Below are 57161 nucleotides of genomic sequence, written 5' to 3'. Positions count from 1 at the left end.
GGCGGCATTCGTGCGCTGGTCCTGATCGGCGCGGTGCATCTGGTCATCGTCGCAGCCCTGCCGGGCGAGCGCACGCCGCTGTGGCTCGGAAAGGCGGCCCTTTATCCGGTCAGCGCCATGGGCGCGCGGATGATCCAGATCGTCCTGCCCAGCATCGGACGCGGCGCCGACGCCATCACGCCCGTCGTGGATTCGTCCGTACGCCGGGGGTTTTCGGACGACGAAGCCTTGCCCCCGACGCAATCAGAGCCTAACTCGCGCCGCGAAGCCGCCCCTTAAGTTTCCCCGGTCATCGGAGCCCCACGATGCGCCACCATATCGCCGATCCCGTCGTTCACCGCGAGCACTGGCGCGAGCCGGAGGATGACCAGCTCCGTCTGGAGTGCGGCGTCTGCGGCGTCTGGGGCGCGGACGAGGACGAAGGCTCTTCCGTTGTCGCCCTGGGTCTTCACGCCCTTCAGCATCGCGGCCAGGAAGCCTGCGGCATCGCCAGCGTCAAGGACGAGCGCTTCTACACCGAACGCCACCAGGGCCTGGTGGGAGAGGCCTTCGGCGGCGCCGACCTGATGACGCGGATGCCCGGCCGCGCGGCCGTGGGCCACACCCGCTACTCCACCGCCGGCGGCAGCTTCCTGCGCAACATCCAGCCGATGTTCGCCGATCTGGACCAGGGCGGCATCGCCATCGCCCACAACGGCAACCTGACCAACTTCAAATTCCTGCACGCCCAGCTGGTCAGCGAAGGCGCCATCTTCCAGTCGACCTCGGATTCCGAAGTCATCCTCCACCTGATCGCGCGCAGCCGCAAAGCCAAGATTGTCGATCGCTTCACCGACGCTCTGGCCCGGATCGAGGGCGGCTACGCCTTGGTCGCACAGACCCGCACCAAGATGATCGGCGCCCGCGACCCGCTGGGCATTCGCCCGCTGGTCCTGGGCCAGTTGGGCGACGGCTGGGTTTTGGCATCCGAGACCTGCGCCCTGGACATGATGGGCGCCACCTTCGTGCGCGATGTCGAACACGGCGAGATCGTCGTCATCGACGACAGCGGCCTGCGCTCGCTGAAGCCCTTCCCCGCCCGCGCGGCGCGTCCCTGCCTGTTCGAATACGTCTATTTCTCACGCCCGGATTCGGTTGTGAACGGCCGCTCCGTCTACGAGGTGCGCAAGGAAATGGGTCGCGGCCTGGCCCGCGAACTGGGCGTCGAGGCCGACATCGTCGTGCCGGTGCCCGACTCCGGCGTACCCGCCGCTCTCGGCTACGCCCAGGAAAGCGGCATCCCGTACGAAATGGGCATCATCCGCAGCCACTATCTGGGCCGCACCTTCATCCAGCCCAGCCAGGGCGCCCGTCAAAAGGGCGTGCGCATGAAGCACAGCCCCAACAAGTCGGCCCTGGCCGGCAAGCGCGTCGTGCTGATCGACGATTCGATCGTGCGCGGCACCACCTCGCTGAAACTGGTCCGCGCCGTGCGCGCCGCCGGCGCCACCGAGGTCCACCTGCGTTCGGCCAGCCCGCAGATCCTGTTCCCCGACTTCTACGGCATCGACATGCCCGAGCGCGCCCAACTGCTGGCCGCCAACAAGACGCTGGAAGAAATGCGCGACATGTTGGAGGTCGATTCGCTCGGCTTCCTGTCCATCGACGGCCTGTATCGCGCGATGGGAGAGACCGGCCGCAACGCCGCCGCCCCGCAGTTCACCGACCACTATTTCACCGGCGACTACCCCACCCGCCTCTTGGATCGCGAGATCGAGGAAGGCGGGCGCGAGTTCGGCGCCAAACAGCTGTCCTTGCTGGTCAGCGCCTGATCGAAAGCCGAGCGCGCAGGCCTTGGCTTGAGGGCCGAGGCCGCGCTATCAGCGGCCATGTCCGAACTTCCCCTGAACGACCGTATCGCCCTCGTCGTCGGCGCCTCGCGCGGCATCGGTTACGAGAGCGCGCTGGCCCTGGCCAAGGCCGGCGCCCACGTCATTGCGACGGCGCGCACCCAGGGCGGTCTGGAAGAGCTGGACGACGCCATCTTCGCCGCCACCGGCCGCCATGCGACCCTGATCCCGTTTGATCTGGTGGACGGCGGGGCCATCGACCGGCTGGGCGGCGCCATCTTCGAACGGTTCAAGAAGCTGGACATCTGGGTCCATTGCGCCGCCACCATGGGCCCCTCGGGCCTGACGCCGGTGTCGCACGCCGACCCGCGCGAGTTCGCCAAGGTCGAAAAGACCAACTTCACCGCCGTCTATCGTCTGATCCGCTCGCTGGAGCCTCTGCTGCGCGCCTCCGACGCCGGCCGCGCCATCCACTTCACCACCAGCGTCGCCAGCGCGCCCAAGGCCTTTTGGGGCATGTACGCCGCGACCAAGGCGGGCGCCGAGGCCTTGGTGAAGGCTTGGGCCGACGAGATCGAGAGCACGCCCGTGCGCGTCAGCATCGTCGATCCCGGCCGCATGCGCACCGCCATGCGCGCCCAGGCCTATCCGGGCGAAGATCCGTCCGTCCTGCCCCACCCCTCCGAGATCGGCCCCTTGGTCGTCGAACTGTCGAACGGCGCCGCTACGCCTCCGCTGACCATCAAGTTCCGCGATTGGACCGCCGGCCCCTCCGTCGATGCCTTGATCTGAGGATTTCGTCCCTACCGGCTGACATTCGTCCCAGGCTCGTGGCGGCAGAGGGCGGGCGCCGACAAGACCGGGGCCATGACCCTGTTTTCAGCCTTCCTGATCATCCACGTCTCGACCGGACTTTGCGCCGTGCTGGTCGGCGTATTGCCCATCGTCACCCGGAAGGGCGGCCGAGCCCATCGGGCTTGCGGGCGGCTGTTTGCTGGCCTGATGACCGTCCTGCTGGTCTGCGCCTGGGCGATGACGGCGCTGCGGTTCAACACCTATTTTCTGGCCCTGTCGGCGACCGCCACCCTCAGCCTGTTCTCGGGCGTCAGGGTGTTGAGACGCAAACGGCCCGACCTGAACACCGCCGATCGGGCCCGTCCGCTGGATTGGGCCGCGACCCTGGGCGTGATCGGAATCGGCCTGTGGGTTCTCGTCCTTCAGGCCCAAGGCCGGTCGGACGGTCCCGCCACAGTCTCCGTCGCTTTGGCCGCCAGCGCCCTGATGATGGGGGCGTGGGACGTATGGCGGTTCAGCGCGCCAAAATCCTGGCCCTTTTCACCTGAGCTCTGGACCTATGAGCATCTGACAAAGATGCTGGGCGCCTATTCTGCGGTCCTGAGCGCCTTTTCAGGTAACTTCCTGACCGCCGTTCTTGCCCCTTGGAGCCAGCTCTGGCCGACCGTCCTGTTCCAATGCCTGATCGTGGTCTGGATCGCGAGATTGCTGATCCGCAAACGCCGTCGTCCCCTGTGCGTTGGCTGAGACATCCGTCCGTCGCGGCTGTCGTCGGCCTGTTCACAGGCTATAGCTATATCGCGACCGTGCTCACCGTCGCCTGGTATCTTCGGCGGGGATCGACGGACCTGTCGGTGAGCGCCTCGCTCCTCTGGGCGGCCCTGTCCTATATGCCGTGGCTGGCCGTCGCGGGCCTGACATGGGTGGTGATCCGCCGAACTGGCGCAGGGTGGCGGGCGATAGGCTGGCTGGCCGCCGTCATGCTGCTGGCCGTCCCCCTGATCGCTGGCCTGAACGCCCGCATCGACATGAGCTTCCTCAACCATGCCGGCGAGGGCGGCGAATGGCTGGCGCGGACTGTCGACCGGCTGCCGGTCGTCCTGCTTCTCTACACCGCCGTCGTCGCTGTCGGTCTGGCCGCCTTCTATTGGCGCAGCGCCCGCGATGCGAGCGACCGGATCGCCGTCCTGACCACCGCCTTGGCCGAGGCTCGCACGCTGGAGCCGCAGCAGACCCAGCGCCTGCTGGTCTCCACGGGCCGGGCGCGCACCTCGGTCGCCGTCGGCGACATCGAATGGCTCGCCTCGGCCGGCAACTATGTGGTGGTCAACTGGCACGGCAAGGAGGGTCTGATCCGCGACACGCTGCTGGCGCTGGAAGCGCGTCTGGATCCGCGCCTGTTCACCCGCAGCCACCGCTCCAGCCTTATCAACCTGGCCCGCGTCAGACAGGTTCAGCCCCTGTCCGACGGCGCCTGGCGACTGACGATGAACAGCGGCGCTGAACTGGTGGTCAGCCGCACCTACCGCGACGCGGTGCTGGAAAAACTGGGCCGCAAACTGGCGTAAGCATTATCGCTCGAGCGTCTGCAAACCCTGGACGATATCCGCCAACTCAGCCGGCCAGATCGTTTCCTTGGAATTGCGGACGTCTTCGAGGCTCCACCAGCGGTGTTCGGTCAGAACTCTCTGCTCCTCGTCCGTCCAGCCCTTGGGCGACAGGACGAAGTCGTCGGTGCGCAGCAGGAAGAACCTCTGATCCACGTCCGCCATTCGGCCGTCAGGCAGACGGAAGCTGACACGAACCTGCGCGACCTGCGGGCCGGGGTCTTCGACGATCAGGCCCGTCTCTTCGAACAGTTCGCGGCGCGCGGCGGCTTCGAAGGTTTCGCCGGCCTCGCACCCGCCGCCGGGCGTCGCCCAGAAGGCCGTGCCGGCGAGCGGTCCTTCGGCGAACACGAAGTGGAACAGCAGCACCCGCCCCTGCCCGTCCAGGATCAGCCAACGCGAGGTGGGCCGGGCGGGAAGCGCGCTCTCGGCCTCGCTCACGCCGTCACTTCTTGGCGCCGCCCTTTTGGCCCGTGCGGATCCGGCCCGAGCGCGACACCTGGCGCGCGCCGCCGCGCGCGCCCTTCTGGACCGCCACCGACGAGCCGGCCTTCTTCGACGCACTGGATTTCAGCCCGCCCAGAATCTTGGGCTGGGCCTTGCGGGTCTTCTTCTGCTCCAGCGCCTTGCCGGGCAGTTTGGACAGGGCCTCTTCCTTCTCGGCCTTCTTGACGCGGCGCGGCGCGGTCTTGGCGTCGCCCTTGTAGCGTTCGGGCCCGGACTTGGCGCCGCCCTCGGCATAGGGGTTCACGCCGCTGGACTTGACGTTCAGGCGGATCGGCGTGCCCGGAAGGTCGAAGCTCTCGCGGATCGAGTTGACCAGATACCGCTTGTAATGCTCCGGCATCGACTCGGCGCGGTTGGCCATCAGCACGAAGGTCGGCGGGCGAGCCTTGGTCTGGGCGATATACTTCGGCTTGATCCGCTTGCCGTCCACGGCGGGGGGCGGGTGCCGCTGGGTGGCCATGGACAGCCAGGTGTTCAGGTCCTTGGTCTTCACCTTGACCGACCAGGTGTCATAGGCCTGAAGCACCGCCGGCATCAGCCGCTCGACGCCGCGTCCGCTGTGCGACGACAGGGCCACGAAGGGCGAACCCTTCAGTTGCGGCAGCTTGTCCTCGGCCATACCCTTCAGCTTGGCCATGCGGGACTGGGGCTCGTCCTCCAGATCCCACTTCGACGCGACATAGACCAGGGCGCGGCCCTCGCGCTCGACCAGATCGGCCAGCTGCAGGTCCTGGGTGTCGAAGGCGTCGTCCTTGTCCATCATCAGGATGACGACTTCGGCGAAGGTGATGGCGCGGATGGTGTCGGCGACCGACAGCTTCTCCAGCTTCTCCTGCACCCGCGCCTTGCGACGCATGCCGGCCGTATCGACCAGACGGATGTTCTTGCCCTCGAACTGCCAGTCGACCGAGATGGAGTCGCGGGTGATGCCCGCTTCCGGCCCGGTCAGCAGCCGGTCGTCGCCGATCAAACGATTGATCAGCGTGGACTTGCCCGCATTGGGCCGGCCGATGACGGCGATGCGGATCGGCTTGTCCGGCTCGTCGATCTCCTCGACGAAGATGTCCTGCGAGGCCGCGACGATGGCGGCGTACAGATCGGCCATCCCCTCGCCGTGCTCGGCCGAGATGGCGACGGGTTCGCCGAAGCCCAGGGCGTGCGCCTCGCCGACGCCGCCGCCGCTTTCGCGGCTCTCGGATTTGTTGGCCAACAGGATGATCGGCTTGTGCACCCGGCGCAGGCGCTCGGCGAAGATCCGGTCCAACGACGTCACGCCCTCGCGGGCGTCCATCATGAACATGACCAGTTCGGCGTCGTCCAGCGCGGCCTCGGTCTGCTCGCGCATCCGGGCTTCCAGACTGTCGTCGGTGACGTCCTCATAGCCCGCCGTGTCGATCAGCGTCAGGTCCATGTCGCCGATGTTGCCATCGGCGTATCGCCGGTCGCGAGTCACGCCGGGGCGATCGTCGACGAGCGCCAGGCGCTTGCCGACGAGGCGGTTGAACAGTGTCGATTTGCCCACATTGGGGCGGCCGACGATGGCGACCTTCAGAGCCATGTCGGCCTTCTAGCTTAGTTTGGGCTGAAAATCAGCGGATACAGATCAGTTGGCCGTTGTCGGTCAGCACATAGAGCGCGCCGTTATAGGCGGCCGGCGCGATATAGGCGGACGCGCCCAGCTTCAGCGTCGTCTGCGCCGCGCCGGTCTTCGGATCGAAGGCGACGGCTTCGCCGAACGAATTGACCATCACCAGACGGTTGGAGGCCAGCAGCGGCCCCGACCATTGCGGGCGGAGGGTGCGACGGCCGAAGGTCAGGAAACCGCCCTCGCGGCGCTCGCGGCCCTCGTTCAGTTCGCGCGTCCAGTAGATCTGGCCCGTGTCACGGTTGGCCGTGATCAGCTGACCCGACTTGGACACCACGAAGACAGCGTCTCCGACCGGCAGGGGCGCATTCACGCCCGTCACCGGCAGCTGCCACTTGGGCTGGCCCGAACGCAGGTCCAGCGCCGACATCACGCCCGAATGGCTGACGCCATAGACCATGCCGCGGCTGATCACCGGACGGCCCGCCACGTCGCGGACTTCCGACAGGGCGCTGGTGCGGCTGGTGCGCGACAGGGTCTCTTCCCAAACCGCCTGGCCGTTCAGGGCGCTCAGCGCGACCAGCTGGCCGGAGGCGAACGGGGCGACGACGGTCGTGCCGCTGACGGCGGGGCTGGAGGCGCGCATGACGCGCGCCGGCTCGGCGATGCCGCGATAGGTCCAGTCCTGGGCGCCGGTGTTGGCGTCAAAGGCGAACAGCTGGCTGTCCACGTCCACGACGAAGACCCGGTTGCCCGAGACGGTCGGGGCGCCGTGGATCGGGGCGTCCACCTGCTGGGTCCAGACCACCGCGCCGGTGTTGGCGTCCAGCGCCGTCATCGAACGATAGCCGGACGAGACGAAGACCTTGCCGCCGCCCACGGCGACGCCGCCGCCGAAGCCGCCGTTGCGGTCACGATCGGCGTTCTTGACGTTGGCCTTCCACAGGATCGCGCCGGTGTCGGCCGAAACCGCCGAAACGGTCGATTCGCCGTCCAGCACGAAGATCTTGCCGTCGGCGGCCACGATCGGGGCCATGACGTTGCCGACGTGAGCCGATCCCGAGCCGACGCCCCGCTTCCACGCGATCTGGAAGTTCGGCGCCGCAATGACGTGCTCGACCAGGTTCTCGGACGTGCCGCCGGGCTGCGTCCAGGCCGTCACGGCCTGCGGACCCGGCAGGAAGAAGTCGCGACCCGACAGGGCGGCCGACGGCGACAGGCTCTGTTCGAACTCCAGCACCGAGATGCGTTGCCCGGCCGAGGCGGTCGCGCCGGCGTCTTCCTTGCCGCCGCCCAGACCGAACGGCAGGTTGCGGCGCACGGTGCCGCAGGACGCCATCGTTGCGGCGACGCCGCAGATCAGCGCGACTTTCAGAACTCGGTTCATCGGGGGCGTCCTGTAAGGGGTCGTCACTATTGGGCGGCCGGCGCGGCGGCGGGAGCCGCCTGAGCGGGTGCGGCCTGAGCCGGGGCAGCTTGGGCCGGAGCAGCCTGAGCCGGGGCAGCTTGGGCGGCCGAGGGCGTCATCGCATTCGCAGCGCCGGCGGCCGGCGGGGTCGCCTTGGCGGCGGCGTCGATGATGGGCTTGATGGCGGCTGCGGTGCCGGCGTCGATGGATTCCACGGCGATCTGGGCGCGCTGACGGATCGAGTCCGGCACGTCCTGACCCAGTTGCAGCAGCACGAAGGCCTCACGCGCCTCCTTGGTCTTGCCGTGTTGCAGGCGCGCCAGGGCCAGGGCTTCCTGGGCGAAGGCGTGCAGCGGGCGCTTGTCTTCGGCCAGCGGCGTCAGACGCGTTTCGATCTCGGCCAGCGGCGCGGTGTCCATGATCAGGAAGGCGGCCTTCAGGGCGGGCGGGTCCGACAGGATCGGATCGCTGGACGCCTTGGCGGCCTCGTCGAACAGGCGAACCGCGTCCTGGAACTTGTTGGCGCTGACGGCCAGGCCGGCCTGCTGCTGCAGGGCCAGGACCTTGTAGGCGCCATTGCCTTCCTTGATCGCTTCCTCGAAGGCGGCGCGGGCGTCCATCGGCTTGTCGGCGCGCAGGGCCTCCATGCCGCGATCATAGGCCTCGGCGGCCTTGGCGGCCTTGTTGGAGTTCAGGCTGTCCCAGCCCCACCAGCCCAAGGCGCCGATCAGGGCGACGACCAGCACCACGCCGAAAACGGGCAGCCAGGTCTTGGCCAGGCGCTTCAACTTGTCGGAGCGAAGCTCCTCCTCGACCTGCTCGAAGACATCAACCACTGAAACGTCGCCCCAAAATCGCGAAATGCAAACCGGCGCGGACCCTAGAAGGTCGGCTCCCCGCCCGCAACGTCGTCCGTTACTGCGAAGCCGGCTTTTTCGAGAAGTAGGTCTCGACTTCGGCAGGAAAACGGCGGGTTTTCACATCGCTGGCGAAAGCAGAGGCGGCGCGGTCGATCTCGGTGCGCAGATCGGCGTATTTGCGCACGAACTTCGGGGTCCAGTCGAACATGCCCAGCATGTCGTTGACCACCAGCACCTGGCCGTCGCAGGCGGCCGAGGCGCCGATGCCGATGGTGGGCGCGTCGATCGTCTCGGTGATCTCGCGCGCCAGCGATTCGGCGACGCCCTCAATGACGATGCAGAAGGCGCCGGCCTCGGCGACGGCCTTGGCCTCGGCCAGCACCCGATCACGCTCGCTCTCGGTCCGGCCCTTGGCCTTGAACCCGCCTTCGGCCAGGATCGCCTGGGGGCGCAAGCCGACATGGCCCATGACCGGAATGCCGCGCTTGACCAGGAAGGCGACGATCTCGGCCATTTCGATGCTGGTTTCCAGCTTCACCGCCTGGGCGCCCGTCTCCTTCATCACCCGCACGCAGTTGGCGTAGGCGACCTCCTTGCCGCCTTCGTAGGAGCCGAACGGCATGTCCACCACCACCATGGCCCGCTTGGCGCCGCGCATGACGGCCTGCCCGTGCAGGATCATCATCTCCAGCGTCACGCCCACGGTATTGGGCAGGCCGTGAACCGCCATCCCCAGGCTGTCGCCGACCAGCAGCACATCGCAGTGCGGATCCAGCAGGGCCGCCATCGGCGCGTCATAGGCCGTCAGGCAGACGATGGGCTCGCCGCCCTTGCGCCCCGCGATATCGGGCACGGTGATGCGTTTGACGCTCTCTTGGGTGTGGACGGACATCGCCGGGCCTCCTGACGTGAAGGGGTCAGATAGGCCCCTGCCCCGCCGGTGTCACCCTTGCAGCCGCGCTCACACGTCCTGCGACAGCTTCGCCACGCCCGCCGCCATCAGCGCGACCAGGGCCCCGGCGACGATCCAGAAGGCCATCATCCCCGAGCCGTTCATCACATCCAGCGACCCGACGCCGAGACCTTGAAGGCCCAATCCGTCCAGGCCTGATTGCGCCGCACCCTGCGCCGTGGCGGCTGCGGCCCTGAGACCTTGCGCCAAGGTCGTATCGCCGTCGGCGGTGAAGTTGATGTTCACCCCCTCGCGCACCGCCAGCACGCCGCCGATCAATCCCGCCGCCGTCAGGGTCAGGGCGCGCCAGCGCGACCGCGTCTCCATGCGCGCCTGCACCGTCGCCAGAAACAGGGCCTCGTCCGGCAGACTCGGCGCCTGGGCGAACAGCCTTTCGATCATCGGATCAAACTCGTCAGCCGACATGGACCGACCTCCCGCCTGAGCCGTGCGCCGGTTGTAGCCGCGCACGGAGTTTATCCAGACCACGTTTGACATGCGATTTCACCGTGCCAAGCGGCAAATTCATGGCTGCCGCGATTTCCGGATGCGACATCCCCGCGCCGTGGCACAGGGAGACGCAGACACGCTCGGTCTCGTTGAGCGTCTTCAACGCCTCGTCCAGGTCCATCAGACCGCCGCGGTCGACGACCACATCCGCCTGATCGGCCTCGATCTCGGCGACGTAGCGCGCCTCCTTGGCCACCCGCTTCAGATAAAGCCGCGCGGCGATCTTCTTGATCCAACCCGCAAACGTCCCCTGCCCGCGAAACTCCGCGCACCGCTGGAACCCTTGCAGAAAGGCGTCCTGCGCCACGTCGTCGGACAGGGACGGCGTCGCCCCCATCCGGCGCAGCAGCCCCCGCACCGCCGACCCGTGCCGACGCACCAGCTCGCCATACTCCCGCCGACCGCCGGCCGCCGCCTGGGCGGCCAGCTCCACATCGTGGAAGTCTCTCAATGATCTGACCATGACGTTTCCCCCTTCCGGCGGACGTCAGTCTTTGTTCGGGTTGAAGAAGCCCAGGATGATGAAGGCGACGCCGATGGCTGCGGGAATACATGCGATGCCCAGCAACGCGCCCTGGCCATTGCCGCCCCAGACGTGCGTCGTGCCCTGAACGACGATGCCGAACCCGGCGATGCCGATACCGCTCGCCAGGCTGAGCACGCCCTTGCGAATGTCCTTGCTGCGCGACGGCAGCCCCTTCTGCACATCCTTGGTCATCACATCGAGCAGTTCGGGCGGCAGTTCCTGACCCTTGTCGACGGCGAGACGCACGGTCTCCTGCATGTCGCGCTTTTCGCGGTACTTCAGGAAGGTGGGGCCGAAGACGATGGCCGTAATCGTGCCGAAGACGGCGAAGATGGCGAAGATCGGAATGAAGTCTTCCATGTCGAGTATCCCTTGAACCGTTGCAGCAGCCTGATGCGGCGGCCTTCTGATCACAAGAGGCTGGCCGACGCCTCAACGGATGCGCGTCGTTGCGTGAAATCTTCGTAAGGTCGCCGTTTCGGCCGCCGCCGGTTCGGTCTAGGGTCCGGTTTCATCAATCTCAGGAGCGCGTCCCATGGCCCATGTCACCTATCGCATCGTCGAGCATGACGGCGGCTGGGCCTACAAGTCCGGCGACACCTATTCCGAAACCTTCGCCAGCCACGACGACGCCAAGGCCGCCGCCGTGCGCGTCTCGCGCGAACAACGCGTGCCGGACCAGACCGCCGCGATCGAATACGAGACCGCCGCCGGCGAGTGGGTCACCGAAAGCGCCGACGGCCACGACCGCCCCTCGACGGACGTCGAGGGCTGAGGCCGAGATGATCCACCGTCGCACCCTGCTGGCCGCCGCCGCTCTCGCGCCGCTGGCAGGCTGCGCCACGGCCCCAAAGTCTAAGACGCCCACCGAGCTGAAGCTCGTCACCTTCAACATCTGGCACAACATGGGCGACTGGGCCGCCCGCCGTCCGCTGCTGATCGCTGCGCTGAAGGCCCAGGACGCCGACGTCATCGCCCTCCAGGAGGTGCTGGAGGACGCCAATGTCGGGCTGGAGAACCAGGCCCGGATGCTGGCGCGCGAGCTGGGCGGCTATCATGTCGCCTTCGTCTCGACCGACGCCGAGGGCGCCCCACGCCGCTACGGCAACGCCCTGCTGACCCGCCTGCCGGTTCTGGCCGAGGCCTCGACCAAGCTTGAGCCGCTCGACGATTTCCGCACCGCGCTTCGCCTTCGCGTCGCGGTCCAAGGTCGCCCGGTCGATGTCGTCGTCACCCATCTGGCGTGGCAACAGGACGCCGGCCCGGTCCGCGCCCGCCAGATCGCATCCCTGCTCGGCTGGCTGCCGCAGGACGGCACGCCCCTGATCGTCATGGGCGATTTCAATGCGACGCAGGAGGATTCCGGCCTGGCGACACTGACCGGCCCCCGCTTCTTCAGCGCCCTGCCCCGCGGCGCGGTCACGACCACCCTGAACCCGGCCAAGGGTCACCCCGAGCGCGTCATCGACCACATCTTCGTCGAACAGGCCGCCTTCACGCCCGGCGAGGCCCGCCGCTTCGGCGATACGCCGACCAACGGCGAATATCCGTCCGACCACTTCGGCGTCGTCGCGACCGTCCGGCTCAGGTAAGCGCTGAGGCGTAGGTCTCGGGCTTGAACCCCACCAGCCGCCGATTCCCCAGATCCAGCACCGGCCGTTTGATCATCGACGGTTGGGCCGTCATCAGCGCGATCGCTTTCGCCTTGTCGATGTCCGTCTTGTCGGCATCCGGCAGCTTTTTGAACGTCGTCCCGGCCCGGTTCAGCACCGTCTCCCAACCATGCTCGTCGATCCACTGGCCCAGCCGCCCCGCATCCACTCCGGCCTTCTTGTAATCGTGGAAGACGTAATCGACCCCCTGCTGCTCCAGCCAGACCCGGGCCTTCTTCACCGTGTCGCAGTTGGGAATGCCGTAGAGGGTGTAGGTCATGGGTCTCTCGAAGGTCGTGGTTCAAGCGGATCAAGCCGCTTTCGCCCCCTCGCCGAGCATCGTCAACTGTCGGTCAGACGCGACACCGGCGCTGTGAACGTCGCCGAGAACCCCTCTACGCCGTAACGAAGATCCGCGCCGCCGCACCCCAGCAGGCCTCTCGCGAGCAGTTTGACACCAAAGCCGGTCTTGAGCGGCGGATGGGCCGGCGCGCCCCCGCCTTCGATCCACGTCAGGACGAGTTGCCCCTCATCCAGCCGCCAATCGACCGAGACGCGGCCGCCAGGCTTGGCCAGCGCGCCATGCTTGAACGCGTTCGTCGTCAGCTCGTGGATGATCAAGGCGACCGTCTGCGCCACACGCGGCGACAGGTGCACCGACGGCCCCGAGATGGAAACCGGCCTGCGCACCAGATTACCGACCGCGTCGCGAACAATCTCACCGAGGTCGCCGCCATTCCACGCCTTTTCATCCAGCGTCTGCTGGGTCTTGGCGATGGCGTTCAGTCGCTCGTCGAAACGCTCCAGCACATCCCGATCGACGCCCGACAAGGTGCTGCGGGCGACCGCTTGAACCAGCGCGAGCGTATTCTTCACCCGGTGGCCGCATTCGTCGACCAGCATCTGCCGGTGTTGCTCGCCCCGCACCCGCTCGGTCGTTTCGATGGCGATATTGAGAATGCCGACGATCGCGTCGCCGTCCCGCACGGGGCTGTAGGACAGCACCCAGCAGGTGTCTTCCGAATAGCCGTTTCGAACCATCGTCAGCGGCAGGTCTTCCAGAAAAACGGTTTCGCCTGCCAGCGCGCGCTCCGTCAGAGGGCGCAAATCGTCCCACACCTCATGCCAGACCTGATCCAGCGGACGGCCCAGGGCGCTCGGGTGCTTTTGTCCGAGCAGCGGAATATAGGCGCCGTTGTAGAGCAAGGTGCGCTCCGGGCCCCACATGACGCTGGCCGCGAAACCCATTCCCATCATCATGTCATAGGTAATGCTCAGCGCGGGCGACCAATCGCGCTTTGGCCCAAGGGGCGTCGTCGCCCAGTCGAACGCATCAATAAGGGCTGGCATCGGTGCGGCCCCTGTTGACGACGGCATTCGACGAGCAACCGACGAATGCAGCCCCAGCATCAATCTGTGATGCAAACCTCATCATCGTCGCTCAGAACAATCGAATGGTGTCGCTTGGCCGATCGACGATCACGCCCGCGACATAGAGTTTGCGCACCAGTTGCTGCGTGCCGAGGATCGTCCGGCTTTGGAAATCGAGCCAGTTCGCGACCAGGGTCTGATCCGGCAGATTGATGTCTCTCTTGCCCGCGACCCGGATGACCAAGCCTGCCTTTTCAAGCTGACCCAGGTGCCTGCGAACCGTTTCGTCGTCCATTCTGGCGGCCTTGGCGACCTCGATCACGCTCACCGGCCCGAACGGCGGGTTCAAGGAGCCAAGACGGCCGGCGTCCGGCTCCTGAACAACCCTCAAGGCGCTTCCAGTGAGATGCGACAGCCAAAGCAGGACGTAGTGCGTCGTCAGGGTGATTTCGGGCTTCAGCGATCGGGCGTGCTGGATGCCTTTAAGGACGTGCGCCGTCATCAGCCGCGTCGCCAAGCCTGCGACTGGCCAGGCTGGCGTGACGACCCGGTCGCCGTCGCGGGCGCCGCATGCATTCAGCATCGCCAGCCCATCGACGAACTCCACCGTGGCCAGAAGGAAGGCTTCCATCGCGGACTTGAACGGCTTCGACTGCGACACCTCGGCGCGCAAGACGAAACCGCCGTCGGTCCGCACCAGCACGCCCCGCTCCACCAATCCCGCCAGTTTGGTGCGTGCGCTCTCGCGCGGCACGCCCAGGGACATGGCGATGCTGATTGCGTTCACAGGCCGCCGCAGGGCGTTCGGCAAAATGCCGGCTCCAATGGAAGAGTCGCGCGCCGCACCTTCGTCGTCGGCGCCTCTGACGTTTGCATCCACGACGCCCGCGGTCAGCAGGGCGGATATCAGATCCTCGTCGATCCAGGTGCGGGATGCGGCGATGAAATCGAGGGTCAGCTTCGTATTCAGCCAAGCGACCTGAGCGGCCTGTAAACGCAGAGACATTGGCGGACCGTTTGAGGCTTCGACGAACACTGTCGCCCTCGCTCGCGCGCCTGTCGACAAGGCAACTACCGAAAATGAGGTTTCGGGACAGATGCGGAGCGACGACCGATCCACGCACAAAGGCGCAGCCTTGCCGTCATTGTTCGCCGACAAATCCCTTTCAGTGTCGGGCGCTTAGAGACGGCCTTCGTCAATCGACCTGACGCATCCCCGAACGGGACTATGATGTCGACGGGTCTTTGAAAACAGCAGCGCTCAGGAATTGGACCACCTTGCACTTTGCACGCCTTTTTCCCGCGCCGTGCAATTTCGCTCGGTCGCTGATTTCAGACGAATTAGACGAATTGGACGGTGTTTTTGTCAGGCGACCGTCTAGGCCGCGAATCCGGCGAAGACGCCGATGACCATCACGATAAAGGTCGCGACGACGCTGGACAGGCCGATGGCGATCATCACGACCAAGGCCTTGGCCAGGCCCGGGACCACGCCCCGATACCACCGTCCCCGCCCCATCCGCATGAAGGCCCCGATGCCCAGCACCAGCGTCAAAAGGCTGCACGCGGCAGCCAGCGGGCCGGGGCTGAACATGAACCAGGCCAGCGGCAGCATCGGCACGGTCCAGGCGTTCAGATAGGCGAAGGCCGCGCGAAACCCGCATCTCAGGCCCAGGTCCTCGGCATCCCACAGGCGAAACAGCGGCATGGCCGCCAGGGCGTAGAGCGGCGCCATGATCGGCACGGCCACCAGCGACATCCAGCCGTCGGCGTCCGACATGAAGACGTCGCGCGACTTGCCCGCTTCCTGAAGCAGGGGGTTCAGCACCTCGGCCGGCATGCCTTCCAGGTAGAAGCTCAAGCCCCCGCGCAGAAAGACGATCAGCATCAGGATCGCGTTCAGCGCCAGATACAGCTTCAACGGCTTGGCGTAACGCCCGCCCCCGGTCGGCCCCTCGATCATCCAGGCCTGCAGCACCAACCGGGGCCGCACCAGCAGGTCGCGCGCGGTCCGCACCTCCGCGCCGCCAAAGCCCAGCGCGTCCTCGGACAGGTCCTTGAACGCCTGCTTGCGCGTCGTCTCGCCGTCGGTCATCGGATTCTCCCCTAGGGGATGCATACACCGCCCGGTTGACCGCGCAACCGCCGATCAGAACCGCTTGCTCAGACCGATGCTGACCACCCGTCCGCGCGGATCGGCCACGACCGGGTCATAGCCCAGGGCGAACTGCGCCAGCGGCGGGACCTTATCGGCCACATTGACCACCCCGACCGACAGATCCAGGTCAGCGCCGATCGTGCGGCTGTAGAGCAGGTCGACCGTCGTCTGGCTGGCGATGCTGGCGTCGGTGATGCCGCTGCGGTCATTGGCGTATCCGTCGGTATAGTGGACCAGGGCCGTCACCGCGTTCGGCCCGCCGCTCCAACCCAGGGCGAATTCCCCCCGATTGCGTGGCAGGGACCGGCCGATGTTGTTCAGGTTGGTCGAACCGACGCCCGACACCTTGGCGGCCGACGCGTCCAGCCGGATGTCATAGGCGTCCACATAGGTCCAGGTGGCCGAGGCCGTCGCCTCCCCGCCCCACAGGCCGCGCCGATAGCGGGCCGACAGGTCGATCCCTTGGGTCTCGATGGACGAGGCGTTGACGAAATACAGCTGCACGAAGGTCAGGGCGCCGCTGGCCGAGCGGGTGATGCGGCTCTGCACCTCCGTGCCGGTCCGCCCCGCCGCCGTATCGGCCGCCGCCTGGTTGATGATGGCCTGGGCCGACTCCTTGACCACCTGGTCAGCATAGTCGAACCGCCAGGCGTCCACGCCCAGTTCCAGCCCGTTCATCGGCGTCCAAACTGCGCCCAGGTTCAGGCTCTCGGACTTCTCGGGCTTCAGGTCGGCCCGGCCCGAGGTCAGGGTGTTGACGAAGACGAACGCCCCTCGGTCGAACACCGACGGCTGCGACGCCTGCGCCCCCGACTGGGCATAGACCGACGGCGCCCGGAACCCCTGCCCCCACGACGCGCGCAGGGCCAGGGCGTCAGTGACGTCCCAACGGATCGCGGCCTTGGGGCTGAAACGACCCTCGTTGCCGTCATAGGATTCGTAGCGTCCGGCCAGCTGCGCCTCGATCCGGTCGCCCAGATGGAGGCGGGCTTCGGCAAAGGCGGCCAAGGCTTCCTGATCGCCCTCGAAATCCGGCGACACGCCCGCCGTCAGCAGGTCGCCCCGGTTCACCAGATCGCTCCAGTCGTGACGGAAGCCGCTGCGGCGATACTGGGCGCCGACGGCGAGATCGACCGACCCGCCGGCCCAGGCCAGGGCCTCTCCGCTGGTCGAGGCGTCCGCCGTCGCCAGGGTCGCCGCGCCCCGCAGGCCGGTCGAGCCGATCAGGCTGTCGATCAGGGCGGCGCTGTTCGCCGTCCCGGTTCCCAGATAGGCGCTGCCAAACGGGTTGAAATACTGGCAACCCCCGACGCCGGGCGTCCCCGTCGCCGGATTGCAGCCCGCTCCACCCAGGCCGTTCAGCGCATTCTGCAAGGCGCTCCCGATGGTGTCGGGCTTGTCATAGGCGACATGCTGACGGCTGCTGGTCGCCGACAGGTTCCAGGTCCAGCCATTGCCGAAGCGCCCATCCAGCCCGGCCGCCAGCCGCCAGGTGCGATAGACGAACTCGGCCTGCGACGCGCCGGCCTCCGCCCCCAGCAGCCGCCCCCGGAACAGCACCGCCTCGCCGAACGGATTGTCAGGATGGGTCGCCGGCACCGTCAGCGACCGCGCCAGGATCGGCAGCGACGGCGACTGGCGCGCGATGGTGTTGGTCGCCGACCACGCCCCTTGCAGCGACAGGGTCATGTCGCCCACAGGCCGCCGGTAGTCCGCGAACAGCTGCGTGCGCGTCTCCTCAGGGGCCAGATCGAAGAAGTCCGAATAGTCCAGCCGGCAGAAGGCGTCCGTGGGCGAGTTCAGATAGGCGCTGCCGAACGCCGGATTGCCGCACGCCGGATCGGGCGAAAAGCCATTGCGGATGGGTCGGAAATAGGAGCCCGGCTGGCCATAGCTGGTCACAGCCGTCCAGGCGGCGCGGCCATAGCGTTCGGCCTGGGTGAAGTTCCGCTCGTCCGACCCCAGGGCCGAACGATGGAAATGCGAGGCCGCCAGCGTCAGGTCTCCGCCCAGCAATTTCAGCCCGCCAATGGCCTCGATCACGCTCTCTTCCGACCCGTCGGCGACGGCGTATTTGGCGCTGATCTCGGGACGGTCCACGCCCCGCCGGGTGATGAAGTTGACCACGCCCGCCACCGCGTCCGAGCCATAGACGGCCGAGGCGCCGTCCTTGACCACCTCGACCCGCTGAAGCGCGATCATCGGCACCAGCGAGTTGATGTCGACGAAGCCCGAGCCGTCCGTCGCCACCACGGCGCTGTTGGTCCAGCGCTGTCCGTCCACCAGGACCAAGGTCGAGCCGAGGCCGAGATTGCGGAGGTTGAACTGGGCCGTCCCCGAACTCTGCGGCTGGTTCAGCTGATCGACCTGGGCCTCCGAGCCTGAGTTGGCGGTGACCAGCCGGACCAACTGAGAGGCATCGGCGATGCCGGCGGCGGCGATTGTTTCGCGGGCCACAGTCTCTACCGGGGCGATCCGCTCGCCGCCTGCGATGCGGGAGCCGGTGACGACCACATCGTCCACGCGCGACGCCTCTTGGGCCTGGGCGGCCGCAGCCGTCGCCAGCCAAGCGATCGAGGCTGTCGCCATCAAGAAGTTGCGTTGCGTCATTCGGATGCTCCCCGCGATTGGCAGCGGGCTTCTATCCATCGCTTCGATTTTGCGAAAGCCTAATTTTGCAGTTTTGCAATTTCAGTTGGCGGCAAGACATCGTGCGCCATTGATCCCGTGATGTAACCGGTTACGGTGCGGCAAAACAGAAACGGTCAGGAAAGCAGGAAGCATGGCGAACGTCCGTCTGGTCGACGTGAAAAAGGCGTTCGGCGCCGTCGAGGTGCTGAAGGGCGTCGATCTGGAGATCGCCGACGGCGAGTTCATCGTCTTCGTAGGCCCGTCGGGCTGCGGCAAGTCCACCCTGCTGCGCACCATCGCCGGTCTGGAAGAGGCGACGACAGGCCAGGTTCTGATCGGCGACCGCGTGGTCAATGACCTGTCGCCCTCCGACCGCGGCATCGCCATGGTGTTCCAGTCCTATGCGCTCTATCCGCACATGACGGCCTATGAGAACATGGCCTTCGGACTGAAGCTGGCCAAGACGGATAAGGGCGAGATCGACCGACGCGTCCGCGCCGCCGCCGAGGCGCTCAGCATCACCGACTATCTGGATCGCAAGCCCAAGGCCATGTCGGGCGGCCAGCGCCAGCGCGTCGCCATCGGCCGCGCCATCGTGCGCGAGCCTGAGGTCTTCCTGTTCGACGAGCCACTGTCGAACCTGGACGCCGCCCTGCGCGTTCGGATGCGCTATGAGTTCGCGCGGCTGCACGCCGAGCTGAAGACCACCATGATCTACGTCACCCACGACCAGGTCGAGGCTATGACCCTGGCGGACCGCATCGTGGTGCTGAACGGCGGCCGGATCGAGCAGGTCGGTGCGCCGATGGACCTGTACGAACACCCTGCCAATCTGTTCGTCGCAGGCTTCATCGGCAGCCCCAAGATGAACCTGCTGGCCGCTGAGATCGTGGAAGCCTCGGCTGCTGGAGCTACGGTGAAGACGTCCGCAGGCGAGACGATCCGGGTGTCGGTTGGCGCCGCCTCGGCCAAGCCGGGCGATGCCGTCACCCTGGGCGTCCGTCCCGAGCATCTGACCACGACCGGCGACGGCGATGCGCTGACCGCCGAGGTCATGTTCGTGGAAACCCTGGGTGCGACGACCATGGCGCACCTGAAGCATCCAGCGTCCGAAGACGCGCTGACGGTTCAGCTGGCCGGTGAACTCCGCGCCAAGGCGGGCGAGCGCCTGACGCTGCACGTCCCCGCGAAACAAGCGCATCTGTTCGACGCGGCCGGTAAGGCGTTCCAGAGGCTCTGATCCCTCTCCCATTGGGAGAGGGCTTGAGCGCACGAGAGCGTTAGCGATCGTCCTTCGCGCGAAAGGGTGAGGGTCTGATGGTGCGACCTAGCCTACCGGCCGCCCTTCATCCAGCCCTTCGGGCCACCTTCTCCCAATGGGAGAAGGGACGCAGGTGGTCAGCGCAGTTCCACCCGCCGCGCCCCTGCCGGAATGACCAGTTCATCACTCGACCACGTCGCTGAGCGGCCGTCGATCCGAACGCGCTCCGGCCGCCCCTGCCCCTCCGGCCATTGCAGAACGAAGCCGCCCGGCGGCGTCGCGCCGTCGCCCAGGGTGAGCACATAGCCCTGCCGTTCCTTGCGATAGGCGTAGGTCAGCGGCCCATAGGCGGTGCGCAGATTCCGCACGCCGACGCCTTCTTCCGTATCCAGCCACGCCTCCGGCACGCCCGCCGCCAGCACCAGGGCGTGATCGCGGTCCCGCTCGTAGGCGAACAGATCCAGCGCCGAGCGGATATAGTCGGAGCTGATCCAGGCGTGCGGCATGTCGCCGATGAAGCGCGGCTCGCGCTTTTCGCGCCCCACCACCTCGGCCCAGCCGTTCCAGGCCTCGGGCCTGCGGTCGGCCATCAGGAAGTCCAGCACATCCAGCGCTCGGTCCTTCTGACCCAGCCGCACATAGGCGCCGACCAGCCGCCATTCGTAGGGGGTGTAGTCCTTCCACGCCGTGCGGTTGGTCAGACGGTTCTGGAAGTTTTCCCAGTAGCGATCAAAGGTTCGCGCCAGAAGCTCGGGCGGCAGATTATCCCGTTCGCCCGCTGGCGACAGGGCGATGGTGGTCGAGGTGGCGTCGAAATCGCCCCGGTCCGCAGCCCCAGCGATCCAGTCGATGCCATGATGGGCCGCCGTCGCCCTGATCGACGCCCGGATGTCGGCGGCGAACTGATCCCGCGCCGCCGCATAGCGAGCGGCGGCGTCCGCATCGCCCAGAGTTTCGGCGATGAAGACCGCGTCCTTGTAGCCCAGCAGGCCCCAGAAGTCGTCCCAGTAGGAATAGGCCGCCTTGTCCGAATAGCCCTCGTGACTGATCGTCGGCGGCAGCAGGCCGTACAGGTGACGCTGGTCCGGCGTCTGGAAGGCCGCCGTCCGGGTCGAGGCGCGCAGCTCGTCCATATAGGCGATCGCCTTTTGTACCTGCGGCCAGACTTGGCGCAGCAGGGCGTCGTCCTTGGTGTAGCGATAGGTTTCGGCGGCCAGAAAGACGAACTCGCCGTGGCTGTCGTTCTCGGGCACCGGATCGGCGCCGCGCGCATCGACGCAGCACGGGACCTTGCCGTTCTCGAACACATAGGGGGCGTACCAGCGCAGATAGTCGGCGGAATGCTCGGCCATGCCCAGCCGGTTCAGCCCCTCGGCCATCATGGCCCCGTCGCGGATCCAGGAGCGGTTGTAGCTGCGGGTTCCCGGCTGAAGGATCGGCCCCTGACGCGACATCAGCATATGGGCCAGCGAAGATTTTAGCGCGTCCTCGATCCGCTGGGCGGCGGGCGGCAAGGTCAGGTCCACCCGATCCAGTTTCGCGCGCCATTCGGCCGCCAGCCGGCTCTCGACAGGACCCAGCACAGCCGCCGCCTGCCCCACGGGCTCGGGCGCCAAGGCGTCGCCGGATAGCTGCGACACCCATCCGACCGTGCGCGTCTCGCCGGATTGCAGCGTCAGCTCATAGGTCAAGGCGCCAGCGGCCAGACCCGTGGCGTCGGTCGTCGCCATGACCTCGCCCGCAGGTCGCCGCGCGGATGGCAGGATCAGGGACTGCGGATCGCTGCCGGCATCGAAGGTCGCCAACGCGACCTGATCCGGGGCCGCCAACGGCTGCATCCGCACCGTGTCGTTCAGCTTCAGTTCGGCGCCGTCCCAGCCGATCGTCTCCACCGGGCTGACGCCGCCTGGAATGGCCAGGAACTGACGCGGCGCATTGACCTGCATGGGGCGTGCGGCCAGGGCCAGGATCAGGGTGCGCGGCCGGCTGGAGGTGTTGGTCAGGTCGTAACGGGCCCACAGCTGCGCCTGATCGGGCGGCCCGTCGGCGAAGCTGGTGATCTTCAGCGTCCAGTCGTCGGCGGTCCAGGTCACGGACGGGATGGGCAGGTCGCCGTCCTTCAGCCCTTGTTCGATATTGACGTCGGCCCAGGTGATCAGCCGCCCGTTGTCGACGACGAACGGCTCGATGCTGGGTCCGGCGCGGCGCAGCTCGATGGCGCCGTCCTCGCCGATCAAGCCGCTCTCGCCGCCTCCATCGACACCGACCAGGGTCCAGTATGACTGCTCGCCGGAGAAGCCGCGCGGGTAAAGGCCGCGCCGGTTCTCCTTGGCCACCGCCTCAAGGAACACTGTGGGATCTGCGCCAAACGTCAGCGGTTCGACCTCGATCTCGTTCAGGGCATAGGTTGTCGCCTGGGTCGCGCCCAGTCGTTGGCCCGCGCCGGATGAACCGACCACGTCCGGCGCCGGAGCGGGCTTCAGCGGTTCCAGTCTCAGCCAGCGCGCCGCCGCCTCGGGCGTCCTCAGCCAGTCAATGCCGCCATTGCCGCCCGTGACTGTCGTCAGCGGCCGCCAGTCGCGTCCGTCCAGAGAGGTAGAAACGCGATAGTCGCTCGCCGCCCCCCGCTCGCCCCACCGCAGGGTCAGGCCGCCAAACTCGCGCTCGTAGCCCAGGTCCAATGTCAGGGCCGACGCCTCGCCCACGGGCGGGGTCCAGGCGGTTTTCGGGTCGAGATCGACGGCGTTGGCTGCTGTCGACGCAGTGCGTCCATCGTTGCCGATCGGCTGAGGCGGGACAGGCGGATCGACCGGCAGGGCGCGCAGGGTCAGTTGGTCAATCTCGACCGAGCCCTTGCCGCCCTCGGCCGCGACCACGACGAACTCGACCCGCTCGGCGCGACGCAGGATGGTTTGAGGGGTTGGTCCCCAGGCTTTGGAGACCTGACGGCGTTTAATCACGAACCGGGTCCAGCCGTCGGGAAAGTCGTAGCGCGCCGTCTGCTTCCACCAGACATTCTCGGCCGAGGCGTCCGTCAGCTTGACCTCGAAGGTATTGGTCGGCCCGGCGCCCCTCACCCAGAAGCTGATCTCGTAGTTCTCGGGCAGGTCGAACGGCAGCGCGCGGCTGAGCACCGCATAGCCCGCCTTGCCGTCGAAATCGTAGTCGAGCCGCACCGCTTTCCCGTCATGGCCGGCGACGGCGGAGACGGCGGCGTGAACGTCGGTCGAGGCGCTGGCCTCCCACCGCGTCGCATCGTCCATGTTGTCGAGAACACGCGTTTCCTGGGCGACGGCGGGCGCGGCCAGAGCGAGGGTCAGGACCGAGGCGGCGGCCAGCAGGAGGTTACGCATCGAAACTCGCAGTTCTGGTCAGCCCTTCACGCTGCCCGCGAGCATGCCGCGGATGTAGTAGCGTTGCAGGGCGAGGAAGAGGATCAGCACGGGCGCGACCGTGACGACGGCGCCGGCCATCATCAGTTCGATGTCCTGCACATGCTCGCGCGACAGGGCCGCCAGCGCCACCGGCAGGGTATAGTTCGACTGGTCCGTCAGGATGATCAGGGGCCACAGGAAGTCGTTCCAACTGCCCAGGAAGACGAACAGGCCCAGTGTCACGATGATCGGCTGCAAGGTTGGCAGGACGACGCGGCGGAAGATCTGCCCTTCGCTGGCGCCGTCGATACGGGCGGCCTCCAACATCTCATCGGGAATGCTCAGCGTATACTGGCGCACCAGGAACAGGCCGAAGATGGACGCCAGCCAAGGCACCAGCGCCCCGGCATAGGTGTTCACCAGCCCCATCGACTTCAGCATCAGGAACAGCGGCAGGGTGCCGATCTGGGCGGGCACCACCAGGGCGGCGACCAGGAACTGGAACAGCCGCTCGCGCCCGGCGAACTTCAGCTTGGCGAAGGCGTAGCCGGCCGGAACCGTGAACCCCAGCGCCAGGATCGTCGCCAAGGTCGCAAGGGCGAAGCTGTTCCACAGATACCTCCCCATACCCTGATTCAGAAACAGGTCGCGATAATGCTCCAGCGTCCATTGCGAGGGCAGCAGCGGCGGCGGAAAGACGGCCGCCTCGCCCGTCGCCATGAAGCTGACCGACACCATCCAAACCAGTGGGAACAGCACGACCAAGGCGATGAGGCCCACAGCCAGATTGAGCAGGATGGCGCGGAGTTTCATTGATACGCCCCCACCCGCTTGGCGACCGCCAGCTGGACCAAGGTGATCGCGAGGATACACAGAAACAGGACGAAGGCGACGGCGCTGGCGGAGCCCAGGTTCCACCATTTGAAGCCCTCTTCGTACATGAAGTAGAGCACCGTCACCGTGCTCTGGGCCGGCCCGCCTTGGGTCATCACATAGGGTTCGGCGAACAGCTGGAAGAAGCTGGCGACAGAGATGATCGAGACGAGCAGCATGGTCGGCGCAATGGCCGGCAGGGTCACATGGCGGAACTGCTTCCACGGCCCGGCGCCGTCGATGCGCGCGGCCTCGTACAGATCGTCCGGCACGGTCTGAAGCACCGCCAGGAAGATCAGCATATTGTATCCGAAGATCTTCCAGACCACGAACATCAGGATCGCCGGAATGGAGGTCGATGGGTCGCCCAGCCAATCCACGGCCGGCAGGCCGAGACTCTCCAGCCCCCAGTTGATGACGCCGTAGCGGGTGTGCAGCAGATAGCGCCAAACCACCGCCGTCGCGACCAGGGTGGTGACATAGGGGGCGAAGAACATCACCCGCCAGATCGGCCGCCACTTCACGACCCGGGCGTTCAGGATCACCGCCGCCGCCAAGGACGCCGCGATGGACAGGGGCACGCCAAGGACGGCGAAGGTCAGGGTGTTCTTCATCGCCCCCCAAAACAGGGGATTGCTCAGCAGCCGCTCATAGTTCTGCACGCCCACGAAACGCAGGTTGTCCAGGTTCGCCAGGGCGTAGATGTCGAAGTCGGTCAGGCTGAGCAGCAGGGCCGCGATCACCGGAATGGCGAAGAACAGGCCGATGGCGAGCATGGCCGGGGCGACGAAGGCCCAGGCGGCCCGTTCACGGGCGCCGCGTCCGCGCGATGGCTTCACTCTGGCCAAGGTCGGATCGACGACAGTCATACGGCCCTGCCCTGTTCCATCATCCAGCGGCGCTTCTCCAGCAGACGGTCGGCGCGACGGTCGATCTCGGCGGCGGCGGCCTCGGGCGTATATTCGCCGCGCACCATCCGTTCGGCGACGATCTGCATCTCCGTGACGATCCGCTCCCATTCCGGCACCTTGGGCACAGCCCTGGCGCGCGCCAGTTGTCCCCGGAAAGGCGCCAGCATCGGGTCGCGCTCCACGCCCGCTATGTCCCAGGCGCTCTGGCGTGCGGGCAGGTCGCCGACAATGGTGTTGAACCGGGCCTGCACCGTCGGCTCGGACAGATAGCGGACCAGGGCCCAGGCGGCTTCCTGGTGCGGGGAGGATTTGAATACCGCCAGGCTGGACCCGCCCGGCGCCGAGGCGCCCAGGCCATTCGGTCCCGGCACGCCCGCCGTGGCCCAGTTCGGCTGGAACGACGCTGGCAGCTTGCTGCGGAAATCGCCCACGCTCCACGGGCCGGAGAAGTAGAAGCTGAAATAGCCCCTGGCGAACTCGGTCCAGACGTTGGAAATCTGCGTCGACGAGGCCAGCGGCGCCAACTGCTCGTCGAACAGGCTGCGGTAGAAGGCCAAGGCCGAGACGAAGCCGGGGTTGGAGAAGTTTCCGCGCGTATCCCGATCCCTCAGCAGCGGCTCATCGATCTGAAGCCCGAAGGTCAGAAGCTGCTCGAACTCGTTCAACGGCAGCAGGATGGCGTAGTTGTCGCCGCCCGCCACACGCTTGATCGCATGCATGGCCCGCTTCCATTCGGCCCAGTCTTCGGGCGGCGCGTCGAAGCCGGCCCGCGCCAGCAGATCCTTGCGATAGAACAGCAGCCGCGTGTCGACATACCAGGGCGTAGTCATGGCGCGGCCGGCGATCTCGTTGGTCTCCAGCACCGCCGGAAACTGGTCGGTCAGCAGGTTCGCGGCCTCAGCCGGGGTCGGCGACAGGGCGCCGATGGCGGTCAGCTCCGCCACCCAGGTATTGCCGATCTGGCTGACGTCCGGCAGCGAGGCCCCGGCATAGGCGGTCAGCAGTTTTTCGTGCGCGGCCGTCCACGGCAGGGGCTGGACCGAGACGCGGACGCCCGGATTGCGGCGCTCGAACTCGGGCATCAACTGGCCCACCGTCCCGCCCTCATTGCCCATGGCCCAGAAGCGCAGCACGATCTCGCCGTCGCGGCGCGGGGTACAGGCCGCAACCGCCCCGCCCGCCATCAGGGCCAGCGCGCCACGTCTATCAAGATGGGACCTGAGCGCCGTCAAACTCATCCGTTCATCCAGCCGCCGGTGAAACCCGCGATGTCGAGCGCGCGGCGGATATTGGGCTCGCCGCGCATATAGCGCCAGACGAACTCGGACCTGTGGTTCTCGGTCATGATGACGATCGGTCCCTGGTCGATGCCCAGATAGTCGCCGTCCACCCAACCCACGCCATCCACGATCTTGCCGTGCTGCAGCGGCCCTTCGCGCACTGTCAGTGTCGGGTTAAAGCTGTCGAGGAAGCCCCACTCGGTATAGACGCCCGCGCCATAGCGCGCCTTCATCGCCTTGACGCAGGGCACGACGATCTCGGGCGCGAAGGCGATGGAGCTGGCCGCCGCCGTCGGCGCGATGGTGCCGTCGTCGCGCTCGCCCGGACCGCGCGCGGAATAGCTGAAGAACTCGCGCTCCTTGCCGTCGATGACTTGTTTGAAATCGCCCGGCCCGTCGCAGGCCGTCAGGCCCCAGACCTCAGACGAATAGCCGGCCCAGCCGCCGGGGTTGTCGTGGGCGTATTTCTGCTGGGCGTAGACGGCGCGGCGGCTGTTTTCAAAATAGTCCAAGTATTCGCCCAACTGGGCAGACTGCCCGCGCATCCAGGCGTCCTGAATGCCGCGGAAGTCGATGAACATATGGCTGTACTGGTGCCCGAAGATGGGCGCGAAGTTCAGGTGCCAGCTGCCCCAGCGATCGGTCCAGCTCTCGTCGTAACTGGCCGCCCATTCGTGCCAGACATTGACCGACACTGGATGGGTCGGGCTGCCGATGGCCAGCATCAGCACCAGCATACCCTCGTTATAGACGTGCCAGTCGGACGGAATGAAGCCGCTCTCGGGGTGCCAGCCCATGGTGATGCGGTTGTCGCGGATCACGGCCCATGGCCATTCGGTCCGTTCGTAGATAGCCTGGGCCTTCTGACGGATTTCCGCTTCGTCGGCATGGCGACCGTCGAAGTAGCGGGCGGCGAACAGCATGCCGCCGATCAGCAGGGCCGTATCGACGGTGGACAGTTCGTTGGTCCGGTAACGAAGCCCCGTCTCCATATCCAGGAAGTGGTAGAAGAAGCCCTTGTACCCCGCCGTGCCGCTGGCCTCGGGACCCTGCGGCAAATCATGGAAGAAGCGCAGCGTCGTCAGGGTCCGCTCACGCGCCTCGGCCCGGCTCATCCAGCCGCGCTCGACGCCCACAGGCCAGCAGGTAAGCGCGAACCCGACCGCCGCCACCGAACAGAACGACGGCGTCGGCCAGCGATCCGGCGTCAGGCCGGTCTTGCGATCCGTGACCTTCTCGAACCAGCGGAACGTCCGCTCCTGTAGCTCCTCGATCTCCTGATCCAGCCGCATCGGCCGTCTCTGCGTCCCATTAACCGCCGCCGTCGCCGCCGCCGTCGCCGCCGCCGTCGCCGCCGCCGCCGCCTGCTGCGCCGCCGCCATCACCGGAAATCCAACGGCCAGAGCCGCCGCGCCTGTGGTGGTCCGCATCAGGAAGTTTCGACGATTCATGGGCACGCTCACTGGGTCTCAATCGAATAAGAAAGGCCGCCTCGCAACAAGCACGAGGCGGCCCAGGCTCAGGATTTAGAAGGCGTAACGGGCGCCGATCTGGAAGGTCCGCGTGGGGAACAGGACCGCCGAAGGCCGACCGAAGTTCGGATTCGGGTTCGTCGCCGAGCCCGTCCCGCCGTCGAACCCCGTGTAGTTCTTGAAGTTGAACACGTTGATGGCGTCGACATAGACGGACAGTTCGCCCGCGCCGGGCACATTGAAGTTCTTCGTCAGGCGGAGATCCAGATTCCGATAGGCGAAGGCGTTCGGCAGGAAGAACTGCTCCTTCTCGGGATAGGCGCCATAGGGGCGATAGACGAAGTTGGCGCCGCGTCCGTCAAATACGTCGTAAGGCGTGCCCGAACCCAAGGTCAGAATGCCCGACAGCTGGAAATCGAGCGGCAGATCGACGATGCCGTTAGCCACGATACGGTGACGCTCGTCATTGCCCGAGGACCGCACCGGCGAACTTTCCACCGAGAAGCAGTCGAAGCAGAAGTTGTCGTTGCCGCCGTTCTGTTCAGCCTTGGACAGCGTGTAGGCGATGTTGACGCCCCAACCGGAGTCACGCGTGTAGCCCTTGTCCAGCTTGACATAGAGCGCCTTAAACGTCCGCTCCTTGTTGTGATCGGACACCAGATACGAGCGGTAAGGGTTCGTGCCGCCGGGGCCGCAGAATCCGCCGTTGTCGCCGAAACCATTGCCGTCGTTGCCACGCGTTGGTTCGCGGCAGCGGTTCAGATACTGCCAGGTGAACTCGTTCTCTGTCTTGCCGTAGGCCAAAGTGAACTCGGTCTGCCATTCGCCGACTCGTTGACGCACACCCAGGTTGAACTGATCCGTGCGGGGCGGCTCAAAGTCGTTCTTCAGAAGGAAAGCTTCGCCCTTGGCCGGGATGTTGGCCAGGATGGCGTCAAGTCCAGCTGTGGTCCCGTAAGACGCATTCCACAGGATAGGGTCCGAAGAACTTCCGTTCGCAACGCCGGCCGGCCGGCCGGTCGTCGAGAAGAAGACGTTCTGGGTGAAATCGAAAGGCTTGGCCAATTCGTCGAAGGCGAAGTTGAACTGGACACGGTCGTAGTAGCGACCGGCGCCGCCGAACAGAACCGTGCTGCGATCTCCGAAGACATCATACGAGAAGCCGATCCGCGGCTGGAAGGCTTTCTTGAACGGGTCACGATTGTCGCCGGTCGAGATGTAATCGTTGATGTTGAACCAGCTCGGCGAATAGCCGGCAGGCTTGCCGCCGTCAGTCGAAGCGATCCACTGGTTCAGGCCCGCAACCACGGAGGCCGGCGTGACGTAGTTCTTGTTGTCGGCATTGGTCTCGTAATCCCAACGCAGACCCAGGTTCAGCTCCAGCTTGTCGGTGATCTGCCAATCATCCTGGGCATACAGACCGATGACGGTGTTGGTCAGATCGACGGTGGGAAACTCGTTGCCCAGCTGAACACGATACGGGACGGCGGCATTGCCGCTGGCCGTGCCGTTCAGGTCATAGAAGAACTCGGGATTACGACCGAACTCCTTGACGACGTTGTAGTTCTGACGGCTGACCTTGGCGCCCAGTTTTATAGTGTGGAAGCCGTTGAACTGCACTTCATTGAACGTCAGGTCGTTGCGGACCGTCAGGGCGTCATCGCTGATGTCCTGACGGCTGCCCGAGCCACCGATGTTGAGGATCGACACACCGCCGAACGGATCGTAGCCGTTCTCGAAGATGCGATAGCTGCGACCGATCTGATCGAAGTTCACGGCTGTCGGGTTGTAGTTGTAGTTGCGGTAATCGACCGCCAACTCGTTCAGGAAGCCATCGCCCTGCCATTGATAACGCAGATTGGCGCTCTTCGTCGTCTGTTTCAGACCGCTTGCACGCTCGATAGAGTTGGCACCGCCAACACCCGTCACGTCGGCTTCGTCGCGGTATGTGACGCTCAGGTCGATCAAATGGCCCTCTGCCGGCTGGAAGCTTAGCTTGCCGAAGTAGAGGTCTTCCTCAAACGGCGTAGCGAAGGTGCCGATGTATTGGCCGAACTGGCTAACGTAGGCCGGATTCTGACGGCCCAGCGTCACGGCCGCAGCACGGTTTTCCTGCTTGTGCTCGTAGCTGCCGAAGAAGTGCAGCTTGTCCTGAATGATCGGACCGCCGAGAGCGGCGCCGTATTGCTGGACTTCCAGCGCGGGTTTTTCCCGGCCGGCCGCACGCGAAAACTCGTCTTGTTTGATGAAGTCCTGATCACGATAGGTGCCGAAGATTTCACCGTGGAACTCGTTGGTGCCAGAGCGGGTCACGGCCGTGATGATGGCGGACGAGGCCTGCTCGTACTCAGCCTTGAAGTTCTGGCTGACGACCCGGAATTCCTGAACGGCCGCCTGCGGGAACGGATTGCCGCGGCTGTCGTCCTGACCGACGATACCGCCGGCGATGATGTTCGACTTCAGGCTGGCGCCGTCGATGAAGGCATTGACGGATTCCGCCCGCTGACCACCGGCGGTGATCTGAACTTCTTGCTCGTTGGTGCCCGTTCTGACGCCCGGCGCCAACGCCGCGAAGTTCAGGAAGTTACGGCTGATCTGCGGCAGGGTCTGAATCTGCTGGGTCGTGACGTTTGTGGCGTTTTCGGGCGTGCGCACCTCGACCAGACGACGTCCGGTCACGACGATGTCTCCCAGATTGGCTGCGTTGGCGTCAGCCGCGCCGGACGCCGCGTCTGCGACGGCCAGATCCAGGTTGCCGACCTGGCCCACGCCGATCGAAACGGTGTCGGTCGCCGTCTCGTTCTCGGCCGTCGTCGCCGTGATCTCGTAGGTGCCGGGACGCAGGCCCGACAGGGTATAGCCACCCTGCGCGTTCGCCGTGGTGCGGCTGGTGAAGCCCGAGGCGACATTGCGGGCGACGATGGTGGCGCCGGCCTCGACCGTCGCGCCATCCGTCACATTGCCTCGGATCGTCGAGGTCGCCACCTGCGCCTGCGCGCCGCCGACGACCGCCATGCTGATGGCAAGCGCCGATGCGGCGGCCAAGGCGACCTGACGTGTCGCGGCCTTACGCGTATTGAACTGGGTCATCCTGAGCTCTCCCCTCCTGATGGGATCGGTTTTCAGCAACATGGCTGGCCTACCCTTTGTTGAACCTGGCGGACGAGGCCGCCGCGGTGGACTGGCGTTCGACCAGGATCGGCCGAACGATTTCGCAAGCGGTGTCCGTGGCGTCGGCGGTCGCGCCGGCCTGGACCAGGCCGATCAGGCGTTCGACGCCGCTTCGACCGATTTCCGCGATGTTGACGCGCATGGTGGTCAGCGCAGGCCGCATCAGGGCGGCGATAGGCACGTCATCGAAGCCGACGACGGCGATGTCTTCAGGACAGCGCACTCCGGCCTCCTGGAAGGCCAACAGGGCGCCGACGGCCATCATGTCATTGGCGGCGAAAACAGCGTCGGGCCGCTCTGTCATGGCCAGAAGCTGGGTCGCCGCGCGATGGCCCGAGGCTTGGGAGAAGTCGCCCTCGACGATGATCGGGTCATGGCCCTCGAGCGCCGCCGTGTATCCGGCCGCACGCGTGTCCGCCTCGATGTTGCCGGCGGCGCCGCGAATGTGAGCGATGCGCTTGCGGCCAGTGGACCGCAGATGCTGGACCGCGCCGACGGCGCCGCCGTGGTTGTCGATCATGATGGACGCCCGGCCCGGCTCGGCCGCGCCGCCGTTCATCAGAAGGACCGGCATCCGACCGGCGAACTCTGACGACAGGTTCGCCGCGCCCAGATGAGGCGACAGCACGATCATGCCGTCCACGCGCCCGCGCATCGAACGCACGGCCGCCAGGGTGTCTTCCGCGCCGTCATGCGAACTGGAGACGATCAGATGCTTGCCGTGGGCGCGGGCGGCCAGGTCCATGCCCCGGATCAGCTCGGAGAAGAACTCGCCGAACAGGTCCGGCAGGATGACGCCGATCGTGTCGTTCTTGCTGGTCGACAGGCTGCGGGCGCCGAAGTGCGGGACATAGCGAAGGTCCTCGACCGCATCGAGCACCCGCTGGCGCGTCGCGTCCGAGGTCACGCCCAAGCCGTTCAACACACGAGAGACAGAAGCCACCGACACATTGGCGCGTTCAGCCACGTCGCGCATGGTTGCGGCCTTGGCGAAGGGCTGGCCCTCCTGCCGTGCAGACGCAGCGCTAGGCGCGGCCATGTCCAATCGAATTCTCCCTGCTCCCTATCGTCCCGGCCCCTTTTCGAAGATCCGTCGATAAGCGATGTAAGCGGTTACATGACACAAGAGCAATGTGCGCCGCAAGCACCGTTCAGCCGCATTTCAGACGATTTTCGATCTCCGCTAAAGCCGCCTCAACGGTCAGCGAGAGCTAAGTTACTGTTTTGACTTCACTCTTCACAGGCTCATTCCGGCGAACGGAATAAGGCGAACACGGCAGGCGCGCGCCTTGGTCGCACCAGCCGTAGCGATCAGCGTCGCGGCCGCGGCCGCATACGAAAAGGCCCGCGCCGCCGAAGCTGCACGGGCCGCAATCACTATGCGAAAGACGAATCTATGCCGGCTTAAGTTCATCCAGCTTGCCGCGCAGCATCTGCAACATGGCGGAGAAATCACGGCCGCCGTGCCCGATTCCGTCGAACAGGGCGTAAAGCGCCTCGGCCTGTGCGCCCAACGGCGTCGAGGCGCCGGATTTCGCCGCTGCGTCCTGAGCCAGCTTCAGGTCCTTCAACATCATGGCCGTGGCGAACCCGCCCTGATAGTCGCGGTTCGACGGCGCGGTCGGCACCGGACCCGGCCAGGGATAGTAGCTGGTAACGCTCCAGCACTGACCCGAAGACTTGGACGCGATCTCGAAGAACCGTTCGGGATCCAGACCCAGCTTTTCCGCCAAGGCGATGGCTTCGCAGGTGCCCAGCATGGAGATGCCGAGCAGCATGTTGTTGCAGATCTTGGCCGCCTGCCCCGCCCCATGATCGCCGGCGCGGATTGTGATGCGGCTCATAGGCTCCAGCGCCGCCTCGACGCGGGCGAAGTCGCCCTCGTCGCAGCCGACCATGAAGGCCAGCGTGCCCGCATCCGCCGCCGCCGTGCCGCCTGACACGGGCGCGTCGGCAAAGGCGTAGCCGGCCGATTTGGCAAGACCGGCGACCTTGCGCGCGGTTTCAACATCGATGGTCGAACAGTCGAGCAGCAGGGCGGTCGACGGCGCAGCGCCGATGATCTGTTCGGAATAGACCTTCAGTACGTGCGGCCCGGCCGGCAGCATGGTGATGACCACCTCGGCGTTCTTGACCGCCTCGGCGACCGATCCAGCCGCGACGCAACCGGCCGTCACCGCCCGTTCCAGCGCCTGCGCCGACAGGTCGAAGGCGGCGACCGCATGGCCCGCGTTGGCCTGGTTCGCGGCCATGCCGCCGCCCATGTTGCCCAGGCCGATGAAGGCGATCTTGGACATGGTGTCTCTCCCTTTGTCGGCGCCGTGGTCAGGCCAGCGGCGTCCATTTTTCATTGTCCGGCGACGGTGCAAACAGCGCATCCAGCGTCTCGTCGGTAACGCCCGACAGGTCCGCCGGGGACCATTTCGGCGCATTGTCCTTGTCCATGATCACGGCCCGCACGCCTTCCTGGAAGTCGTGGGTGCGCACCACGCGGCCGCCCAGGGCGTACTCCATCGCCATATTGTCGGCAAAGCTGGTCAGCGTCGCGCCCGTGCGGATCTGGCGCAGCGAGACCTTCAGCGACTGTGGCGACTTGGTCTTCAGCGTTTCCAGCTGCTTCAGCGCCCACTGCGACCCGTCCGCCTCAAGCGCCTGGAAAATCTCCTCAACCGTGTCGAAGGCGAACAGCCGGTCGATGGCCTCGCGGTGGGCCGACAGCGGTGCAGGCCCCGCGTCCCCGGCGTGGCGCGCCACGACCGGCGACGGATCTGCGGTCTCGCCCATCAGATCGGCCTTCAGCGCCTCGACACGATCTGCGGGCACGAAGTGAGTATGGATGCCAAGGGCCACCGTATCCGCCGCCTTCAGCCGCGCGCCTGTCAGCGCCAGCCAGACGCCGGTCTGGCCTGGCAGGCGCGGCAGGAACCAGCCGCCGCCAACGTCGGGGAACAGGCCGATCCCGGTCTCGGGCATGGCGTAGGTGGTGCGCTCGGTCGCCACACGAATGTCGGCCGGCTCGGAAATGCCGACCCCGCCGCCCATGACGATGCCGTCCACGATGGCGATGATCGGCTTCGGATAGTCGAACATCAGGTGGTTCAACCGGTACTCGGCCAGGAAGAAGGCCTTGGCCTCCGACGCATCGCCCGCACCGCTTTCGGCGATCATGCGAATGTCGCCGCCCGCGCAAAAACCCCGCTCGCCGGCGTGGTCTATAAGTATGGAGGAGACGGAGGGATTCGAACGCCAGGCCAGCAGCGCCTCCGTCATCGCCTCGCACATCGCCCGGTTCAGCGCATGGATCGCCTTGGGTCGGTTCAGAGTGATGCGACCGACGCCGTTTTCAATCCGGGTGATGACTTCGGCGTCGCTCACTTGGTCATCTCCCGTGCGATGATCACCCGCATGATCTCGTTGGTGCCTTCCAGAATGCGATGAACCCGCAGGTCGCGCACGATCCGTTCCAGCGGATAGTCCTTCAGATAGCCATAGCCGCCGTGCAGTTGCAGGGCCTCGTCGGCGATCTGGAAACAGGCGTCGGTGGCCAGGCGCTTGGCCATGGCGCACCACTTCGTCTTTTCCGGATGGTCGGTATCGATGGCCCAGGCGCCGCGCAGCACCATCAGTCGCGCCGCCTCCAGGTCCGTGGCCATGTCCGCCAGTCGGAACTGCAGCGCCTGGAACTCGCCGATCGGTCGGCCGAACTGTTTGCGGGTGGTGACGTACTCCTGCGCCGTCTCCAGCGCCAGCCGCGCCCCGCCCAGCGAACAGGCGGCGATGTTCAGCCGACCGCCGTCCAGACCGGCCATGGCGTAGCGAAAACCCGCTCCCTCCTCGCCCAGAAGATTGGCGACTGGCACACGACAGTCGTCGAACTGGACGATGGCGGTCGGCTGGGCGTTCCAGCCCATCTTCTTTTCCTGCGCGCCGAACGACAGGCCGGGCGTGCCGGCCTCGACCACGATCGCGCTAACGCCCTTTGGCCCCTCGCCGCCCGTGCGGACCATGGCGACATAAACGTCAGACGTGCCTGCGCCCGAGATGAAGGCCTTGGACCCATTCAGCACATAGTGGTCGCCGTCGCGCACGGCCGTGGTCCGCAGCGCCGCCGCATCCGACCCCGAGCCCGGCTCGGTCAGGCAATAGGAGGCGATCTTCTCCATCCCGACCAGCGACGGCACGAACCGGCCGCGCAGGTCGTTCGACCCGAAGCGATCGATCATCCACGTCGCCATGTTGTGGATCGAGATGAAGGCCGCCGTCGCCACGTCGCCGCGCGACAGCTCCTCGAAGATCACCGCTGCCTCGACCCGGCCCAGGGCCATGCCGCCGTGCTCCTCAGCCGTATAGATGCCGCAGAAGCCCATTTCGGCCGCCTGTTTCATCACTTCGACGGGGAAATGCTTGTCCTCGTCCCAGCGCGCGGAATGGGGCGCCAGTTCGGCCTCGGCGAAGGCGCGGGCGGCGTCCTGAATGGCGCGCTGATCGTCGTTGAGAGCGAAATCCATGACGGCCTTAGCGCATCGTCGGAATGACGAACGAGCTGTCCGAATGCTCCAGCGCCGAGTCCGGCCAGCGGGCCGTCACGGTCTTGGTCTTGGTCCAGAAGCGGACGCCCTCCATGCCGTGCTGGTTGATGTCGCCGAAGGCCGAACGCTTCCAGCCGCCGAAGGTATGGTAGGCGACCGGCACCGGGATTGGCACGTTGATCCCGACCATGCCGACGTTGACCCGGGCGGCGAAGTCGCGCGCCGCGCGGCCGTTCTGGGTGAAGATGGCGACGCCGTTCCCGTATTGGTGGTTCGACGGCAGGGACAGCGCCTCCTCGAACGTCTCGGCGCGAACGATCTGCAGCACCGGACCGAAGATTTCCTCCTGATAGGACGACATCTCGGGCTTCACATGGTCGAACAGCGACGGGCCGATGAAATAGCCCTTCTCGTGACCTTGCAGGCTGAAGTCGCGGCCGTCGACGACCAGTTCAGCGCCTTCCTGCACGCCCTTCTCGATCCAGCCCGCGACACGCTCGCGATGCTGAGCCGTGACGACGGGGCCATAGTGGGCGCCCGCGTCGGTCGAGACGCCGACCCGCATCGACGGGATTTCCGCGACCATCCGCTCGCGCAGTTCGTCGGCCGTCTTCTTGCCGACCGGCACCACGACGGGCAGCGCCATGCAGCGTTCGCCCGCCGAGCCATAGGCCGCGCCGGACAGATCCTTGATCACCTGATCCATGTCGGCGTCGGGCAGGACGATGCCGTGGTTCTTGGCGCCGCCCATGGCCTGGACCCGCTTATGGTTGGCGGCGCCCGTCTGATAGACATAGTGGGCGATGTCGGACGAACCGACGAAGCTGACAGCGTGAACCAGCGGATGGGTCAGGATGGCGTCGACCGCCGTCTTGTCGCCGTGCACCACGTTCAGCACGCCATTCGGCGCCCCCGCTTCCAGCATCAGTTCGGCCAGACGCACCGGCACTGACGGATCACGCTCGGACGGCTTCAGCACGAAGGTGTTGCCCACCGCGATGGCCACGCCGAACATCCACATCGGGATCATGGCCGGGAAGTTGAACGGGGTGATGCCCGCCACCACGCCCAGCGGCTGACGCATCGAATAGACGTCGATGCCGGGGCCGGCGCCTTGAGTGTATTCGCCCTTCAGCGCGTGCGGGATGCCGCAGGCGAACTCGATCACTTCCAGACCGCGCTGAATGTCGCCCTTGGAGTCGGCGATGACCTTGCCGTGCTCGCTGGACAGCAGTTCGGCCAGTTCGTCCATCCGCGCCTCGACCAGACGTTTGAAGTCGAACATGACGCGGGCGCGGCGCTGGGGATTGGTCGAAGCCCAACCGTCAAAGGCGTTCTGCGCCGCCTGGACCGCACGATCGACCTCGCCCGTCGTCGCCAGTTGCACGCGAGCCTGTACATCCCCGGTGTTGGGATTGAACACGTCGCTGAAGCGTCCGGACGCGCCGTCGAAAGCCGCACCGTCGATGAAGTGGCGAATGTCGCGCATGGCCTGGGTGTCCCTGTTGGTTCTTTTGTTGCGACTATGGCTATCACCCCTGCGCGCGGGTCGATAATGCAAAGTTGCAGGCAACATTCTGCGTTTTTGCAAGATGACTAGGCGGCCATGTACGACTGGGATGATCTGCGCATCTTTATCGCCGCCGCGCGCGCAGGCTCTCTGGGCGGCGCGGCGCAGCGGTTGGGCGTCGACGCCGCCACGGTCGGGCGTCGGGTCGCCCGGCTGGAAAGCGCGCTGAAATCCACCCTCATCGTCCGCTCGACCACCGGGCTGCAGCTGACCGCCGCCGGCGCACAATTGCTCGATATCGGTCTGGAGGCCGAAAGCGCGATGGAGGCTGCCGGCCGCGTGACCCAGCCCGACGCACCCGCCGGTGTGGTGCGTGTCAGCGCGTCCGAGGGGTTTGGCGTCACCCTGATGGCCCCCGCCCTCCCCGCGCTGCGTCTGGCCCATCCGGGTCTAAGGATCGAACTGGCGGCCACCTCCGGCTTCCTGTCGCCGACGCGCCGAGAGGTCGACATGGCGATCACCTTGGCGGCGCCACACGCCGCACGCCTGATCGTCGAGCCGCTGACGCCGTATCAGCTGGCCCTCTACGCCTCGCCCGATCACCTTCACCGCAACGGCGTTCCGAAGACCGTCGAAGACCTGAGCCGCTTCGACATCGTCGGCTATATCGACGATCTGATCTATGCGCCGGAGTTGCGCTATCTGGACGAGGTTCAGCCGGGGCTCGCGCCCCACGTCGCCTCGTCTTCGATCCGGGCGCAGCGGGAGATCATCGCCGCCGGCGGCGGCGTCGGCGTCCTGCCGTGCTTCCTGGCCGACGGTCTGGTGCGCGTGCTGCCGTCGATCCTGATCGAGCGCCGCTTCTGGCTAGCCACCCACCGCGATGTCCACGACACCGCGCGTCTGCGCACCGTGCGTTCGTGGCTGAAGACCCTGTGCCAAGAACAACAGTCCAGCTTGAGGCCATTCTGACTTCGGCAGAGAAATCGAAGTGTGGTGCGCCGCACACACCCGCGCGTTTTTGAAAGTTCGGGGAACGGAGGTCTTGTTCAAATCTTAATAGAAGACGAACGAGGCCTGCCATGACACTGACCTTCAGCCTGACATTGATGACGGCCCTGCTGGGCGCCCCGACTGGACCGCTGCTCAAAGACGCGGCCCTTTACAATGCGCCTCAACCCGCCATCGAACGGGCCGTCGCGCCGAAGGCAGAGAGCACCGACCGTTTCAGCGTGCGGCTACGTTGCACCGCCCTGGCGTCGGGCCACGTCACCGACTGCGTCGTGCTGGAAGAAAGTCGTCCGGGCATGGGCTTTGGCGAAGCCGCCTTGGCCTTGATGAACGGCGCCGAAGTCACGCCGATCATGGATCGTGGCCGTGCTGTCGATGCGCCCTTCGAACGCACCATCGACTTCACGCCGTAGGCCACAGCTCAGCCCCGTATGCAAAGTCCCCGGTTGCTCGCAGCCGGGGATTTTCTTATTCGGCTATGTGTCGAGGACAATAGCGACTTCCCGCGACCTTGCCGGGCGAGGGAAAGCCGGCCTATCGCGCAGGCGCGATGCGCCACACCGTGTTCGACAGGTCGTCGGCGACGAACAGCACACGCTTGTTCCCATCGAACGCGACGCCGACAGGACGCCCACGCGCCTTGCCGTCCTTCAAGAAGCCTGTGGCGAAGTCAACGGGTTGTCCCGCCGGACGGCCGGCGTTGAAGGGCACCCATACGACCTTGTAGCCGGACGGGTCCTGACGGTTCCAACTGCCGTGCATGCCGATGAAGGCGCCGTTGGCGAACGACCCGCCAAAGCCGCCATTGCGGGCGAAGTCCAGGCCCAGGGCGGCGACGTGCGATCCCAGGGCGTAATCCGGCCGGATGGCCTTGGCGACCATCTCGGGGTTCTGCGGCATCACGCGCGGATCGGGGTTCTGGCCCCAATAGCTGTAAGGCCAGCCGTAGAAGGCCCCGTCACGTACTTGGGTCAGATAATCCGGGACCAGTTGCGGCCCCAGTTCGTCGCGCTCATTGACGACCGACCACAACAGATTGGTGGTCGGCTCGATGGCCAGGGCCGTTGGATTGCGAATGCCGGTGGCGATCGTGCGCCGTGCGCCGGTCGCCCGGTCGATCTCCCAAACCGTGGCGCGCTCTTCTTCGACCGCCATGCCACGCTCGCCGATATTCGAGTTCGAGCCGGTGCCGACGTACAGCTTCGATCCGTCCGCGCTGGCGGTCAGGGACTTGGTCCAGTGGTGGTTGATGCGCGAGGGCAGTTCCGTCACCCGCTCGGCGGGCGTGGCGATACCGGTCTGGCCCGGCTGGAAGGCGAAGCGAACCAGCGCCCCCTGTTCGGCGACATAGAGATAGCCGTCGATATAGGCCAAGCCGTAGGGCGCATCGAGGTTGTCCACCAGAACCGTCCGCAGTTCGGGCGTGCCGTCGTTGTTCGCGTCGCGCACCAGGGTGATGCGGTTGCCGCCTTTGATTTTGGTGTTGCCCTGCTTTTTGATGACGCCGGCGATCACGTCCTTGGGCCGCATGGCGGGTGCATGGCCGCCGCGCCCCTCGGCGATCAGGACGTCGCCGTTGGGGAGGACCAGCATCTGACGCGGGATTTTGAGATCCGTGGCGAAGGCGCTGATCGTAAAGCCTTGCGGCACCGTCGGCGTCTCGCCGTTCCAGCCTGCCGGCGGGCTGATCTTCATCGGCGGCACCAGCGTCTCGTTGACCTTAGGCAAGTCGGGCGTCGCGCCGGTCTGGTTCAGTTTCGGATCGCTGGCGTTGCCGCACGATGCGACCGTCAGGGCCATGGCCAGGGTGGCGGCGCTGGCGGCGAGCAGATTCTTGTTCATCGGACGCTCTCCCGCGCGGCATAGGCGGTCCAGCCGGCGACCAGGACCAGGATTGTGCAGAGGATCGACAGGATCAGACCGAAGGCTCCGACGGAGCTCCAGGCGTCCTGGCTGTGTTTAAAGGCGTTCACCAGCCCCAGCACCCAGGCCAGCGCGAGCGCGACCAGATGCACCGTCGCCCGCCGTGACCGCCCGTGGCGCAGACCGACGACGAAATCGAAGATCGAAAACAGGCCAGCGACACCGCCGAACACCAGCGCTCCGGTGATCAGCCAGGCCGAGAAGTTCGTCCACTGGACCTCGGCCGTCTTCAGATAGGCGATGTCGGTGAACAGGGCGAAGGTGAACAGCGCGATCGGAAACGCCAGCAATAGCCAATGCAACGGTCGGACGACCGCATCCTTCAGTCCATGGGTGCTCATGCCAGCCCTCTCCGTAAAGTCTGGCTTGGCTAACCGTCTGGACGTGGAATGGTTCACATAAGCTTTTGCCGCGCCGATCTTATAGCGTTGGAGTGAGGGCGCGTTCTCGCCTTTGGTGGCTCACAAACCAATGTTGCAGACGCGCCGCCGGACCGCGTCGACAATGCCGATCAGCGTCCCGGATTCACCCGGCCCGATTGGACCAATCGGCGTAGAGGTCCAGCGCCTTCTGCGGCGATGAAATCCACCAGGAATAGCCGTTGCGCCTCCCGACGGAGATTTCATTTACATCGTCATGGATGGTCTGATCCTTGTCGCCGAAGATCGGACGCCCGGTCACCAGATCGTAGTTGCGGGACCAGATCGGACCCGCACCGGCCTTGTCGATCAGTTTGCGTCCGTCGTCGGTCATTTCGAATGACTTGTCATAGACACGCACCGCCCGAAGCCATTCGGCTGCGCCGCGAACGGCGGCCTTGATCTCCGGCGACGGGTTCTCCTCGCCCATCAGGAAGATCAGGATATCGGTTGTTTCGCCGCTTGCGATGGATCGCGGCTCGTAGTTCCGAGCGCTGGTTGGAACCAGTCGCATGGGCTCGACCTGCTGCGGCCAGCCCAGCAGTCGATCCGCCTGACGCACCTGTGCCGCGAGGATCACGTCGATCGCCTTCCGGGTCGCCTCGGCCGCCCGTGTCTCCAGCTCAGCCGGCACGAAGTCGAAGCCCTCAGCGCCATGGGCGACATCACGAAGCAGCATGGCCGCGTTCGCCACCGCATTGTCGTTGAAGGTGATTGAGTCGTGGAAGCCGCCTTCGAGCGGCCAGATCTGAGGCCAGCCGCCATTGGGATACTGCGCATTCAGCAGATAGCGCACGCCTCGGATGACGCTGGCGCGCCAGGCGTCGCCGTCGCGTCCGGGCGCGTGGGCGGCGACCTTGGCCAGGAAGCGCATTTCCGACCACGTCGCCTCGTTGTCCAGCGTCCCCACGAAGGTCCAGAAGCGATCCGCCGGCGCATCGAAGTTCGCCGGGTTCTGCTCCATGGTTTCGGCATCGTTGGAGAACCGCTGACCCGGCAGGCGCGCAATGCTGCGATCCTGGTTTTTGCTCCATCCGCCGGCAGGCGTCTGGAAACTGACGATCGCATCCGCGACGGCCCGGGCTTCGGCCGTGGCGTACCAGTCGGCAGGCCGATCCAGCGGCATGTTGTAGTGGGCGGGTCCGACGGCCTTGGGCGGCGGCGGCGTAGCAACTCCGGCGGGAAGCTCGGCCGCGAGCGCAGCGCGGTCGGCCAGATGCTGGGCCTGGGAGCGTACCAGATACTCGGCCCACGGACCGCGCTCCGCGTCGGGCAAGGCGCCGATCCTGTCGCTGGTCAGGCCCACCGCCGGCGTATTCAGCCGCAGGACTTCTGCCTGGGCGGCGCCGGAGACGCCCCCCACAAGCGCGACCGCGCCAAATGCCAGCATCGAACAGGCGGAAAGGATTTTCATCGCGCTAACTCCCACAACTTTTTGGTTTTTCATGCTTGTCTGGATCGAAGGCCTGTGACGCCGGACGACTCGGTCACCTTGGGGCCTTGGCCGTCCAGGGTGTCGATGTTGCAGTCGCGGAAGCGCCAGTTCTCGGCATTGGCGATGGCGCCCGCATCCTGCACATCCCAGTCCAACCGTTCGAAAATGAAGTCTTTCAGCGGCGCTTCAGGATAGGCGGCGGCGGCGAATCCGACTTTGCCGCCGACGGCCTTGATGTTCGACAGGCGAACATCGTGGATACGGGGAATGCCCTGTTCGCGCGGCACGGGCGTGGCGAGCGCGCGCCAGTAATCCGGCACGTCCGCGATGCCGTCCGGGATCTGGGCGTAGCTGTAGTTTGGGTACCAGTTCAGGTTCACCTGCATCAATGTGCGCACGTCCTGCAGATGGATGTCGCGCAGGCGGATGTTGGAGATCACGCCGCCGCGTGTGTGGCCTGATTTGAAGAAGATCCCCAGCGGTACCGGATACTCGATCCTCAGCCCAGAGACTTCGATGTCGTCAAATCCGCCAGATGTCTCCGATCCGAAGGTCATCCCGGCCAGGGCGTCACGGACGATGCAGTCGCGAATCTTCACCTGACGGCACGGCCGGGCTACCCGCAGCCCGTCCCAGTCGCGTCCGGCCTTGATGCAGATCGCGTCGTCGTTGACCGACAGGTCGCATCTCTCGACCAACACCCGCTCCGATGAGTCGATATCGATGCCGTCCGTCGAAGGGCCGCGTCCGCCGATGTTATTCCTGATGATCAGGTCGGCGACGTTCACGTCCCGCGAATAGCAGACGTGGACGGTCCAGAAGCCCGATCGCGCCAGATTCAGACCGGAAACCTCGACCTGCTGTGAGTCGTAAACGTGGACCAACCGCGGACGGCGGCAGTCGTAGTCAGCCGCCCATCGCAGGTCGCGCGGATCATAATCGCGGCGCAGCGCCCAATAGGCGTCCCAGAAAACCTTGCCGTCGCCATCGACCAGACCCTCGCCCGTGATCTTGGCGTTCTGTTGCTGATAGACATTCAGCAAGCCGGCGGGCCAGTTCATCTCAACGCCCGCAACACGCGTGCGAACCATCGGATAAGCGGCCAGATCCTGAACGCCGCGCAGAGTGGCGCCGCGTTCAATCGACAGGGTCACCCCCGACTTTACGAATAGCGAACCTGACAGATACAGACCGGGCTTCAGGACCACGACCCCTCCGCCCTGCCCTGCCGCTGCGTCGATGGCGGCCTGGACAGGACGCGTGTTGATGGTGATCCCGTCGCCCACCGCGCCATAGTCGGACGCGTCGAAGGCGCGCGAACGGCTCGACTGTGCAAACGCCGGCGTCGCTTGCGTCAAGGCGCTGACGACACCCAATTGCAGAAGCGTGCGACGATTGGCGCGCATCTAGATTTCCCACATTCTGTTCTTTCGTCTCACAATAGTGGACGATATAAGGCTGACAAGAGATACCGACAGCTGATCGTCAGAAATTGACACCGGTTACGTTGCGGCTCGCCGTCAAAGTGGGCCACCAACCATCATGCGCCGCCCGGAGCAGCGCCGGAGGAAAACATGGCCCTGCCAACCCGACCCTGCCTTGGCCTGATTGCAGTTCTGATGAGCTCGGCCGCCATGTCCGGCCCCGTTCTAGCGCAAACGGTCGCAGCCTTGCCGCCGGGCGTCGAGGCTGAATGGCTGGCTCAACGCGACCGCCCCGCCCTATACACCGACGTGGCAGGCGTGCCGTCTCGCGAGAGCACCATGGCGGCTGTCGAATATGTCGCCTCCTCGCAAATCGCGGCCATGGCCGCCGAGCCGCTCGCCTTATCGACGGGCAGCAACCTGACGCAGATGTCCTCGAACTGGGTCGCAGCCACCTTTTACGTCGGCGCTTCGCGGCTTGCGCGCGTCTCGGACGACAGGAGAACGCTGCGCTTTTTGAGCTCTGTGGCCGATCACTACAACTACAGTGTGCGCGGCGCACGCTCGGGCAAGACGATGCTGAACGCCGACGATATCGCGATCGGCGATCTCTACGAAGAACTCTACGCGCGTCGTGGACAGGAGGGCGTGCTGATGCCGCTGCGTCAGCGGCTGGATTGGCAGGTCCCCTATCTGGCCAGGGCGGAAGACACAACCGCGCTGGTCTGGTGGTGGGCCGACGCCCTCTATATGGCGCCCCCGGTCTTCGCCCGGATGACCGCGATCACGGGCGATCCGAAATATCTGAGCGCCGCAGACAAGGAATGGCGACGCACAGCGGCGCGGCTGTGGGTGGAGGAAGAAAAACTCTTTCTGCGCGACGAACGGTTCAAGGACGAGAACCATCGTGACGCCGACGGCGACCGCATCTACTGGTCGCGGGCCAATGGCTGGGTCATGGGCGGTTTGGTACGATGGCTGGAGTCCGTGCCTGTCGATTTCGCCGGGCGCGCCTTCTATGTCGACCTCTTCCAGAAGATGGCCGGCAGGATCGCAGGTCTCCAGCAAGAGGACGGACTGTGGCGCGCCAGCCTTCTGGACCCCGAAGCCTATCCCGAGGCTGAAACCTCAGGTTCGGTCTTCTATGTCTACGCCCTGGCCTGGGGGATCAATCACGGCCTTTTGGATCGCGACACCTACCTGCCGCATGTGTTGAAGGGTTGGGCCGGCCTGAACCGCCATGTCCTTGCGAACGGCCTGATGGGCGCGGCGCAGAAGACCGGCGATCAGCCCGTGTCGACAGACCATGAGGACGTCGGCCTCTATGCTTCAGGAACCTATATTCTGGCTGGGCTGGAAGTCGCGTCGCTGAATGACCCAGTTCGCTCTCTGCCATTAGCGGAACCCACGCGCGACACGGCCGAAGTGATCGCTGCGACCACGCCCGTCCCGCCCGCCCCCGTGACGGTCGTCGGCGCCGAAGAAATCCGCCGTCGAGACGCCGAGATGCGTGCGACCTCGGCGCTCTCCTACGATCCATCCGCTCTGAATCGGCCCTCGACCATCGAACCGCTGGAGCCGCCCCCCGAAGATCAGCGGCGACCGCGCGCCGTCGCCCGCTTCGCGCCGGATCGCCTGGATGATTTGCTATGGGAAAACGATCGCGTCGCTCATCGCATTTACGGTCCCACGCTTGAAGCGCGCGAGGCACCCTCCGGCTCGGGCATCGATGTGTGGGCCAAACGTGTCCGCTATCCCTTCATGGACCGTCAGCTGAAGTTCCCGAACTATCACGTCGATCGCGGTGAAGGCCTAGATTATTACGACGTGGGACGCGGCAGAGGCGCCGGAGGTCTGGGCATCTGGTACGACAACAAGCTCTGGACCAGTCGCAACTTCTCCGCCTACCAGATCGATAAAACCGGCGGCGACGAGGCGCGGTTCAGCGTGACCTACCGCCCTTGGCCGGTCGATGTCGTGCGCACGGTTTCAGAAACGCGTGAGTTCAGCCTTCCGTTCGGGTCCAACTTCACGCGCATGACTTCAACTCTAACCTCGAATTCCGACGCACCGCTGATCGTCGCGATCGGCATTTCGAAACGCAGCAACGACAACGGACGGGGTTTCGTCACGCGCGACGCCGCACACGGGCGTCTGATGTTCTGGGAGCCTGAAAACCCTGAACATGGCTCGCTTGGAATCGCTCTGGCGGTTGACCCCGCAACGGTCGAAGGCTTCACCGAAGACGCCGACAACTATCTGATCCTGGTGCGGGTCACGCCGGGTCAGCCGTTCACCTACTACATGGGATCGGCGTGGGATCGCGGCCTGGACTTCGCCACGCGCAGCGCCTGGGAAGATTATGTCGCAAACCAAAGTTTTGACTTCCGCCAAGGCAACTAGTCAGCAGGCGAAAATTCTCTCGCTGCGTCGCGCAGTTCGGCCGATGTCACAAGAAAGGCGGCGCCGGTTATACCGACGCCGCCTGTCTTATCTCGCCGATCTGTTGGGATCAGAAGCGATACCGCGCGCCAATGTAAACCTGGCGGCCAGTGTGGTGATAGACATAGGTGCTGTCACGCGGCAGGCCGATGTCGCCGTGATTCTGACGGTTGGCTTCATCGGTCAAATTCAGCCCCTCGACAGAAACACTGAGGTTATCGGTCAGGTTATAGGATGCTGAAGCGTCGATCGTCGTGGTTTCGGTTTTGCCCTGATACGGAATCAGGCCCGTGGCGCCGTTCGAACCCGGCACGTTCTGGAAATAGGTGTCGCGATAGGCCGCTGACACACGCGCATTGAACTTGCCGTCGTCATAATACAGCGTCGCATTCCAGGCGTTTGGCGACAGGTTGACCAGATCCGCCGTCACGAAGGCCGCGCAGGTTGCGGTGACGCAATACTGAATCTCGGATTCAACGTGCGTGTAGTTCAGCTGCGTACCGATATTCGACAACAGGCTGGGCAGGAAGGAGAACGTCTGCTGATAGCTGATCTCGAAGCCTTTCAGCGGGCCGCCCGGCGTGTTTGTGGGCGTGCTGAACTGATAGATGTCGCCGGCAGGACGACCGCCCGCCGGGAAGGCCACAGGGTTCAAGGCCGTCAGTTGGCTGTACGACAGCGGTTCGGTGGTCGTCTGCACATAGGTCGAGATGTCCTTGTAGAAGTAGGCGAAGGACAGCAGAGCTTCAGGCGCGAAGTAATATTCGACCGACAGGTCGTAGGTCGTCGCCCGATAGGGTTCCAGCTCGACATTGCCCAGCGAGGCCGTATTGGTCGCCGCCCCGGCTGCGCTCAGCGTGAAGACCGGAACGAGGCTGGTGACAGGCGGTCGCGCCATGACTTTGGCGGCGCCCAAACGCACGATCAAATCCTTCATCGGCTCGATCGACACGTTCAGCGACGGCAGAGTGTCGTCATACTCGTTCTCGCCCCGAACCGGCGTCGCAACACCACCGACGTTCGAATAACCCAAGGCATCGACCTCGGTCTTGACCTGACGTACGCCGACGTTGCCTCGGAAGGGTACACCCATGATTTCCGTGTCCCAGTCGGCCTGCACATAGGCGCCGGTGTCGGTTTCGGTCACGTCACGCCAGTTGCCATAGGTAGACGGATTGCCGTTCAGGCCGATCAGTCGGAAATCACCGCCTGCTACGCCCGTGTCGCAGTTGCAATTGTAGTTCCAGACTGTTTGCAACGCAGCCAGATCCGGCCGAACCCAGCTGGTCGCAGCGCCCGACGGCAGATCGAGATTGCGACCGAACCCGCTTAGCAGATTGGTGACCGAAGCCATGCTCGTGCCCGCCGGCAGCGCTGGCGAACCGTTGGCGTTGTTTGGGCGCGCGAAGGCGCGGCTGCTCGACTCATATTCCTTGCGGCTGACCCCCGCTTTCAGTGTGAGCCAATCGCTTACGTCGAAGGCGAAGTTGGCCTCACCCGTCGTATAGACGTTCTCCTGGAAGTTCGAACTGATGCGCAGCTCCGAGCGGGGCTGGGCGCCGGTCGGTCCGACAACACTCCACTGCGTGGGGTCGGCGACGTTGAAGCCCCAGTTGATCGCCGGCAGATTGCGGTTCTGACGGAAGTCGTAAGAATAGCCATCGACGTTCTGTCGATCGATGATTGCGCTGACCTGGACCGGGTTGGCGAAGCTGGATTCCGCGCGACCGATCAGGCCGTCGAACCGCAGCCGATCCGAAAACTCGTGCTCGACCCCAAAGGTCATCTGCTTGAATTCGGTTTCCAGCTCGTCAAACCGCTGCTCGCTGCGGATGTCCATGTCGTCGAGCTGGGCATAGATCATCTCGCCCGTGTCGGGATCGATCTCGAAGCTCATGATGTCGACCTGCGGCTTGCCGCCCTGATCGGCGCCACGGCTGAGCGACCAGGCTTGCAGGAAGTTTTCGCTGCGGGTCGAATCCAGCTTCGAGTACAGCATGTCCATCGTGAACAGGGTCGGACCATTGCCCGGCCGGGCCTGAACCGAAAGGGTGGCGCCCAAACGTTCCTGGCTGTGCTCCAGGCTGCCATAGCGCGGAATGCGAGGATGGTAGGTGCGCGCGGCGTTCGGCAGGACAGCGCCATTCTGGAAGCCGCCGTCGGCGCTGGCTGGTCCCCAGCGCACCGAGCTGAAACCTTCCTCCAGACTGTCGCGCTCGCTATAGGCGATCGAGAACAGAGCGCCGATCTGGTCATCCGCCCAGGTGTTCGAAATCAGACCGGCGAAGCGCGGGCTCCAGTCCTGCGACAGGTCGTTATAGCCATACTGGCCCGACAGCGCGCCCTGGAAGCCCATCTTGTCGAACGGACGGCTGGTGCGCAGATCGACGGTCGCCCCCAGCGACCCCTCTTCCGTCTCGGCCGAGGCGGTCTTGCGCACCGTGATATTGTTGAAGAGCTCTGAGGCGAAGACGTTGAAGTCGAAGCCACGACCGCGATTCACCCCACCCGACGAGTCGGTGGCGCCGGTCGACGCCTGGGCCTCAATGCCGTTGATCCGCGTACGGGTGAACTCCGAGCTGAGACCACGCACAGTGATCGACCGGCCCTCGCCTGCATCGCGGTCGATCGAGACGCCCGGTATGCGCTGGATCGACTCGGCCAGATTGGTGTCGGGGAAATCCGCGATGTCCTCCGCCGAAATGGCGTCGACGACGCCGGCTTCGCGGCGTTTGATGTTCAAGGAATTCTGGAGGCTGGCCCGGAAGCCCGTGACGACGATGTCATCGACCTCGGCGGCGTCATCCGTCTGAGGCCCAGCGACCTCGGCCGTCTGGGCGGCGGCGTCATGCGCCATCATGGCGAGAGCTAGGGCTCCCAGCGACGCGGTGGCGACCAGGGCGTGGCGCGCGAATTTGTGGCGTTGGATCATTCTAGTTTCTCCTCCCAAGTGTTGCGCTTCAAGGATCGAACGCCCTCGTTCACGCCTCCCGCTGCTGACGGGAGACACCGGTGTCAAAACGAGTCGGCCGCTTGACTGCTACCGGTGTCATTCATGTTTAGTCATATTCGACCGCGACTCGCAAGCAGGCGACGATCCTGATGGCGGATTTGTAATCTCGTCGAAGAGCGTGGGTTAAGCGGGAAAGTAGGTGCAACCTGCACGCCGGCGCATTGTGCGGTTTAGAAGAATACCTGCCACTTGAAAGAACCGACGGACGCCCTGCCCTATTCCCACTCGATTACACGAAGGCCGGTAGCGCGTTGATCGGCAAGGACTTTGCACCAGAGGTCACCTAAAGCGCCGTATCGTAGTCCGAATAGATCGTGGACTGTTGAAAACAATGAAGAAATAATCGGATGTAGAAAGCGCGTGATCACGAGATCTTTCGGGGTGTATTGACAGTGCCGCAGGCGTGGTGCGCGAGGGAATCGTACCGGTATACCTAGGCATAGGCGGATACCATAGCCTGACGTTTTGAAGAACAGGCGAGGCCTGGAGCTCATCGTCATCTATCGGCAGATCTCCTGCCCTTTCATTCCGCCTGGCTTCAAAGTCGCGCGCCGCCGCACGCCGACCGAGCGCGTGAGCGCTCGGTCGGCGTTGAACAACTATTCCCCGGCGCGCTCCGCTTCTCCGGCGTGCTGGCTTCGAGAACATCGATGCTGCCGTCCGCTCCCAAAGTTGCGATCCCCATGGCCGCCTGCCTTCCCACCGGGACGAGTGGCACGTCGGGGCCTCGGTGACCACTCCTGCCACCACAGCGAAGCGCAAAGCCAGCTTCGCGCCATGAGCGGACATGACAGTCACCGCGCAAAGGCGACATTCACCTGAGTTACCACGCCGAGCCGCCGCCATTTTATCGCGATCGCAATCGCGCGAAACCGGTGGAGGTGCAGACTGCGTCAGTCATGGTCAGAGACGTCGAACCCGTCTCCGGGCGCCATCGGCCGGTGCAGTTTGATCCCGGCCTTGTCCAGATAGGGCTCGTAGACGTCGTAACGCTGCCTGAGGAAATAGTCGCGAGCGTAGCCGTCATGGACCGGGACGACCGATTTTGGCTTCATCCGTTTGGCGAACGCATGGACAGTGAGCTCGGTCAGGTAAGGCGCCATCACCGGAAGGGCCAGCACCTCCACGCCCGCGAACCGATCCAGACGGCTGTCGAAACTGTCGCCCGGGTTGAGGAAAACGTCGTTGACGAGGAAGGCTGTCAGTTGCGGGCTCTCGTCCGACAGGATGGGCTCATGCGCGACCGGCTGAGCCTGCAGCCGGAACGCGCCGAAGGTCCGTTCGCCCTCCTCGAACACCGTGACCGACAGCCCCTTCTCGCCGAGCTTGTCGGCGACCTCGCCGTTGCCGACGAGTGTCGCGCCACTCGCCTGCACGATCCTGGCCAGAGCGTCAGGGTCGATGTGGTCGGGATGGCCGTGCGTCAGGACGATCGTCGAGACATCCGAAAAGACAGCAGGATCGACCCGTCCGTCGACGAACGAAAACTTGCCCGGATCGAAGAGCAGTCGATCTGCACCGATCGTCAGGCGCAGGCAGCTATGGACGAACTTGTCGATCCGCATGGCGGCCGGTCCTATTCCGACTGTCTCTGGACGACCGCGCCGATCGCCTCGGGCGTGCCCGAGGCGATGACCAGCCAACGGCGGGGTGCGCCGGCGTCGGCGGCGACCACCTGACGGATCGGGCCCACGGCGTTGACGACCGCAGACCCAGCCGGATTGGTCATGAACTTCGTCAGAGGCTCGAGCGTCCCCGATCCGTCCGCCGCATTGGCGAAGGCGAGGACATAGGGCTTGCCGGGTTGGAGGCCTGCGGCGGCGATCTGCAGCATCTGGACCTGCCCCTGCTCGAACAAGGTCGCCTGGGACCGGGTGTCGCCCTCGCCCGTCAGAACGAGTTGATGCGAGGCGCGAGCTGCGCCCAGGGGCGTGAGGTTGGCCCTGCCGTCACCCTGGGTGACCGCACGCGGCACATAGGTGACCCCTTGCGGTCCCTGACCGATCGGCACGGTGGCGATCACGCGGTTGGCCAGGGTGTCGATGACCGCCACGCCGTCGCCATTCTCCAGCCCGACGTAAATCCGCGAGCCGTCGCCGGAGGGCCACAGACCGTGCGGCAGCGACCCCACCTCGATCTCCGTCACGAGCGTGAAGGTGTCGGTGCGATAGACCTTGACCCGGTTCTCGGTCCCGACGGTCACATAGGCGAACTGGCCCGCCGCGTTGCGCACGATGTTGACGTGGTTGGTCAAGGGGCCGGTGTCGAGCGTCTGTAGGACAGCGAACGGCGGACGGGCGTTGAAAACCATGGTCTTGCCCACGTCCTTCAGCGTCATCCAGACCTGGCTTCCATCGGGCGTGGCGGCGATGTCGGGGCAGAACGGACTGGCCTGGGCCACCCGACCGACGATCTGACGGGTCGCGGTCTCGACTACCACCGTCTCGGGACTGAAGCTGGAGCAGATGTAGGCGTAGCGGCCGTCCGGCGAGAAGATGGTCATGCCCGGCCCGTTGGGCGTCTCGACCCGGGCGGTCTCCTGATAGGTCGCGGCGTCCAGCACCGAAACATAGGCCTCGCCCCGCACCGTGACCCAGACCTCGCGGCCGTCCGGCGTGAAGAAGGCCTCGTGCGGAGAGCGCCCGACATAGGTGGTATGTTTGACGGTGTTGCTGGCCGTGTCGATGAAGCTGACCGAGTTGGACCCGATCGAGACCACGGCGATCGTCTTGCCGTCCGGCGCCGCGCCGATGCCGTGGACCAGCAACTGGCCCTTGTAGAGCGGGCTGAGGTTGGCCGGAGTCGGTTCGCCGAGGGAAATCACCCCCAGCAGGCCGTTGGTCGAGGGATCGACCACCGAGACGGTGTTGGAGAACTGGTCGGCCGAATAGAACCGATCCTGGCTGCTGATCGGGATGGCGGGCGCCGCCGCCGCGCCCGGAACCTGATCGGCCAAGGCGTGTCCGGCGGACAGGCTGAGAACAAGGGCGGCGATGGCGCGGGCTGTCAGGGTCATGATCCGTGTCCGTGATGGGTCGAGGTCGCGCCGCCGGTCGGCGTCGGCGCATCAGAATGGCGGGTCAGGTAGTCGCGCATCAGGGCGATTTCCTGGGTCTGTTCAATGATGATCCCCTGGGCCAGACGCTTCATGGTCTCGTCCTGCCCGTACAGAAGCTCGACGCGCGCCATGTCGATGGCGCCCTGATGATGCGGGATCATCATGGCGGCGAAGTCCACGTCTGGGTCGCCGGTGGATTCTACCGCCATGTCGCGGTGCATCCGCTCCATCGCCTCGGCCATCGCCGCATCGAAGTCCGAGCCGGGCATCTGTGCGAAGGCCATAACTGCGGCACCGGCAGTCGCCGAGCCAAGCGCCAGGACGCCGGTTCTGATCCATCGGGAGGGTGGGGCGTGGGTCATGATCCGATCCTGCAGGCGATCGTCCCGGACGACCAACGCGATGTTCCGCTCGGAACGTTCGCCGCCGCCGAACGTTCCCTGTCGAAGTCGCCGCTTCGTGGGTTAGGATTGTCCCATGACCCTGGACCAGCTCCGCATCTTCGTCGCCGTCGCCGAGCGCCAGCACGTAACCCGCGCCGCCGAGGCCCTGAACCTGACCCAGTCGGCGGTCAGCTCGGCGGTGACGACGCTGGAGGGCCGCCACGGCGTCGCCCTGTTCGACCGCGTTGGCCGCAACATCGTCCTGAACGAGGCGGGCGCAACCTTCCTCGTCGAGGCCAAGGCGATCCTCGCCCGTGTCGAGGCGGCGCAGGACGCGCTCGACGACCTGGGCGGCCTGAAACGCGGACGACTGTCGATCCACGCCAGCCAGACCATCGCCGGCTGGTGGCTTCCCGCCCGACTGACCCGGTTTCATCAGGCTCATCCCGGCATCCGCATCGAGGTCTCGATCGGCAATACGCGCGAGGTGGCCGACGCTGTCCTGGAGGGCTGCGCTGAACTGGGTCTGGTCGAGGGCGAACTGAACGAGCCGGCGTTGAGCCGTTCGGTTCTGGATCACGACGAACTGGTGCTGGTCGTGGCGGCCGACCACCCCGCCGCCCAGGACGGCGCCGGGCCGCCGGACCTGAAGCAAATGACCTGGGTGTTGCGCGAGCCCGGCTCCGGCACCCGGTCGGCTTTTGAGACGGCCCTCAATCAGCGCGGGCTGGCCATCGACGCTCTGGACGTGGCCATGACCTTGCCCGGGAATGAGGCGGTCGCCGCCGCCGTCGAGGCCGGTGCGGGAGCGACGGTCGTGTCGCGCAATGTCGTCGCCGCGCGCCTGCGCGCCGGCATCCTCGCCGCCCTGCCCCTGACCTTGCCCGACCGCCCGTTCTGGCTCCTGCGGCACAAGCAGCGCTATCGCTCAAAGGCGGGCGAGGTGTTCCTGGCGTCCCTGACGGCGTCACGCCATTGAGCGCGTCGGCTCGTCAAGGCGGTGTCTGGCCTTCACTGGTGAATGACCGCGCGCCGCCTCACACGCATCTCGAGGGACTGAACGGATTCCTGAGAGCTCTGGATAGGGGCGTGGGCGCTCAACAAGGTACGCCGAAGTTCGACCCCCTCGACGGTGGAGACGAGGCGGAAATCCTTGTGCTTCTGGAGACACCGGCCCCGGGACCGCAAGCGGATCGCCTCGTCTCCATCGACAATCCCACGGGCACCGCGCGCAACCTGAAGCGCGCGATGGAAGCAGCGGGGCTCGACCGCCGCCGCATCGTCCTTTGGAACACGGTCCCCTGGCTTCGCTCGGGGTCCGCGCGACCGCTGACAAGACAGGAGATCGCCTCCGGCCTGGCCACGCTAGAGGGACTGGTCACCCCGCTTCATCGCCTCAGGGCCGCGGTATTGTGCGGCCGCGTCGCCGCGATGGCGGCTCCGACGCTGACCCGCCTGCGGCCTGAAGTGGAGCTGTGTCTCGCGCCACACCCGAGCCCGACGTTCATCAACACCGCCCCCGAGCATCGTCTTGGCCTGCAGGCCGCCTTTGCGTGGGCAGCCGCGCTGATCACCCCCTAGGGCGTTCATTCGATTAAAGCGAACAAACCTATCTAAAACATCCGTTGGAGCTGATGATCCAAGAGGCGCATCCTGGATGTCGAGGAGCGCGCCGAAGACTGGCCTCCACTCCGAAAGGAGAGCCGCCATGACCACCCTTCTCGCCGCTCCGGCCATGCGCCAAGGCCGCAGGTCCGTCGCCAGGCGCCAGGCCATCGGTCCTGAGAATGTAAAACCGCAGACGCCTTTCATTCCGCCTTCTCCCATCGCCGCGACCCAATCCGGCGAGACCTTGCACCGGGTCCAGCCTGGCGTCGGCCTTACCGGCGTTCACCCCGCAATGGTCAAGGCGGTCGCGGGTCTCTACGCCGCCATGGTGGCCGTGTTCTGGCTGGTGTTCGGTCACGGCGAGGCGATGCTCGCCCTGGGCTTCATCACCGTTCTCGGCCTGATGTTCTTCGGCCTTCTCACCGGGATGAGCCTGCTGGCCGATACGCCTGCGCCGGGCGAGCGCATCCGCTCCTTGAACGATTGCCTCGCCGGTCGCGTGATCATCGACACGGGCTGGATCAGCGGCCGCGAAGCCGCGTTGCAGATGCTGACCCTGCCCGCCTGCCTTCTGGTCACCGCCGTCGTGCTCGGCGCCGTCTATCGCTTCACCGCGGGCTGACCGCTCGTCTGGATAACCTCTCATGGCTCATGACATTCACGTTCGCGACGTCGCCTTCGGCCTTCGCCCGTTGGCGAGTCTGCAATCGCCCAGGGAGATCGTGCGGCAGTTCACGCCGAACTGGTTCGCCGCCACCATGGGAACCGGCATCCTCGCCCTGGCGCTGAACCAGCTTCCGGTCCCCATACCCGGCGTAAAAATCGTCGCCGAAGCCCTGTGGGTTTTCAACATCGGCCTGTTCGCCCTGTTCACCGTTCTCTACGCGGCGCGCTGGATCTTCTTCTTCGACGGCGCGCGACGAATCTTCGGCCATTCGGTCGTGTCGATGTTTTTCGGCTGCATCCCGATGGGGCTGGCGACCATCATCAACGGCCTGATGGCCTTCGGCCTGGCGCGCTGGGGCGAAGGCGTCGTGCCGGTCGCCGAAGCCCTGTGGTGGATCGACGTGGCCCTTGCCGTCGCCTGCGGCATCGGCATCCCCTTCATGATGTTCACCCGCCAGGAGCACGCCATCGACCAGATGACGGCCGTCTGGCTGCTGCCGGTCGTGGCGGCCGAGGTCGCGGCCGTCACCGGCGGCCTGATCGCGCCGCACCTCGCGGACCCGAACGCCGCCCTGTCGGTGCTGGTAGTCAGCTATGGCCTGTGGGCCCTGTCCGTGCCGCTGGCGATGAGCATCCTGGTCATCCTCGTGCTCCGCATGGCGATCCACAAACTGCCGCACGCCGGTATGGCGGCCTCCAGCTGGCTGTCGCTGGGCCCGATCGGCACGGGCGCGCTCGGCATGCTGGTGCTCGGCCAGGCCGCGCCCGCCATCTTCACCGCCGCCGGTCTGGGCCAGTACGGCGACGCCGCGCGCGGGATCGGCCTGATCGGCGGCCTGCTGCTGTGGGCCTACGGCCTGTGGTGGGCCGCGATGGCCGTGCTGATCACCCTGCGCTACTTGCGTCAGGGCCTGCCGTTCAATCTGGGCTGGTGGGGCTACACCTTCCCACTCGGCGTCTTCTCTGTCGCGACGCTGAAGCTGGGAACCCTGCTCCCCATCCCGGCCTTCAACCTGTTCGGCATGGCCCTGGTCGCCGCACTGCTGGTGCTGTGGCTGATCGTCGGCGCCCGTACGGTGCGCGGCGCCTGGCGCGGAGACCTGTTCGTCGCCCCCTGCCTCGCCGAGGCGGCCAAGCGCGACATCCCTTGCGCACGCTGATCCGCCTCCACTCCAACCTTTCTGGAATCACCAATGCCTCATGACCTTTTCACGCCGTCACGCCGCGTCCTCATGGCGGGCGGCGTCGGCGCCTTGATCACCGCCTGTGCGCCGCGCGCGGCCGAAGCCGACGACATGGTGCTGGGCCAGGCTGACGCGCCCGTGACCCTGATCGAATACGCCTCGACCACCTGCGGCCCCTGCGCCCGCTTCGCCATCGAGGTGCTGCCCGAACTCCGGCGGCGCTACATCGACGCCGGGCGGGTCCGGCTGATCTATCGCGAATTCATCACCGGCCCCGCCAACCTCTCCGCCGCCGGCGTTCTGCTGGCGCGGTGCGCAGGCGAAGATCGCTATTTCGAGGTCATCGACGCCCTGATGCACGGCCAGTCCGAATGGGCGAACGGCGGCGGCCCGCGCGACGCCCTCCTGAGGATCGCGGCGCGGTTCGGCATCAGCGAGGCGCGGCTTCAATCCTGCATCACCGATCCCGAGGCCATCGCGGCCCTGGAGCGCCGTGTCGCCCGTGCCCGCGACGCCGGGGTGAATGGAACGCCGACGCTCTTCGTCCAGGGCCGACGTCTGGACACCGCCCTGACCCTCGAAGCCGTCTCCGCCTCGATCGACCAAGCCCTTTCTCAAACCCCGCAATCCTGAGGTTCCGATGCCCAACGCCCCCGTCAAGGTCGCCGTCTCCGGCGCCGCCGGCCAGATCGCCTACGCCCTGCTGTTCCGCCTGGCCCAGGGCGATGTGTTCGGGCCCGACACCCCGATCGATCTTCGCCTCCTCGACCTGCCTCAGGCTCAGGCGGCGCTCCAGGGCGTGGTCATGGAGCTGGACGATTGCGCCTTTCCGCTACTAACCTCCATCCAGACCACCGACGACCCCATTATCGCCTTCGACGACATCGACGCCGCCTTTCTGGTCGGGTCGCGCCCCCGCGCCAAGGGCAAGGAGCGCCGCGACCTGCTGGCGGCCAACGCCGCCATCTTCAAGACCCAGGGCGCGGCCCTGAACGCGGTCGCCAAACGCTCCGTCAAGGTTCTGGTGGTTGGCAATCCGGCGAACACCAATGCCTGGGTGGCGATCCAGTCCGCGCCGGATCTGCCGCCCGGCGCCATCACCTCGATGATCCGCCTCGACCACAACCGCGCCGCCGCCCAGTTCGCGCGCCGCGCGGGCGTCCCCGTCGATGCCGTGGAGAAGCTCGCGGTCTGGGGCAATCACTCCCCGACCATGTTCGCCGACTGGAGCCATGCGACCGTGGAGGGCCAGTCTCTGGCCGGGCTCATCAACGACGAGACCTGGTATCGCGACACCCTCATCCCTGAGGTGGCCCGTCGCGGCACGGCCGTGCTGGAAGCCCGCGGCGCCTCCTCGGCGGCCTCGGCCGCCAACGCCGCCATCAACCATATGCGCGACTGGGTGCAGGGCTCGAACGGCCGTTGGGTTTCGATGGGCGTCGCCTCGATCGGCCAGTACGACATTCCCGAAGGGCTGGTCTGCGGTGTGCCGACGACCTGCCGCGACGGCGTCTATGCGCCCGTCACGGGTCTGGAGCTCGACGCCTTCACGCGCGCCGGTCTGGCCGCTTCGGTGCAGGAGTTGATCGAGGAGCGCGACGCCGCGCTCGCGGTCCTGGCGGACGCCTGATCATCCGACGCCGTCGAACATGCTCATGTAGTCGCCGTCGCCAAGGCAGGCGACGGCGTCCCTGTTTTCCAAACTTCGCCGAAGGATTCCCATGACCGACGCAGCTTCCCGGCCCTCGATCGCGACCGACGCCGGTCTCGGCGGCCTACAACTGACGATCACCGCGGGCCCCGCCCGCTTCGTGGTCGACGAA

Annotated in this window: 50 protein-coding genes (2 of these 50 cut by a window edge); 18 read left to right on the top strand and 32 right to left on the bottom strand. The window is 65.8% G+C overall.

Annotated elements, in window-relative coordinates:
* The 5 genes from QRN13_RS14360 to QRN13_RS14340 form a co-directional block, all read left to right on the top strand.
* Nucleotides 1-279: the end of a CvpA family protein gene (locus QRN13_RS14360; protein WP_055808402.1), read on the top strand. The gene continues 318 nt to the left of window position 1, outside the view; 279 of the gene's 597 nt are visible here — the last part of the coding sequence; the start codon falls outside the window, past its left edge; its stop codon occupies nt 277-279.
* A gap of 26 nt (nt 280-305) precedes the next feature.
* Nucleotides 306-1811 (top strand): amidophosphoribosyltransferase, encoded by a 1506-nt coding sequence (purF, locus tag QRN13_RS14355; protein WP_045810557.1) that lies wholly within the window; start codon nt 306-308, stop codon nt 1809-1811.
* A 57-nt stretch (nt 1812-1868) separates the two neighbouring features.
* Nucleotides 1869-2621: an SDR family NAD(P)-dependent oxidoreductase gene (locus tag QRN13_RS14350; protein ID WP_284878444.1), complete on the top strand. Its 753-nt coding sequence runs from the start codon at nt 1869-1871 to the stop codon at nt 2619-2621.
* Between the two features lie 75 nt (nt 2622-2696).
* Nucleotides 2697-3371 carry a DUF2306 domain-containing protein gene (locus QRN13_RS14345; RefSeq protein ID WP_284878443.1) on the top strand — a complete coding sequence of 225 codons (675 nt, stop codon included), beginning with the start codon at nt 2697-2699 and terminating at the stop codon, nt 3369-3371.
* Nucleotides 3372-3478: 107 nt separating this feature from the next.
* Complete coding sequence (locus QRN13_RS14340; protein WP_284878442.1) at nt 3479-4192, top strand: LytR/AlgR family response regulator transcription factor; 714 nt, start codon at nt 3479-3481, stop codon at nt 4190-4192.
* A 3-nt stretch (nt 4193-4195) separates the two neighbouring features.
* Here the strand turns inward: QRN13_RS14340 and QRN13_RS14335 are convergent, their stop codons facing one another.
* The 8 genes from QRN13_RS14335 to QRN13_RS14300 all read right to left on the bottom strand — a co-directional run bounded on the left by QRN13_RS14335 (nt 4196) and on the right by QRN13_RS14300 (nt 10939).
* Nucleotides 4196-4672: an NUDIX hydrolase gene (locus QRN13_RS14335; RefSeq protein WP_284878441.1), complete on the bottom strand. Its 477-nt coding sequence runs from the start codon at nt 4670-4672 to the stop codon at nt 4196-4198.
* A 4-nt stretch (nt 4673-4676) separates the two neighbouring features.
* Nucleotides 4677-6296, bottom strand: a complete 1620-nt coding sequence (der, locus tag QRN13_RS14330; protein ID WP_055754955.1) for a ribosome biogenesis GTPase Der — start codon at nt 6294-6296, stop codon at nt 4677-4679.
* 31 nt (nt 6297-6327) lie between these two features.
* Nucleotides 6328-7710: an outer membrane protein assembly factor BamB family protein gene (locus QRN13_RS14325; RefSeq protein WP_284878440.1), complete on the bottom strand. Its 1383-nt coding sequence runs from the start codon at nt 7708-7710 to the stop codon at nt 6328-6330.
* Nucleotides 7711-7736: 26 nt separating this feature from the next.
* The gene (locus tag QRN13_RS14320) at nt 7737-8567 is read right to left on the bottom strand and encodes a tetratricopeptide repeat protein (RefSeq protein WP_284878439.1); all 831 of its coding nucleotides are present in this window, start codon (nt 8565-8567) and stop codon (nt 7737-7739) included.
* A gap of 79 nt (nt 8568-8646) precedes the next feature.
* Nucleotides 8647-9483, bottom strand: a complete 837-nt coding sequence (gene panB, locus QRN13_RS14315) for a 3-methyl-2-oxobutanoate hydroxymethyltransferase (RefSeq protein ID WP_066551154.1) — start codon at nt 9481-9483, stop codon at nt 8647-8649.
* Nucleotides 9484-9552: 69 nt separating this feature from the next.
* Nucleotides 9553-9969 (bottom strand): hypothetical protein, encoded by a 417-nt coding sequence (locus QRN13_RS14310; protein ID WP_017506107.1) that lies wholly within the window; start codon nt 9967-9969, stop codon nt 9553-9555.
* Nucleotides 9959-10516 (bottom strand): RNA polymerase sigma factor, encoded by a 558-nt coding sequence (locus QRN13_RS14305; RefSeq protein ID WP_284878438.1) that lies wholly within the window; start codon nt 10514-10516, stop codon nt 9959-9961. Before QRN13_RS14305 ends, QRN13_RS14310 begins: the two co-directional genes overlap by 11 nt.
* A gap of 24 nt (nt 10517-10540) precedes the next feature.
* Nucleotides 10541-10939 carry a DUF6249 domain-containing protein gene (locus QRN13_RS14300; protein ID WP_055808381.1) on the bottom strand — a complete coding sequence of 133 codons (399 nt, stop codon included), beginning with the start codon at nt 10937-10939 and terminating at the stop codon, nt 10541-10543.
* Between the two features lie 175 nt (nt 10940-11114).
* Here QRN13_RS14300 and QRN13_RS14295 point away from each other — a divergent pair, with 175 nt between their 5' ends.
* The gene (locus QRN13_RS14295; RefSeq protein ID WP_284878437.1) at nt 11115-11354 is read left to right on the top strand and encodes a hypothetical protein; all 240 of its coding nucleotides are present in this window, start codon (nt 11115-11117) and stop codon (nt 11352-11354) included.
* Nucleotides 11355-11361: 7 nt separating this feature from the next.
* The gene (locus tag QRN13_RS14290; RefSeq protein ID WP_284878436.1) at nt 11362-12171 is read left to right on the top strand and encodes an endonuclease/exonuclease/phosphatase family protein; all 810 of its coding nucleotides are present in this window, start codon (nt 11362-11364) and stop codon (nt 12169-12171) included.
* On the opposite strand, the gene QRN13_RS14285 is transcribed toward QRN13_RS14290, so the two are convergent.
* The 5 genes from QRN13_RS14285 to QRN13_RS14265 all read right to left on the bottom strand — a co-directional run bounded on the left by QRN13_RS14285 (nt 12164) and on the right by QRN13_RS14265 (nt 18370).
* Nucleotides 12164-12511, bottom strand: a complete 348-nt coding sequence (locus QRN13_RS14285; protein WP_284878434.1) for an ArsC family reductase — start codon at nt 12509-12511, stop codon at nt 12164-12166. The two genes, QRN13_RS14290 and QRN13_RS14285, sit on opposite strands and share 8 nt — an antisense overlap.
* A gap of 62 nt (nt 12512-12573) precedes the next feature.
* Nucleotides 12574-13641, bottom strand: coding sequence for a sensor histidine kinase (locus tag QRN13_RS14280; RefSeq protein ID WP_284878433.1), 1068 nt, complete (start codon nt 13639-13641; stop codon nt 12574-12576).
* Between the two features lie 31 nt (nt 13642-13672).
* Nucleotides 13673-14608: a winged helix-turn-helix domain-containing protein gene (locus QRN13_RS14275; RefSeq protein ID WP_284878432.1), complete on the bottom strand. Its 936-nt coding sequence runs from the start codon at nt 14606-14608 to the stop codon at nt 13673-13675.
* Between the two features lie 372 nt (nt 14609-14980).
* Nucleotides 14981-15697 carry a hypothetical protein gene (locus QRN13_RS14270; protein WP_284878431.1) on the bottom strand — a complete coding sequence of 239 codons (717 nt, stop codon included), beginning with the start codon at nt 15695-15697 and terminating at the stop codon, nt 14981-14983.
* 54 nt (nt 15698-15751) lie between these two features.
* Nucleotides 15752-18370: a TonB-dependent receptor domain-containing protein gene (locus QRN13_RS14265; protein WP_284878430.1), complete on the bottom strand. Its 2619-nt coding sequence runs from the start codon at nt 18368-18370 to the stop codon at nt 15752-15754.
* A gap of 172 nt (nt 18371-18542) precedes the next feature.
* On the opposite strand from QRN13_RS14265, the gene QRN13_RS14260 reads away from it, so the two are divergent.
* Nucleotides 18543-19631, top strand: a complete 1089-nt coding sequence (locus tag QRN13_RS14260) for an ABC transporter ATP-binding protein (RefSeq protein ID WP_284878429.1) — start codon at nt 18543-18545, stop codon at nt 19629-19631.
* Nucleotides 19632-19789: 158 nt separating this feature from the next.
* Here the strand turns inward: QRN13_RS14260 and QRN13_RS14255 are convergent, their stop codons facing one another.
* The 11 genes from QRN13_RS14255 to QRN13_RS14205 all read right to left on the bottom strand — a co-directional run bounded on the left by QRN13_RS14255 (nt 19790) and on the right by QRN13_RS14205 (nt 36751).
* Nucleotides 19790-23005: a discoidin domain-containing protein gene (locus QRN13_RS14255; RefSeq protein WP_284878428.1), complete on the bottom strand. Its 3216-nt coding sequence runs from the start codon at nt 23003-23005 to the stop codon at nt 19790-19792.
* A gap of 18 nt (nt 23006-23023) precedes the next feature.
* Nucleotides 23024-23839 carry a carbohydrate ABC transporter permease gene (locus QRN13_RS14250; protein WP_284878427.1) on the bottom strand — a complete coding sequence of 272 codons (816 nt, stop codon included), beginning with the start codon at nt 23837-23839 and terminating at the stop codon, nt 23024-23026.
* A complete protein-coding gene (locus tag QRN13_RS14245; protein WP_284878426.1) occupies nt 23836-24768 on the bottom strand; it encodes a carbohydrate ABC transporter permease in 933 nt (310 codons plus the stop codon). The genes QRN13_RS14250 and QRN13_RS14245 overlap by 4 nt, the downstream gene beginning before the upstream one ends.
* Entirely contained in the window at nt 24765-26048 is a 1284-nt protein-coding gene (locus QRN13_RS14240; protein ID WP_284878425.1) for a sugar ABC transporter substrate-binding protein, read from the bottom strand. Before QRN13_RS14240 ends, QRN13_RS14245 begins: the two co-directional genes overlap by 4 nt.
* Nucleotides 26045-27541: a glucoamylase family protein gene (locus QRN13_RS14235; RefSeq protein WP_284878423.1), complete on the bottom strand. Its 1497-nt coding sequence runs from the start codon at nt 27539-27541 to the stop codon at nt 26045-26047. Before QRN13_RS14235 ends, QRN13_RS14240 begins: the two co-directional genes overlap by 4 nt.
* A gap of 75 nt (nt 27542-27616) precedes the next feature.
* A complete protein-coding gene (locus tag QRN13_RS14230; protein ID WP_284878422.1) occupies nt 27617-30652 on the bottom strand; it encodes a TonB-dependent receptor in 3036 nt (1011 codons plus the stop codon).
* Between the two features lie 49 nt (nt 30653-30701).
* Nucleotides 30702-31772, bottom strand: coding sequence for a LacI family DNA-binding transcriptional regulator (locus tag QRN13_RS14225; RefSeq protein ID WP_284878421.1), 1071 nt, complete (start codon nt 31770-31772; stop codon nt 30702-30704).
* 355 nt (nt 31773-32127) lie between these two features.
* Nucleotides 32128-33084 carry a 3-hydroxyisobutyrate dehydrogenase gene (gene mmsB, locus QRN13_RS14220; protein WP_284878420.1) on the bottom strand — a complete coding sequence of 319 codons (957 nt, stop codon included), beginning with the start codon at nt 33082-33084 and terminating at the stop codon, nt 32128-32130.
* Entirely contained in the window at nt 33059-34108 is a 1050-nt protein-coding gene (locus tag QRN13_RS14215; RefSeq protein ID WP_284878419.1) for an enoyl-CoA hydratase/isomerase family protein, read from the bottom strand. The genes mmsB and QRN13_RS14215 overlap by 26 nt, the downstream gene beginning before the upstream one ends.
* Entirely contained in the window at nt 34105-35241 is a 1137-nt protein-coding gene (locus QRN13_RS14210; RefSeq protein WP_284878418.1) for an isobutyryl-CoA dehydrogenase, read from the bottom strand. Before QRN13_RS14210 ends, QRN13_RS14215 begins: the two co-directional genes overlap by 4 nt.
* Before the next feature lie 7 nt (nt 35242-35248).
* Nucleotides 35249-36751: a CoA-acylating methylmalonate-semialdehyde dehydrogenase gene (locus QRN13_RS14205; RefSeq protein WP_284878417.1), complete on the bottom strand. Its 1503-nt coding sequence runs from the start codon at nt 36749-36751 to the stop codon at nt 35249-35251.
* Between the two features lie 117 nt (nt 36752-36868).
* Between QRN13_RS14205 and QRN13_RS14200 the strand changes: the two genes are divergently transcribed.
* Nucleotides 36869-37744, top strand: a complete 876-nt coding sequence (locus QRN13_RS14200) for a LysR family transcriptional regulator (protein WP_284878416.1) — start codon at nt 36869-36871, stop codon at nt 37742-37744.
* A 110-nt stretch (nt 37745-37854) separates the two neighbouring features.
* Nucleotides 37855-38196, top strand: coding sequence for a TonB family protein (locus QRN13_RS14195; protein ID WP_284878415.1), 342 nt, complete (start codon nt 37855-37857; stop codon nt 38194-38196).
* 121 nt (nt 38197-38317) lie between these two features.
* On the opposite strand, the gene QRN13_RS14190 is transcribed toward QRN13_RS14195, so the two are convergent.
* The 4 genes from QRN13_RS14190 to QRN13_RS14175 all read right to left on the bottom strand — a co-directional run bounded on the left by QRN13_RS14190 (nt 38318) and on the right by QRN13_RS14175 (nt 42966).
* Entirely contained in the window at nt 38318-39583 is a 1266-nt protein-coding gene (locus QRN13_RS14190; protein WP_502868599.1) for a PQQ-dependent sugar dehydrogenase, read from the bottom strand.
* Between the two features lie 38 nt (nt 39584-39621).
* On the bottom strand, nt 39622-40047 hold the full coding sequence (locus QRN13_RS14185) for a DUF2231 domain-containing protein (RefSeq protein ID WP_091746054.1): 426 nt from the start codon (nt 40045-40047) through the stop codon (nt 39622-39624).
* A 184-nt stretch (nt 40048-40231) separates the two neighbouring features.
* The gene (pelA, locus tag QRN13_RS14180) at nt 40232-41539 is read right to left on the bottom strand and encodes a pectate lyase (protein WP_284878413.1); all 1308 of its coding nucleotides are present in this window, start codon (nt 41537-41539) and stop codon (nt 40232-40234) included.
* 29 nt (nt 41540-41568) lie between these two features.
* Entirely contained in the window at nt 41569-42966 is a 1398-nt protein-coding gene (locus QRN13_RS14175) for a glycoside hydrolase family 28 protein (protein WP_284878412.1), read from the bottom strand.
* A 168-nt stretch (nt 42967-43134) separates the two neighbouring features.
* On the opposite strand from QRN13_RS14175, the gene QRN13_RS14170 reads away from it, so the two are divergent.
* A complete protein-coding gene (locus QRN13_RS14170) occupies nt 43135-45387 on the top strand; it encodes a glycoside hydrolase family 88 protein (protein ID WP_284878411.1) in 2253 nt (750 codons plus the stop codon).
* Nucleotides 45388-45496: 109 nt separating this feature from the next.
* Here the strand turns inward: QRN13_RS14170 and QRN13_RS14165 are convergent, their stop codons facing one another.
* From QRN13_RS14165 to copM, 4 genes are all read right to left on the bottom strand, one after another.
* Entirely contained in the window at nt 45497-48358 is a 2862-nt protein-coding gene (locus tag QRN13_RS14165; RefSeq protein ID WP_284878410.1) for a TonB-dependent receptor, read from the bottom strand.
* A gap of 974 nt (nt 48359-49332) precedes the next feature.
* Complete coding sequence (locus tag QRN13_RS14160; RefSeq protein WP_055808303.1) at nt 49333-50004, bottom strand: MBL fold metallo-hydrolase; 672 nt, start codon at nt 50002-50004, stop codon at nt 49333-49335.
* Between the two features lie 11 nt (nt 50005-50015).
* Nucleotides 50016-51455: a YncE family protein gene (locus QRN13_RS14155; RefSeq protein WP_055808301.1), complete on the bottom strand. Its 1440-nt coding sequence runs from the start codon at nt 51453-51455 to the stop codon at nt 50016-50018.
* Nucleotides 51452-51859 (bottom strand): CopM family metallochaperone, encoded by a 408-nt coding sequence (gene copM, locus QRN13_RS14150; RefSeq protein ID WP_055808492.1) that lies wholly within the window; start codon nt 51857-51859, stop codon nt 51452-51454. The genes QRN13_RS14155 and copM overlap by 4 nt, the downstream gene beginning before the upstream one ends.
* A 115-nt stretch (nt 51860-51974) precedes the next feature.
* On the opposite strand from copM, the gene QRN13_RS14145 reads away from it, so the two are divergent.
* The 7 genes from QRN13_RS14145 to QRN13_RS14115 form a co-directional block, all read left to right on the top strand.
* A complete protein-coding gene (locus QRN13_RS14145; protein WP_055808299.1) occupies nt 51975-52859 on the top strand; it encodes a LysR substrate-binding domain-containing protein in 885 nt (294 codons plus the stop codon).
* Between the two features lie 110 nt (nt 52860-52969).
* Complete coding sequence (locus QRN13_RS14140) at nt 52970-53461, top strand: uracil-DNA glycosylase (RefSeq protein ID WP_162237593.1); 492 nt, start codon at nt 52970-52972, stop codon at nt 53459-53461.
* A 127-nt stretch (nt 53462-53588) separates the two neighbouring features.
* Entirely contained in the window at nt 53589-54110 is a 522-nt protein-coding gene (locus QRN13_RS14135; RefSeq protein ID WP_156363211.1) for a hypothetical protein, read from the top strand.
* Between the two features lie 22 nt (nt 54111-54132).
* Nucleotides 54133-55314, top strand: a complete 1182-nt coding sequence (locus tag QRN13_RS14130) for a TDT family transporter (RefSeq protein ID WP_055808292.1) — start codon at nt 54133-54135, stop codon at nt 55312-55314.
* A 33-nt stretch (nt 55315-55347) separates the two neighbouring features.
* On the top strand, nt 55348-55971 hold the full coding sequence (locus QRN13_RS14125; RefSeq protein ID WP_066550121.1) for a DsbA family protein: 624 nt from the start codon (nt 55348-55350) through the stop codon (nt 55969-55971).
* Nucleotides 55972-55978: 7 nt separating this feature from the next.
* Nucleotides 55979-56968 (top strand): malate dehydrogenase, encoded by a 990-nt coding sequence (locus QRN13_RS14120; RefSeq protein WP_284878409.1) that lies wholly within the window; start codon nt 55979-55981, stop codon nt 56966-56968.
* A gap of 91 nt (nt 56969-57059) precedes the next feature.
* Nucleotides 57060-57161, top strand: partial view of an OsmC family protein gene (locus QRN13_RS14115; protein WP_055808285.1) — the start only. Its footprint extends 324 nt past the window's final position; only the first 102 of its 426 coding nucleotides appear in the window; it begins with the start codon at nt 57060-57062; the stop codon falls past the right edge of the window.

Source organism: Brevundimonas sp. MEB006b, assembly GCF_030209705.1.
Taxonomy (GTDB): domain Bacteria; phylum Pseudomonadota; class Alphaproteobacteria; order Caulobacterales; family Caulobacteraceae; genus Brevundimonas.
This window is presented reverse-complemented; position numbering and strand designations above follow the sequence as displayed.

What these genes read in the sequence shown, in the direction of transcription:
- QRN13_RS14270 (WP_284878431.1), bottom strand. Translation starts at nt 15,697, where the DNA reads ATGACCGACGGCGAGACGACGCGCAAGCAGGCGTTCAAGGACCTGTCC.
- QRN13_RS14230 (WP_284878422.1), bottom strand. Translation starts at nt 30,652, where the DNA reads ATGACCCAGTTCAATACGCGTAAGGCCGCGACACGTCAGGTCGCCTTG.
- QRN13_RS14155 (WP_055808301.1), bottom strand. Translation starts at nt 51,455, where the DNA reads ATGACCCTGACAGCCCGCGCCATCGCCGCCCTTGTTCTCAGCCTGTCC.
- QRN13_RS14200 (WP_284878416.1), top strand. Translation starts at nt 36,869, where the DNA reads ATGTACGACTGGGATGATCTGCGCATCTTTATCGCCGCCGCGCGCGCA.
- panB (WP_066551154.1), bottom strand. Translation starts at nt 9,483, where the DNA reads ATGTCCGTCCACACCCAAGAGAGCGTCAAACGCATCACCGTGCCCGAT.
- QRN13_RS14295 (WP_284878437.1), top strand. Translation starts at nt 11,115, where the DNA reads ATGGCCCATGTCACCTATCGCATCGTCGAGCATGACGGCGGCTGGGCC.
- QRN13_RS14310 (WP_017506107.1), bottom strand. Translation starts at nt 9,969, where the DNA reads ATGTCGGCTGACGAGTTTGATCCGATGATCGAAAGGCTGTTCGCCCAG.
- QRN13_RS14245 (WP_284878426.1), bottom strand. Translation starts at nt 24,768, where the DNA reads ATGACTGTCGTCGATCCGACCTTGGCCAGAGTGAAGCCATCGCGCGGA.
- QRN13_RS14265 (WP_284878430.1), bottom strand. Translation starts at nt 18,370, where the DNA reads ATGACGCAACGCAACTTCTTGATGGCGACAGCCTCGATCGCTTGGCTG.
- QRN13_RS14305 (WP_284878438.1), bottom strand. Translation starts at nt 10,516, where the DNA reads ATGGTCAGATCATTGAGAGACTTCCACGATGTGGAGCTGGCCGCCCAG.
- QRN13_RS14275 (WP_284878432.1), bottom strand. Translation starts at nt 14,608, where the DNA reads ATGTCTCTGCGTTTACAGGCCGCTCAGGTCGCTTGGCTGAATACGAAG.
- QRN13_RS14195 (WP_284878415.1), top strand. Translation starts at nt 37,855, where the DNA reads ATGACACTGACCTTCAGCCTGACATTGATGACGGCCCTGCTGGGCGCC.
- QRN13_RS14225 (WP_284878421.1), bottom strand. Translation starts at nt 31,772, where the DNA reads ATGGCCGCGCCTAGCGCTGCGTCTGCACGGCAGGAGGGCCAGCCCTTC.
- QRN13_RS14160 (WP_055808303.1), bottom strand. Translation starts at nt 50,004, where the DNA reads ATGCGGATCGACAAGTTCGTCCATAGCTGCCTGCGCCTGACGATCGGT.
- QRN13_RS14175 (WP_284878412.1), bottom strand. Translation starts at nt 42,966, where the DNA reads ATGCGCGCCAATCGTCGCACGCTTCTGCAATTGGGTGTCGTCAGCGCC.
- QRN13_RS14325 (WP_284878440.1), bottom strand. Translation starts at nt 7,710, where the DNA reads ATGAACCGAGTTCTGAAAGTCGCGCTGATCTGCGGCGTCGCCGCAACG.
- QRN13_RS14170 (WP_284878411.1), top strand. Translation starts at nt 43,135, where the DNA reads ATGGCCCTGCCAACCCGACCCTGCCTTGGCCTGATTGCAGTTCTGATG.
- purF (WP_045810557.1), top strand. Translation starts at nt 306, where the DNA reads ATGCGCCACCATATCGCCGATCCCGTCGTTCACCGCGAGCACTGGCGC.
- QRN13_RS14345 (WP_284878443.1), top strand. Translation starts at nt 2,697, where the DNA reads ATGACCCTGTTTTCAGCCTTCCTGATCATCCACGTCTCGACCGGACTT.
- QRN13_RS14240 (WP_284878425.1), bottom strand. Translation starts at nt 26,048, where the DNA reads ATGAGTTTGACGGCGCTCAGGTCCCATCTTGATAGACGTGGCGCGCTG.
- QRN13_RS14165 (WP_284878410.1), bottom strand. Translation starts at nt 48,358, where the DNA reads ATGATCCAACGCCACAAATTCGCGCGCCACGCCCTGGTCGCCACCGCG.
- copM (WP_055808492.1), bottom strand. Translation starts at nt 51,859, where the DNA reads ATGACCCACGCCCCACCCTCCCGATGGATCAGAACCGGCGTCCTGGCG.
- QRN13_RS14350 (WP_284878444.1), top strand. Translation starts at nt 1,869, where the DNA reads ATGTCCGAACTTCCCCTGAACGACCGTATCGCCCTCGTCGTCGGCGCC.
- QRN13_RS14300 (WP_055808381.1), bottom strand. Translation starts at nt 10,939, where the DNA reads ATGGAAGACTTCATTCCGATCTTCGCCATCTTCGCCGTCTTCGGCACG.
- QRN13_RS14130 (WP_055808292.1), top strand. Translation starts at nt 54,133, where the DNA reads ATGGCTCATGACATTCACGTTCGCGACGTCGCCTTCGGCCTTCGCCCG.
- QRN13_RS14145 (WP_055808299.1), top strand. Translation starts at nt 51,975, where the DNA reads ATGACCCTGGACCAGCTCCGCATCTTCGTCGCCGTCGCCGAGCGCCAG.
- QRN13_RS14235 (WP_284878423.1), bottom strand. Translation starts at nt 27,541, where the DNA reads ATGAATCGTCGAAACTTCCTGATGCGGACCACCACAGGCGCGGCGGCT.
- der (WP_055754955.1), bottom strand. Translation starts at nt 6,296, where the DNA reads ATGGCTCTGAAGGTCGCCATCGTCGGCCGCCCCAATGTGGGCAAATCG.
- QRN13_RS14185 (WP_091746054.1), bottom strand. Translation starts at nt 40,047, where the DNA reads ATGAGCACCCATGGACTGAAGGATGCGGTCGTCCGACCGTTGCATTGG.
- QRN13_RS14285 (WP_284878434.1), bottom strand. Translation starts at nt 12,511, where the DNA reads ATGACCTACACCCTCTACGGCATTCCCAACTGCGACACGGTGAAGAAG.
- pelA (WP_284878413.1), bottom strand. Translation starts at nt 41,539, where the DNA reads ATGAAAATCCTTTCCGCCTGTTCGATGCTGGCATTTGGCGCGGTCGCG.
- QRN13_RS14135 (WP_156363211.1), top strand. Translation starts at nt 53,589, where the DNA reads ATGACCACCCTTCTCGCCGCTCCGGCCATGCGCCAAGGCCGCAGGTCC.
- QRN13_RS14260 (WP_284878429.1), top strand. Translation starts at nt 18,543, where the DNA reads ATGGCGAACGTCCGTCTGGTCGACGTGAAAAAGGCGTTCGGCGCCGTC.
- QRN13_RS14205 (WP_284878417.1), bottom strand. Translation starts at nt 36,751, where the DNA reads ATGCGCGACATTCGCCACTTCATCGACGGTGCGGCTTTCGACGGCGCG.
- QRN13_RS14125 (WP_066550121.1), top strand. Translation starts at nt 55,348, where the DNA reads ATGCCTCATGACCTTTTCACGCCGTCACGCCGCGTCCTCATGGCGGGC.
- QRN13_RS14290 (WP_284878436.1), top strand. Translation starts at nt 11,362, where the DNA reads ATGATCCACCGTCGCACCCTGCTGGCCGCCGCCGCTCTCGCGCCGCTG.
- mmsB (WP_284878420.1), bottom strand. Translation starts at nt 33,084, where the DNA reads ATGAAAAATGGACGCCGCTGGCCTGACCACGGCGCCGACAAAGGGAGA.
- QRN13_RS14210 (WP_284878418.1), bottom strand. Translation starts at nt 35,241, where the DNA reads ATGGATTTCGCTCTCAACGACGATCAGCGCGCCATTCAGGACGCCGCC.
- QRN13_RS14190 (WP_502868599.1), bottom strand. Translation starts at nt 39,583, where the DNA reads ATGGCCCTGACGGTCGCATCGTGCGGCAACGCCAGCGATCCGAAACTG.
- QRN13_RS14250 (WP_284878427.1), bottom strand. Translation starts at nt 23,839, where the DNA reads ATGAAACTCCGCGCCATCCTGCTCAATCTGGCTGTGGGCCTCATCGCC.
- QRN13_RS14120 (WP_284878409.1), top strand. Translation starts at nt 55,979, where the DNA reads ATGCCCAACGCCCCCGTCAAGGTCGCCGTCTCCGGCGCCGCCGGCCAG.
- QRN13_RS14280 (WP_284878433.1), bottom strand. Translation starts at nt 13,641, where the DNA reads ATGCTGGGGCTGCATTCGTCGGTTGCTCGTCGAATGCCGTCGTCAACA.
- QRN13_RS14255 (WP_284878428.1), bottom strand. Translation starts at nt 23,005, where the DNA reads ATGCGTAACCTCCTGCTGGCCGCCGCCTCGGTCCTGACCCTCGCTCTG.